Here is a 53,392-nt window from a genome sequence, read left to right on the forward strand (position 1 = left end):
GCTGCGACCGGCGCTGCTCCTTCTGCGCCATCCCCTCGTTCCGCGGCTCCTTCATCTCACGCCGGCCGAGCGACGTGCTGAACGAGACACGGTGGCTGGCCGAGCAGGGCGTCAAGGAGGTCATGCTGGTCTCCGAGAACAACACCTCCTACGGCAAGGACCTCGGCGACATCCGCCTCCTGGAGTCGTTGCTGCCCGAGCTCGCCGAGGTCGACGGCCTGGAGCGGGTGCGCGTCAGCTACCTCCAGCCGGCCGAGATGCGGCCCGGCCTGATCGACGTGCTGACCTCGACGCCGAAGATCGCGCCCTATTTCGACCTGTCCTTCCAGCACTCCGCGCCCGGTGTGCTGCGCGCGATGCGCCGCTTCGGCGACACCGACCGCTTCCTGGAGCTCCTGGACACCATCCGCGGCAAGGCGCCCCAGGCGGGTGTGCGTTCCAACTTCATCGTGGGCTTCCCGGGCGAGTCCGAGGCCGATCTGGCGGAGCTGGAGCGGTTCCTCGACGGCGCACGGCTGGACGCGATCGGTGTCTTCGGCTACTCCGACGAGGACGGCACGGAGGCGGCGACGTACGACGGCAAGCTGGACGTCGACGTCGTGGCCGAGCGGCTCGCCCGGGTCTCCCGGCTCGCCGAGGAGCTCGTCTCGCAGCGCGCCGAGGAACGGCTCGGCGAGACCGCCCACGTGCTCGTGGAGTCGATCGACGACGAGGGCGTGCACGGCCGCGCCGCGCACCAGGCGCCCGAGACGGACGGCCAGGTGCTGCTCACGTCGGGCGAAGGCCTGGGCGTCGGTCGTATGGTCGAGGCGAAGGTGATCGGTACGGAAGGCGTCGACCTGGTGGCCGAGCCTCTGCAGGGCTCGTTCGGGTGTAGTGAGGAGGCGGGCAGATGACGGGCGTTCCGGCATCGGCCGCAGGCGGTTCCTCGCACGCGTCGGCCGCGCAGTCCGCCGCCGCGGAGGGTCCGCACGCCGCGCAGGGTCCGCATGCCGCGCAGGGTCCGCATGCCGCGCAGGCTCCGCAGGCTCCGCATGCGGTGGCGGCCGAGCAGGCCGCGGTGTCGGCTGTGTCGGCTGTGGGTCCGACCGCCGCCGACGTCGCCGGGCCCGCCGACCCCGAGGGCGGCGCCAAGCCGCAGCGGGGGGCGAAGCTGGCGGCCGCCGCCGTCAATCAGGCGAGTGTGTGGAACATCGCCAACCTTCTGACGATGCTTCGGCTGGTCCTGGTGCCGGGCTTCGTCGCGCTGATGCTGGCCGACGGCGGCTATGACCCGGCGTGGCGCTCGTTCGCCTGGGCGGCCTTCGCCATCGCCATGATCACCGACCTGTTCGACGGGCATCTGGCCCGCACGTACAACCTCGTCACCGACTTCGGGAAGATCGCCGACCCCATCGCCGACAAGGCGATCATGGGAGCGGCACTGATCTGTCTCTCCGCGCTCGGCGACCTGCCGTGGTGGGTGACGATCGTGATTCTGGGCCGGGAACTCGGCATCACCCTCATGCGTTTCGTGGTCATCCGGTACGGCGTGATCCCGGCGAGCCGTGGCGGCAAGCTCAAGACGCTCGTCCAGGGCATCGCCGTCGGCATGTACGTCTTGGCGCTGACGGGGTGGCTGGCCACCCTGCGGTGGTGGGTGATGGCTGCCGCGGTCGTCCTGACCGTGGTGACCGGGCTCGACTATGTGAGACAGGCCATCGTGCTGCGCCGGGCGGGAATCGCCGAGCGTCATGCCGCGGCGGAGGAGACGCAGGCGTGAACTCCACGGCCGCCGACGTGGTGCGACTACTCACAGCGACAGGCGGGACGCTTGCCGTGGCCGAGTCGCTTACCGGCGGTCTGGTCGCGGCGGAGATCACATCGGTACCCGGTGCGTCCAAGGTCTTCCGGGGTTCGGTCACGGCGTACGCCACCGAGCTCAAGCACGAGCTGCTCGGCGTCGAAACCGGCCTGCTCGCCGCGCGGGGAGCGGTGGACGCGCAGGTCGCGGCGCAGATGGCGGCCGGTGTGCGCAAGGCACTCGGTGCCGACTGGGGTCTCGCTACCACCGGCGTGGCCGGCCCCGACGCTCAGGACGGACAGCCTGTGGGCACCGTCTTCGTGGCCGTGGACGGACCGCCCGGTTCGGATCCCGGTTCTGCCGCTGGCGGAAAAGTGGAGGCCCTGCGGTTGAACGGCGACCGGGCGGAAATTCGTAGAGAGAGTGTACGGAGCGTACTCGCACTGCTCCTGAGCGAGCTTGCGGGCGAACAGACCGGGAACGAGCGGGCACAGGATACGGAACAGAACGGGGGGTTTTGATGTTTGCAGCCCTGAGTGAACACGACATCGCTCCCCGCACGGCCGCAGCGCGAGGCGGTACGGTGGGGCGTGAAGGATGCGGCTACGCGGTCCGAGGAGGGAGCCACCGATGATTCTGCTCCGTCGCCTGCTGGGTGACGTGCTGCGTCGGCAGCGCCAGCGCCAGGGCCGTACTCTGCGCGAAGTCTCCTCGTCCGCCCGAGTCTCACTCGGCTATCTCTCCGAGGTGGAGCGGGGGCAGAAGGAGGCATCCTCCGAGCTGCTCTCCGCCATCTGCGACGCGTTGGACGTACGGATGTCCGAGCTCATGCGGGAAGTGAGCGACGAGCTCGCCCTCGCGGAGCTGGCACAGTCTGCAGCGGCCACCCCCAGCCAGCCTGTGCCCACGTCGGTTCGTCCGATGCTGGGTTCCGTGTCGGTGACCGGTGTGCCTCCGGAGCGGGTGACCATCAAGGCACCCGCCGAGGCGGTGGACGTGGTCGCCGCGTGAGACGCACGTGCGTCGGCCTCTGAGCCGGCGCGGGCACGTGCGCAGGTACGTGTACTGGCAAGTGTGAGGCCCCGGCCGGGGTTTCTCCGGAAAGACCCGGAGAAGGTGCGGTCGGGGTTTTTCGCGTCCTTGGTTCGGTCCGGGTCCGGTTCGGCCGGGGGCTGTTTCTGTTGAGGCCTGGTTCGGTCCGGGCTCGGTCCGGGCTCGGTCCTGGCCGGGTCGGTCCTGTCCGGGGTCCGTTTGCCGGTGCCGGTGACCGAGGTCATCGTGGAGAGGCACGGCGGGGGCCAACCACCGGAGGTACGGATGTACGTCGTGAAGAGTCCCCTGCCCGACGCCGACCTGAAGATCGTCTCGCAGGCGCTGCAAGGCGCGCTCGTCGATCTGGTCGACCTGTCGCTCGTCGCCAAACAGGTCCACTGGAATGTCGTGGGGCCGCGCTTCCGGTCCGTGCACCTCCAGCTGGACGAGGTCGTGGACGTCGCCCGCGCCCACTCCGACACCGTGGCGGAGCGGGCCTCGGCGCTGGGCGTCTCGCCGGACGGCCGCGCGGCGACCGTGGCCTCCGGCAGCGGGATCGACGCGGTGGCGGAGGGCTGGGTCAAGGACTCCGACGCGATCGGGACGCTGGTCGCCGCTCTGGGGGCGGTGATCACCCGAATGCGGGAACGGGTGGCGGCCACGGGCGACGCGGATCCGGTGAGCGAGGACATCTTCATCGGGATCACCGCCGACCTCGAGAAGCATCACTGGATGTTCCAGGCGGCGAACGTCTGATCAGGTCAGCGCTGTGAGTCGCCTCTGACCTGCATGTTCGACGCGTTCAATGCGTTGCAATGCGTTGCATCGCGTCGCGTTGTTCTACGGAAGGGGACCGGAATTTCGCCGCTCGGCGGAAGGTTCACGGAACGCACGGAGCCCCCGGCCAGTCCTCGGCCGGGGGCTCCGTGGTCACCCCTCCACCAGCAGCCGGGGCGCGGCCCTGGCGGAGGGTGTTCGTTGGGCGGCTGTTCTGCCGCCGTCGGCTCACCGGATAGATGATCCGTACATGCGTTCGATTCGCACCATACCTACGGCACTGCGGCCCGCGCTACCCGTCCGGGCCCTCCATGCGTCTGTCCACGGAAAGCTGAATTTATTCCGCTGACTCATGCTCGTGCAGGTCAGAGCGTTTGTCGAGTGCTTCGTGATCTGCCTGACGACGACGAGTGGATCCGCGCCCAGGGCCAGGTGATCGGCGCCCGAGTCCTGGCGCGCCGGACCCAGCTGCGCGCCACCCAAGAGGCCGTCTATCTCGCCGCCCGGGTTGACCGGCGAACACTTCAGGCCCTTGAGGCCGGCGAGGGCAACCCGACCTACACCACCCTCGCGAAGCTCGCGTACGTCCTCGGCCTGCCGCTGGCTGAGCTCGTCGCATGACCCAGTCACCGGTCGGCCCCGGCTTCCGCCCCGAGGGCGTGCATGCCGGCGGCGATCAGCCGGGCCACCCTGAGCGGCGGGCAGAGCGTCGCCATCGAGGGCATCGGCACCGACCAGTAGGAGGCGTACGCCTCGCTGTGACGGGTGATGTCCAGCCGCGGCACGCAGAGGTAGTAGCTCTTGCCGAGGCACTCCACGTCCTGTGCGCGCCAGTCGTCGAGGGCGTCGGCCCACGTGCGTGGGACCGATGCCGGGACCAGGGCGTAGTAGCGGTGGCCCTTCGGGTCGCAGATGACCGGTCCGCCTTCGAAGATCTCGCCGAGCATCCGGTCGACCTCGGCGGAAGGGAACCGCCCCCCGGTCGCGGCGGCCACCAGGGACGCGGGGATCTGCACGGCGGACATGAGCGTGCCCATGGGCAGCGCTGTGATTCCGTTCCTGTCCCACTCCCGGCGGGCCGCCTGGCGCTTGCTGTCGGTGAGGGTGGACAGGAGCCAGTGTTCCGTTGCGAGTTGGCGGTCGGCGCCCGAGTGCACGAGGACTCCTGGCTCCGTCTGTACAGGGCGGCGGGCGCCCTCTGTGGCCTCGTTGCTCACGTTGCCTCCGTCATGGTCCTAGGTGGGGCACACTCCGGGGCTGGCCGGAAGCGTGACCTAGTTCAGACGATACGCTGAACTAGGTCACTGACGCCACCCCTTCCCCGCGGCCCGCTACTCCAGATGATGCGTGTCCTAGTACACTCATAGGTGACCTAGTCCAGTTACTGCGGAGGAGCCATGACGGACCCGGCCCAGCCCACCTACATGCGCGTAGCCGAGCGCATCCGGCGCCGCATCCTCGACGGCGAACTCGCCGAGGGCGCCAAGCTGCCGCCCGTCCGAGAGCTCGCCAAGGCTGAGGGCGTCGCCGTGGCCACCCTTGGGCGCAGCCTCGACCAGCTCCAGGTCGAGGGCTACATCTCGACATCCCGCCGAGGGACGTTCGTCGCGAACGCGCCGGCCGTCACAGCCAGCGGGCATGACCGGGTCGTCCGCGTCCAGCGGACTGGGTCCGTCCTCGGCGAGGGCGAGACGATGATCGTCACAAGCGCCGAGCTCATCCGCCCGCCGCTCTACGTGGCGGAGATCTTCGGGCTGAACGAGGGCGACCAGGTCGTGCGCAGGCAGTGGCACACCGGCCGCGGGAGCCAGCGCCTGATGCTCGCCGTCACCTGGTACCCGAGCCATTTCGCGGCCGTGGTTCCTGAGCTTCTCTCGACCTCACGCAGCAGCTCGCCCGGCCTGCTCGCCAAGGTCCAAAAGGCCACGGGCCGGACGGTCACTGCGGGCCGTGACGACATGCACGCCAGGGATGCCGACGCACGGGAGGCCGGCTTCCTCGGCCTGCGCGTCGGCTCGCCCATCCTCGCCGGGGCTCACCGCCTGTGGGACGACCAAGGCGTCATCGAGTACGGCGAATGGTGCCTGCCCTACCGGCTCGTCATCGGCTACGAGTACTCCATCGGGTAGTGCCGCACGGCACGACGAAGATGCCCCCTGTACGGCCCGTGTGGGCCGTACAGGGGGCGTCGTCATGGGTACTGGCGGCGGGTGGGGTCGAGTCCTAAGGCGAGCGGCGGGCCGCCGGTGCCGCCCGGGGCGGGCGCGCCGTCCTTCCGGCACACCAGTGCGTCCGGATCCCACGCGGGCGCCTGCAGGCTGTAGCCCGCCGGGCACGCCGGCCCGGGCGATCCCTGCTCGCCCTGCTCGCCCTGCTCGCCCTGCGGGCCCTGCTCACCCTGGGGGCCTGGCGCGCCCGGGTCGCCTTGCGGTCCTTGTGCACCGTCCGTGCCGGGTGCCCCGTCTTTGCCCGCTGCCCCGGGCGGGCCCGTCGCGCCGGGGGTGCCCGGCTCGCCGTCCTTGCCCGGGCGGCCGGGGTCGCCCTTGGGGCCAGGGATCGGCACGGGCACCTCGGCCCGCGCCGGCAGGTCCTCGACGGCGTCGGACGGGTCCGGGGCGACGGGCGTCTGTCCCTCACCCGATACCTGCGTGCGCAGCTGCCGCACGTCCGTGGCGAGCGTGCTGACGGCCTGCCCGCGCCGGTCGGCCTCCGCTGCCAGCTGGTCGGCGCGGGTGGTCTCGGCGTCGATACGCGCCCAGATGATGATGACCGCGCCGGACAGAGCGATCAGCCAGCACAGCAGCGTCAGCGGACGCCAGCGACGGGCCAGTGCCCGCTCGGTCCGGGTCACGGGAGTCCTCCGGGTGGGATCAGGGCGCGGAGCCGGGCGATCTCCGCTTGGTCTGCGGCCCGCAGCGCCGCCTGCTGGGCGAGCTCGGCATTCAGCTCGGTCACCTTGCGGTCGAGCCGGTCACGCTCTTCCTGCAGGTCGGTGGTGAGCGAGCTGTAGCCGGTCAGGGCGGTCTCACTGCGCTTACCGAGGTACGTCACCACCGCTCCGACGACCGCGCCCACGCCCACGAGCAGGGTCCCAAGGGTGGTGGCGTCCAAGGTGGCTCCTCAGGTCGTGCGATGGAACGTCAGGAACCGCTGCCCCTGCCCTCCGCCCGCTGCAGCGCTGCGCGCAGGTCGTCGTCCTGGCGGCCGTACGCCGGCGGCTGGGCCCAGCCGAGGAAGACGCCGGCCGCAGTTTTCAGCGGCCCCCAGGACAGACGCGCGGCCAGCCACTCCAGCCCCCGGAACAGCAGGTAGTAGGCGGCGGCCAGGCCGAGCGCCACGGCGCTCGCCGCGGCGTTGCTGTCGACCGGGATCCCCAGGCGTCCGGTCCAGCTGAGGACCAGGGCGGCGACGATCGGGACGAGAGTCCGCATCATCGAGACGAACAGGTTGCTGGGCATGGGCCAGTCCTTTCAGGAGAGGAGGAGCTTCCAGGTGAGCGGGCCGGGGTAGCCGTCGGCGTCACCGGCGAGGGCCGGCGTGGCGCGCTGGAAGTCGGCCACGTTCTGCCGCGTGAACTCGGTGAACCTCGGGCCGGGCTGGTAGCCGTCGCCGTCGTGGTGACGGGCGTAGCCCCGGCGGATCAGCGCCTTGTCGAGGGTCGTCACGGCCGGGTTCGTCTTGCCGAGGACGAACGCGGACCGCCCCGGGTACGGCGGCACCGCGGCGGCGGGCGTCCCGCCGGGGAGGCGGCCGAGGAGCTGCTGCAGGCTGACCGGGCCGGGCACGCCGTCGGCGTCCTCGTGCGGGGCAGTGCCCTTGTAGCCGAGGCTCACCTGAAAATCGGAGAAGCACTCGGTGTCGGCGTCGGTCCACCGCGGCCCGGGCCCCTGCGTGTAGTGCTTGCCGAACCCCGCCTTCACGAGGGCCTTGCCGACCGCGGTGACGTGCGCGCCCTCGGCGCCGTACCCGTACGGCAGCTGGTTGATGACGACCTGGTAGCGGGCGATCCCCGCCCCGCCGCCCGTGCCGCCCCCGGGCGTCGTGCCGTCCGGACGGTGCGCGCCGGCGTGCAGCCACGCGTACAGCGGGTCGCCCGGGCATGAGGTCGCGTAGCCGTCGCGGTGGCCGAGGATCTCTCTGCCGGCGGCGCCGCCCGAGCGGAACCACCCGATGGCGTCGGCCAGGCCGTCGAGCATCGCGGCCGGTGGCTGGACCAGGCCGGAGTCGCCGAGCATCGCGCACACCGCGTAGTCCTTCGCGTTGAGCGCCTGGTCGCCGTTCGCTCCGGTCTTGTAGTGGACGCCGCGGCCCTCGAAGACGTAGCCGTGCGGGCAGACCATCGCGTTGTACGCGATGTCGCTGTAGTCCTCCCGCGTGTTGGCGAGGTGGCTGGCCTGGATGTCGCGCACGTGGCCGGCGCAGGAGCCGTGCGCGTCCGCGGCCGCCAGACTCTTAGGCACGTAGGTGCCCTCGTAATGGATCTTCACGCCCTGCGTGGAGGCGATGTAGACCAGCGCGTAGCGCGGCGGCCGCGCACCCCAGGCCGCTCGGGTGACCAGCTTCATGAGTGCCTCCAGGGCATACAGAAAGCCCCGAGCCGTCGGCCGGGGCTGCCAGATGGGGAACGGGCTGCGGTCAGCGGCAGGGGTAGCTGACTGGTGGGATCCAGCGGTGCCCGTCTCCGGGCGTGCCTGCGGTGGGCGTGTAGGAGAGCGGTGACAGCAGCACGTCGGCGTCGGCCTCGTTGCGGGTGCCGAGCCACGTGTCGGTGCCCTGGTACGGCACGCCGTCGACGACGCTGACGGTGCGGGCCTGGCCGCCGCAGCCGAGGCTGATGTCCCGGCGGCCGCCGGGCGGTGCGGACCAGCCGAGGTTGCCGGGCGCGGTCCATGGGCCGGTGAGGCTCGGTGCGGTGGCGTAGCCGGTCGGGGTGCCGGTGCAGTAGCCGCACTTCTCGGAGTAGGTCATCACCCACGTGCCGGTCGCCGTGTCGCGCCACGCGCCGACGCCCTCGACGTCGGCGAGCCCGGCCAGCGCGGTCGCTCCTTGTCCGGTGCCGTTGGCCCAGCTCCAGTCCAGGCGTTCGACGGCGAGCGTCCCGCCGTAGCTGCAGATGATTGCCGCGCTCGTGCCGTCGGGCACGAGGGCGAAGTCGCCGTTCTCGCCCGCGCACTGGTTCAACCGCGGCTTGTACGTAGAGCCGTAGGGAGCGCCGGCTCCCTTGCCACACGGACCGGCCGGCCCGTTGCAGCCCATCAGCCAGTACGCGTGCGTGGTCGTCGAGGTGCGGGCGTCGGGCTGGTTGAAATACAAAATCCACACGCCGTCATGGCGCTGCACGAGGCGTGGATTGAAGCAGCCGTGGCCGTTCGTCTCGGCGCATTCTGCGGCGAACGTGCGGCCGGTGTACGGGTTCACCTCGGTCGGGGGGAACAGCAGTTGCGGGGCGCTCCACGGGCCGCTGAGCGTCGGGGCGGTGGACACGCCGAACCCGCACCAGGGACTGGGCACGTACCACTGGTAGCCGCAGGCGTACATGCTGCCCACCAGGTAGTACGTTCCGCCGTCCTCGTACACCATGCCGTCGTGCAGGTCGATGTCGATGACGACCGGCGCGGATGCGACGGTGCTCGTGCTGTCGGGGGCGGCTGGTGCGCCGGCCCCGAGGAGGGCAGCGGCGGTGAGGATGAGAGCGGCCAGGACAGCGCGTATGCGTCGCACGCCTGACTCCTTTCGTCAGGCGGAGCAACATGAAAAAAGCCCCTGCCGGGGCGGGAGGCTGGTGTGCCGGTGGGCTACAGCAGGCCCCAGACGGTGATGTTTCGGTAGTCGATGGTTGCCGTCGAGGCGGAGCTGACCCGGTGTTTCATCGTGACCGTCAGCGTCTCGCCGGCGACGAGTCCGGAGAGGCGTTTCGTCAGCGACAGGGACAGGTTCGTCGTGCCGGACCCTGACCAGATGAGTGCGGCGTTGTCGTTCGCGCTGTACACGGTTCCCGACGTCGAGCCCACGGCCTGCCAGGACGTGACCGTGTTCAGCGCGCCCGAGTTGCGCTGGGTGGTCCGGATGGCCACCATGACCTTCCCGGACGGGGGCACGGTCACGGTGGTGCTGAACGCTCCGCCGCTCGCGTCCGCGTAGGTCGTCGAGGTGGTGGTGCGGGAGGCGGTGTCCTCGGCCTCGTTGCTGTTGACGGTGATCAGGCCGTCCACGTCCTCGGCCAGGGTCTGAATGTGTTCCCAGAGCCGGGTGTTGTCGGTGGACTCGGGGTAGGTGATGCCCTTGGCGGTCTGCTGGGTCACTGGCTGGGCCTCCTTCGTGGACATGCAGAGGGCCCCGCAGGTGCGGGGCCCCGGCCGGGCGGCGGTGTCAGGTCGCGGTTATCCCCTGCGCCAGTTGACGGTCAGCGTCCATGCAGCGGACCAGGAGGCGCGGCCGGCGAGCCGGATATAGGGGCTGTCGGCGCTGACGCTGATGGCGAGGCCGCCGCGGGTGCCGTCGACCATGGCCTGCGCCCAGCTGACCGGGATCGCGAAGGCGCTGCCCGTGGCGTTGACGGCGAGACTCGGGCCGCTCGTCGTCTCGTTGAGCGTCGGCGCGCCGGCCGGGCGGGTCGTCTGGGAGACGAGCCGCAGGGTCGCCGTCCGGGCAGCGAAATCTCCGCCGGACAGACGCCGCACCTGGAGCGTGGCGCTGGTGACCGTAGCCCCGGCAAGGGTGCGGGGCTTGCTGCCGTAGAAAGCGCAGCCGGTCATGCGGCCGAACGACGATCCCGCGTAGCGGCCTTGGTAGGTGTCGAAGCTGTCGGTCGCGCTGCCGTCGGAACGCCAGCTGCCGTCCCGGTAGGTGGCGGTGGACACCGGCGCGACGACGAGCTTGCCCGTCGTGGTGACGGGCTTGGGATCGGGGGAGGTGTCGCCGCCGTCCGGGCCCGACCCGGCAGCGGGCGGTGTCGGCGGAGAGGACGGCGCAGCCGGAACTTTCGCAATGATCCAGTAGGTGGAGCCCATGCGCAGCAGCAGCACGTTGTCGGCCGCTGCGACCGTCACGCCGGTCACCACGCGCGCGGTGACCTCGATACCGCCGACACGAGCCACGCATGCGCCGCTCGACGATGCGGTGAGCGCCACACCGGGGAGTGCCCCGAGCCCTGCCGTGGTGGTGCGGGTATCGGCCCAGTCCGCCATCAGATCACCCTCACGTTCAGCGTCATCGCGTCCGTCGAGTAGGACAGCGTCAGCGACTCGATGATGCAGGGCTGGGCGGTGAGGCCGGCGCCGGTCACCGAGACGATGTCGCCGGTCATGAGGCCGGGGTGAGGCACCATCGTGACGTGCAGTTTGCGGGAGGCGGTGCGACGCAGCCGCACCAGGGTGGAGGCGGCGGCGTCTCTGCACTGGGTCACGGTTTTCAGTAGCGGGGAACTGAACTTGTAGGGCACTGGCAGCGGGTTGTAGTTCCCGCCGTAGCGCAGCGGGCTGCCCGCCTCCCGGTCGTAGGCGACGCCCTGGATCTGGTTGCCCGATGCGTCCTCGCCCTGGGCGACGACCGCGTTGAACCCGCCGTCCCGGCTCGCGGCGCCCTGCCACTTGACGACGGTTCCCCCGACTCCGTCGGTCAGGGCGAGAACGGGAGTGCCGGCGTCGTTGAGGGGCTCGAGCAGCAGGTAGCCGTCTTCCGTGACCCGGGCGTCGGCAGGCCAGGCGTCCACGAGTTCGTTCAGGGCGCCGAGCCGGTCGGTGTCCCACTGCATGCCGAGCGGGACGGCCCGGTCGGTCAGGGCGCTGTCGACGCTGACGGTGAGGGCGGGTTCGACGAGGGACCTGGCGACAGTGGCCAGGGTGTCGGTCGATGCGGGCTGGAAGGGGGCGACAAGATCCGCCTCCTGGATGAGCGTGAGCAGGCCTTGCAGGGTCACGGTGACGGTGTCGTCGTCCGTGTCCGTGTCGGTGACCAAGAACCAGCCGCGGTTGATCCATTCGGTGTGGCCGGGGAGGTCAACGCCGTAGTCGATGCGCAGCAACTGTCCGTAGGAGGCGAGTGGATGGTCTGGTGTGAGGGGATCCCACTGCACGCCGCGGTCCCGGCGCGGCACGCTGAGCGTGATCCGTTCGGGTACGGCCAGGGACCGGTCACGGGACTCTGATCCGGTGGCGACCGGGATGCTGTCGGCCAGGAGCTGGCCGCCGAGCCACGACTCGGCGCGGATGCGCATGGTGAAGGAGCGCTGCACGATGGCGAGCGCCGTGGCGGACATGTCCAGCACGTCAGGCTCCGAAGTCGAACGTCGCGATGTCCAGGAGGGTGCCGGGCGTGAAAGCGTCGGCCAGGTCCTGGAGGCTGGTGAAGTTGTCGGCGATGTCCTGGAGGGTGAAACCGGCGGCCTCGAGGGCGTCGGGCCAGGGCTCCGTCTCGTACGCCTCCAGCTGCCAGTAGCGCATCTCGTCGAACCAGCGGCGGTCCTCGGTGTCGGCCACGACGGCGAGGTGGTTGTCGACGCCCTCCATCGTGGTCTGCTTGCGGATCAGCAGCACGCCCTCGGTCAGGCTGTCGAGTACGGACTGCAGGGCGTCGCCGTCCGCCGTGGTCATCGTCCGAACGGTGATCGTGGCCTGGGCGCCGGAGCGCGGACGGGACACGACGACGATGCGGCCGCCGACGGTGTACACGCTGGCGCCGCGGTCCCTCTTTTTGCTGGGCCACGACTGGATGATGACGGCCGCGCCGATGCCCCGTACGGCATCGGAGATCACGTCACTGCTGACGGTCGAGGTGATCTGCGCGGAGGTGACGGACCACTGCACGCCGTTGATGTCGGTGAGGACCGCCTGGTAGTCGACGGCCACGCCGAACGGCTGCTCGGCGTCCACTCGGACCAGGGCGTTCTGACCGGTCACGTCGACGTCCGTTGAGGCCCGCACCGCGGTGAGGGCGCCGGACACCCGCCGGGACAGGCTCACGGTCGTGATGTCCTCGGCGAGCATGCCCGTCAGCGACAGCAGGTTGCGGGGCGGGAACACGGTCTGCGCGGACACCGCCAGGGCGGCGCTGGCCTCCCGGACGCGCAGCACCCCGCCGACGCCGATGGACGCGGCGGCGAGCGTCGCCGACACGGTGGCGGCCTGCGTGCCAGACCCGGACGACACGCTGCCTGTGGCGACGGCCAGGCGGGCGGTGTGCCCGGTGGCGATCGAGTCGTCGACGCGTTCGGTGACCGTGCCGTAGGTGATACCCGTCGCGGCGATGGCCTCCGCCGACACGGACGCCGACGAGGAGGCCAGGCCGTAGCCCAGCACCGCGACGTCACCGGCCGCCCACGTCAGGGAGGTGCTGGACACGGCCGAGAACCCGGTGCCGGATGACGTGTCCTCACCTGCCGCCGCGCCCCACCGCCAGCCCGTTCCGGCGCTGCGGGACAGGCTGATGATGCGGCCCGCGATGTGCGAGCCGGCGCTGCCGGACGGAATCGCCGTGGTCGGCGCCGCATCGCCGCCCACCAGCTCGCGCACGAAGAACGTCACCCTGCGCGGCCCGGTGCCGGCACCGAACGTGCCGCCACCACCGGACAGCGACCCCGCGTTCGTCCAGCCCGACGGGGTGGACGGGGTGCTGCCGTCGGTGTGCCCGGACACCACTACCAGCACCGCGAGTTGCCCGGCCGCCGCCCCCGCGGGCAGGGCCGGTGTGATGGTGTCCGCGTGGCTGGCCGCCGCACCGACGGCACTGTAGGAGATCGTCACCCTGCCCGCCTCCCCACCTTCGCCCGGTATGCGGACTCGCTCTGTGCCTCACGGACCATCGGCTGCACGGTGCCGCGTACGGCGCCGAGGAACTGGCCGGTGTCGAGGACCAGCGTGCCGGTGAACTCGCCGCCCTGCGCGCCTTGCTGCGGGGAAGCACCCGCCGACGCGGGCGCTGCAGCCCTGCCCGCCTGGGGTGCGGAGCGGCCTACCGGCAGCTCACCTCGGTTGAGGGCGTCCATGTACGCCAGCCCGTACTTGCGCACGGACTGTGCCTTCACCATGTACTCGCCGGTGGAGCCCCACAGCAGGACAGAGTCCGATGTCGACGTCCCCGGGCCGACGACGGGACCGCCCCCAGGGAAGCCGGGGATGGGGCCGCCCGCAGCGCGCCGGATCAGTCCGCCGTCCGCGTACCGGCCGGACGCCCCCAGGAAGGATGCGCCGTCGGACCGGTAGTGGGCGGTGATGGTCACCGACCTGTCCTTGACGCTGGCCAGCTGCGCCTTGGCCGCCGCCACCTTGCCCTCCAGATCAGAGATGGTCGCCATGAGCGCGGAGCGCTTGGACGCCGGCACCGACTTGAGGCCCTTCTTCGCGTCTGCGAGCTTGCGCTCAAGGTCCTGGAGGTCGCCCTTGAGGTACGTGGTCTTACTCGGCGGAGTGCCCATGATCTGATCGGCCAGCTTCTTGGCCTCAGCCCGGGTCAAACCCATCGTCTCGGCGCTCTTGATGAACGCCGCCCGCCCGCGGTCGTAGATGCCGGACACCTCCGACCAGGACGTGCCGGACTCGACCGCGGCCGCCGTGGCCGCATCGGTCTTCGCCGCCAGGTCGTTGAGGGCAGACGCGGCGTTGCGCTGCTTCTCGCTGTTCAGGACGAGCTTGCCGCCCTGCATGTCGAGAACCCCGGCGTTCTCCGACGCGGCCTTGCTCGCCGCGTCGATGGCCGCCTCGAACCCGATCATCCCGCCGAGCGCGCTGCGGTTGACCTCGTTCAGCGCCTGGATGCTCTGCCTCAGCCCGTCGGCGGATTGCTTCTGCGCCTCGAGCTGGCCCTGCACCGTCTGCGCCTGCTCGCCGAACAGACCCATGGACTCGGCGGCCATCTGCTGCTCGAGGGCCTGCCCGGCCAGAGAGTCCGAGTAGCCGTCAAGCTCCCCGCGGAGCTCGGCGGCCTGCTTGCTGGTGAGCCCCATCTTCTTGATGGTCGCGTCGAGACCCGCGGCCGCGAGGTCGGCTTTTCCGCTGGACACGAGACTGGCGAGGGACTGGTCGAGCGCGTCGATGTCGTCCTTGGCGTTCTTCACCGGCGTCGAGTCCGTGCCGAAGAACGACACGATCGCCTGCTGGACGCGGTCGATTCCCTGCGGGTCGACGACTTTTTGCAGGCTGTCGGACAGGCCGCTGAGGTCGGCGCCGTACGCGCGCAGCGCCTCGCCGCCTACTGTGCCGGACCTGCCGAGTTCCGTGATCGACGTCGCCAGTTTGTCGACGTCCGGCTTCGGCCGCTGACTGCTTGACGACAGCTCCGAGAGGGTGAGGAGCAGCAGCCCGAGGCCGGTCCCGGCCATCGCGATTTTCGCTCCGCGCGACAGGCCGCCGATCGCCGCGGTGACGCCGCCGATGGCGCCGGGTGCGCCGGCGGCCGCCGCGCGCATCGCCCCCACCTGCACGCCCAGCGCGAGGAGTGCGGCCCTGGCCGCGTCCGTGCCGACTGCGGCCAGGCGCACGGCCTTGATCGCGATGGCCAGCTGCAGCAGGGTCGCGATCGCCTCGGGCGGAACCGCGGACACGACCCCGGACAGCACGTTGATGACGTCGAGCATGCCGACCCCGACGTCGGAGCCGGCCTGCAGCACGTTCAGCAGGGCGTCGCCGATGTTGTGCAGGGTCTCCCACACGGCGGGCCCGTTGGCGTGCGCGAAGTCGAGGAACTCCTTGAAGTCGCCGCCGATCTCGCCGGCGTCGAGCTTGGCCAGGAAGATGTTCAGCTCATCGACCGCGTGGTCCATCGTCTTGTCGGCGAAGTCGGTGAACCGGCTGTTCAGCTTGTCGAACCCCGGGGTGGAGATCGCGCCGCCGACCATGGTGACGAGCCGGTCGACCTGCGTCGATGCGCTCTTGGCCAGCCCCGTTGTTTTGGGCAGTAGGTCGTTGGCAATGGCGACGCCCTTGTTGAACGGGCCCATCACGTCGCCTGAAAGGCTGTCGGACCAGTCCTGGAAGTTGTCGCGCAGCAGCCCCACCGCGACCGCCGCCTCACGCGTGGCGGGCGGCATCTTCTCGAGCTGCTGCTGATACGCGACCTGCGCCTCGACGGCCTCCTGCGAGGTCGCGCCCGAGGTGCGCACCGCCTCCTCGTAGGCGTCCTGGGCTTTGACCGCGTCACCGATCGCGGCGATCTGCGGCTTGAGCGCCAGACCGTAGGCGGCCGCGGCCACGGCCACCGCGCCGAGCTGGCCCGCCAGTTGCACGGCCGACCCCGCGAGAGCGGCTGTCACGGGGATCGCCGCAGGGGCCAGGCTGATCAGGTTGGCCTTGAGTTTCTCGCCGAGCTTGTCGGACGCCTCCGACAAGCTCGTGAACGACGTCCGGGTCCCGGCGGCCGTACGGTCCAGCCGGCGGGCGGCGTCGTCGGTCGTCAGCAGGTTTCCCTGCAGGTCGCGCAGCCGGCCATCGGCGTCCGCGGTGATGCCGGCCATCCGCAGCCGCAGCCGATCGGATGAGTCCGCGGTGTTGTTCAGTACCCGGCTCAGCTCGTCGCGGCCGGTGAGCGTGAAAGTGAGACGCTCGGACACCGGTCCTCCTCACCTCGTGGCGATGTGCCGGTCGATCCACGCGACATGGCGCAGGAACCGGTCGACCGTCAGCCGGTCGATCTCGGAGGGCTGCATGTGCAGGTAGAACATCAGCAGGGGCTCGTACTCGAGGATCAGTCCGCGGAGTCCGGGCGGCCGCGCCCCAGGTGGCCTTTTCCCAGCGCGTCGAGCGCCGCGTTCACGTCCGCCTGGTCGTGGGCGAGCTTGCGCAGGTGCGGCAGCATCGCGTCGATCGCGCTGTCCTCGTTCTTGGCGAGAGCCTCCGTCACGAGGGTGTTCAGGACGTCGTCGATCTCGACGCGCTCGATGCGCGCCGTGAGACGGCGCCGCCACCCGGGCACGTCGAACTCGGCGAACTTCAGGCCCGGGTCCTCACGCCGGCGGAACGCCCACAGGACGGCGCGCATCGCGGTCGGGTCCTGTCCCCGCAGCCGGTCCTCGATCAACCGCCACGGCACGCCGCCCATGGCCTCCTCTACGGCGGCCGCCTCGATCGCCGACAGGTCGTCGGTCGTCCTGCGCTCGGGGGTGCCGTCGTCCAGGGTGTACGTGATGATCATGCGTTGTCTCTCCTCACTGAAGGTCCCGGCGCACATCGCCGAGAATCCGCTCGACTTCGGCCCTCATGCGCGGAGTGCCGGCCTGCACGGTCTTCGACCACCAGCCCGTCGGCCGTGCCCACTGCGTCGCCCACCGCCGGCGGTTGCCGAACACCGGGTGCCGGATGCGGCCGGAGTCGATGACGCCCGGCATGTTCCGCAGGTCCGCAGGCAGCCGTGAACGGTCCACCCACACGCGCGCGCCCGGGCTCGCACCCGAGCGAACGCTGATGCGCACAGCACCCGCCAGAGTCGCCCGCAGCGGACGCGTGGTGGGCGACGGCCCGCCCCGGCCCCTGCGGCCGGAGCCGGGCAGCTGCACGGAGCGGATCGCGCTCTGCAGGTCCGCGTGCAGCGGCTCGGCTGCACGCCTGATACGGCGGGCGGTGTTCTGCCGCAGTCGCGGCCCGCCCGCCGTACGCAGGCGGCGCGACAGCTCCACCAGCTGGCCCGTGCCGAGGATCTGTACGGAGCCCGTCATGGTCAGGCCGCGGGGATCGCGACGTTCTCGGCCGGCTCGCTGGTGATCGCGAACTGCGCCATGATCTGCGCCGCCTGGTCCAGCTCGCGGACCTTGGCCTGCGAGGTGACCGTGACGGGGAAAATGTCCATGGTCTGCGCCTCGACGTCGCCCTCGTCCATCCACACGATGAACCCCGTGTCCTCGCGGTTGAGGAGGGTCCGCACGTCGTCGCCGTCCTTCGACGCCCAGAACGTCAGCGACGAGTCGGCGGCGGTGATCTCGCCGCCCACGACCGGAGTGAAACGCGAACCGAGCGCCGGAGTGGGCACGGTGGCAGACGTGGTCTGCCAACCCGCCATGGCGCCCGTCTCCCCCTCGAGGGCCGTGCCCGCGTTCAGCTCTACGCGGGTCGGCGCGGACGTGTTCGCGATCGTCGGCACCCACAGAACTTTCGTGGTGCCTCGCCGGTAGTAGCGGATCGACGCGTTGATCGGCGTAGCCATCAGCTCTCATCTCCCTTCGGGGTCGGCCGGCGGCGCTTGACCACGGCCTTCGGTTTCTGCAGGTCCTCGGCGACCTGCCAGCCCGCCGCCCGGTGCCCCGGCACCGACGCCTCGTCGACGTCGATCGGCTGGCCGGGAAGGTCCGGGTGGGTCATGCTCACGCGGCTCATCAGACCGGCACCCGCACAACTGCCACGGTCACCGACGTGACGCCGTCGTAGGTGATCGCGGCCCGGCCCGTCGACTTGTTGCGGTAGTCGTTCGTGACCGGGATCGCCACCTCCGCGCCGGCCGCCACGGCGACCGCCCGGTCGGCGATCGGCAGGCCGTTCACGGTGTCCGGCGTCGCCAGCGTCACCGTGTGACTGCCGGCATCGCCGTTCTTCACCAGCAGCAGCACGCCCGCCCCGGTCTGGCAGGTGTCCCCGCCGCCCGCCGCCGCCCCGTACGTGACCGTCGCACCGGTCAGCCCCACGACGGTTGTCGTCAGTGCAGCCATATCCATCCCTTCCTTACGTGAATGCGCGGCCGGCCACCGTCAGCAACAGCCGGGCCTGCGCCCCGTCCTCGGTCTGGTCCTGCACCAGCCGGGTTGCCTCCACGGCGGCCTCAAGGGAGCGGAGCCCGATGCCGGGATCCGCTCTCAGCCACGCCTCGACGCGCGCGGCGATCTCGTACGCGCGCCGGCGGGCGGCCACGATGTCCGTGTCGCCGCGGTTCGCGACGGCCGCCACGGTGACCTGGAACGCCTCTTCGCGTCCGCTGCTGAGGTCGGACCAGCCGCCGACGGACTGGGCCGCCTCGAAGTCGCCGGTGGGGTCGCCGTCGAAGCCGACGATGAGCCAGTCCTGAGCGGCGGAGTCGGTGACCTCCGGGCCGTCCGCGATGGACACGCCCGCCAGCTCGCCGCCGTCCCCGGCCTCGGACCTGCCCAGCGCGACCAGCGCCTCGAGCACTTCGGGAATCCTGGAACCCATCTACGCCACTCCTGGGGGAAGCCGGTACGGGGCGAGGAGCTCGAGCACGCGGTTGGGAACGGCGTAGCCGAACCCCGGGATGGGCTGGCCGACGCTGTAGTCCTCGCCGCCGCCGGCCAGCCCGCCGCCGCGGGCCGGTCGCTGCGTGCGCCACAGGTGCTGTACGAGCATCCGCGCCGCCAGGTTGACCGTCGTCGGCGTGTCGGCCCGCCCGGCCTGCATGGTGAACAGCAGCAGCCCGCGGAACCAGCCCCGGTCCCGGCGGCGGACCTCCCCGGTGTCCGGGTCCAGGACCAGGCCCTCGACCGGGTAGGAGACCCCGCCGTCAAGGAGGGGCTCCACCGAGGTCAGCGACAGGACCGGGGTCGTGCGCAGCACCAGGGCACGGCGCCCGGATTCCGCGTCGTGCCGCTCGGCCACCTCGCGCGGCTCCACCGGCCCGATGTACTCCTCGATCGGCGCGGTGACCGCGTCGACGTACGTCTGCAGCTCGGCGTCGTCCGCATCGCTGGTCAGGTTGAGCTGCGCTTTCGCCTCGGCCAGAGTCAGCAGCGCCACATCGTCCCCCTCACGTGCGGGAGAGCGGAACGACGTTGGGGAAGCCGAGCAGGATCGCCGCGCCGTAGATGCCGCCGGTGGTGGTGCCCGACGCGGTGGTCACCGCCCGCAGGTACCGGGCGGTGCCGGTGTAGCCGATCTCATAGATCTTGTCGTCGTCGGAGGAGCCGATGGAAGGCAGCGAGCCCTGCAGGTCGCCCGCGTCGGCGTCGTCCCAGTCGCTGTTGTTGTCCGACACTTCCAGGGTGATGGCGTGCGTGCCGTCGGTGATGGCCCCGGTATGGACCAGCAGAGTCGCCGACTGGAACCACTCGTTGGTGCCGGACGCCCCGGAAAGCTTCCGGTCGACGGCCGTGCCGTTCGCGGACGCCGTCCGCAGCACGATGGCCAGCGTCGCCTTGGCGCGGACGTGGTTGTAGACGGTGCGCTTCACTTGCCGTCACCTCCTGCAGGCGTACGCGACGCCGTCGTCTTCTTCGCCGTGGTCTTCTTCGCGGCCGGCGCGGCCGCCGGCGGGTCCCCGCCGTCCGGGGCCGGTTCGGGGGTGCTGTCGCCGTCATCGCCGCCCGAGGCGGCGTCGGCGTCCTGCACGGACGCCTTGCGGGCGTCGGCGGCCTGGGCGGGCGTCATGGCCTGGGGGATGACGACGGCCTCGAAGAGCTCCTCACGGCCCTCCACGACCACGTCGTCCGGTGCGACCAGATCGCCCTTGGCGATGCGCCGGTTGCCCGGCGCCCAGAACGTTTCCTTCGCTCGATACACGAGTGCTCCTGGCACGAAGAGGGCGCGGCCCGCTGTACGCCGGCCGCGCCCCGGGGGTGGATGAGATCAGGTGACGTTCAGGAGCCGGAAGGCGTCCGCGTTGACGACGTCCGCGCCGACGCGCCAGTACGCGAACCAGCCCGCCTCACCCGTCGGTCGGCCGCTGGCGCCCTTGACGAGCGGCTCGTAGACCATGGTCATTCCGACCCGGTCCACGATGTAGTAGTTGCGGAAGTCGCCGAGGAGCAGCGTGTAGTTGTCCGCGCCGGCGTTGATCGTGCCGTCCATCGCGGACGCCTCGTAGATCGGCGCGCCGAGCAGCTGCTCGGGCTGGCCCATCCCCAGGTTCGCCCAGAACGAGCTACCGCCGGCGGTGTCGAACTGGCGGGTCTTGTTGATGATTGGTTTGGCGGCCATCCACGACGGGGTGCCCGTGATCCGGTGGCGGGGCGGCAGAGCCTGCTCGACGGCGTACACGTCGGCGACCGCGTACGTGTCTGTGGTCGCCGACGGCACGACCGACCCGGACACCGCGGCGACCGCGGTGACGACGCCCTTCGGCTTGCCGCTGCCGTCGCCGGTGGCGAACGCGGCGGCCTCGAGGCGGTCCTTCGCGTCCGCCAGGAGCGGCCCGACCTCCGCACCGAACCCCGAGTCCGCCAGGACCTCGAACGAGCCCTGCACCCACGCCGACGCCTTCTCCGGCTTGATGGACGGCTGCGCGAACGTGGGCGAGTTGTCGGTGACCTCGTCCGCTTCGGCCAGCCACGACGCCGTAACGCCCGCCGACGACACACCGTTCCACGTGTCGGTCGTGATCGTCTTGATCGTCGACACCTGCCGGAACGGGTTCGCCGATCCGGCGTTCGTGAGGATGATCGTCGGGTCGAGGGTGAACGGCACCAGGAATCCGCCCGCCGCGTCGGTCAGGGTCATCGCCCGCCGGTGCGCCTCGGCCAGCCGGTACGCCGCGTACTCGTCCTCGTCGAGGAGCGCCGCGTTGCCGGCGTTCTCCAGCAGCGACTCGAACGCCCGCATGTACTCGTCGGACCCGGTCAGCAGCAGGTGCTGCGCGATGCGGCCGCGGCGGTCGGCGCGCACCAGGCGCTCGACGCGCTCCTGCTGGTCCTCGGTGATCATCTCGGCAGCGAGCTCCACCGCGTACAGGGCGCGGCTGCGCAGATCGCCGCGGGTGGCCCGCTCGTTGAGGTTCGCGCCGCGCACGCGGTCGAGCTCCTCGTACGGGTTGCCGCGCGACCGCATGAACTGCGGGCCCTCACCGTCCCGCTCCTGCGAGCCGGGGACCGTGGCCGCCGCGCGGACGGCGTCCACACGCCGTTCGTGCTCGAGCTGCTCGGTGAAGGCCTCCTGCGCGGTGTCGAACTCCACCAGGAGCTCACCGGCGCGGGTGGCCTGTTCCTCGGTCGGCTCCTCGACCTCCTCGAGCTCCAGGAGCTCGGAGCGGATCGCCTCGAGCGACTCCTTGAGCTTGTCGCTCTTCTTCTTCCTCTTGGTGGTCACGCGGCCCTCCTGGCCTTGATCTCTGCGCGGACCTTGGCCCACGCGATCTTCTGCCGAGCGGAGTGCCCTTCGGCGGGCGGGTCCTCGGCGGCGGGCCCCGGGTTGGGGTCGCCGACGGCCGGCGGGTCCACTGGAGTGCCCTCGGCGGGCGGGTCCAGCGGAGTACCGGTCCGAAGCATGTGAGCGAGCCGGTCCCGCTCGTCGCGGGACAGCTCGCAGAGCAGCGGCATGATCTGCTCGGCGCGGACGCCGATCACCGCGGCGTCCGGGTAGGCGGGGAACGGAGTCGGCCCGTACTCCTTGAGCGCGATCTCCTGCCGGCGCACCGTCTTGAGCTTGCCGTCACGGTCGGCCCGGTAGCCGCCGCGTGGCGTACGGCCCGGGTCGGAGCGCGTGAACCGGCCCGTGAAGGACTGCCCGGTGATGGCGCCCTCACGGATGTTCTCCAGCACCTCATCGGCGAGCTCGGTCTTGTTGTACCGGGTGACCGTCAGCAGGCCTCGCGTGTCCGTCTTCAGCTCGACCGGGGTCCCGATCGGCATGCTGCCCCGCTCGGACGGGGTGCCCCACAGGGTGCGGCCGTGGTTGTAGAACACCCCGACCCGCCACGTCGACCGGGAGCCGGCCGGGGCGAGCTGCTGCAGGGTGCGGTCGAACGCGCGGCGGTCGATCTGCTCGACGTAGTCGCCGTCCTGGTCGTGAATCTGCACCGGGGTGTCGAACACCGCGGCGTACGCCTCGACGGTGCGGCCGTCCCCGCCGGCGCGGACACGGATGTCCTCGAGCGGGAAGTACCGCAGGAACGCTGCGTCGTCCATCAGGTCACCTCCGGATTCGTCGTCGGGGCAGCGGTGCCGCCGCCGGGCTTTTGCAGCTGGACCGAGTAGAGGCCGGTGTGCCGCAGCAGGCTGTAGTCCTCGGCCTCCACCGCGGCAACCACGCTCGCGGGCTCGTATCCGGCGTCGACGAGCTGGCGGATCGTGCGGGACTGCAGTCCCTGGATCTCGGCCGCGTCCTTGCGGTCCTCACGCAGGAACGCGATGTCGCGGTCGTCGTACCAGAGTTCGGCGCCGGCGGGGACATCGATGAGCGGGGCGAGCGATCCGGCGGCCTCCCGCCACAGCGGCCGCATCGTGGCGTCCGCCAAGCGACGCCTCGAGCTGGCGTAGTTGCCCGCGTTCAGCGACGAGCCGGCCAGTCCCTCGGAGAACCCGACGATCACCGACGGGACGCCCGCCGCAGCCGCGAGGCGCGTCTCACCGGCGCCCTGCGTCGCTTTGAAGTCGAGCTGCTGCAGGTCCTTGCCGACGACCGTGGCGTCCGCCCCACCGCCCAGGTAGAGCGTCTTGTAGGCACGATCGACGCCGCCGTGCTCGGAGTTCATCAGCGTCGCGAACTTCTTGACCTTGTCGGCCGTGACGCTCGCATCGAAACTCACGATGACCTGCGGGGTGGCCCCGTTCTCGAAGAACTTGAGTTTGTGCCGGGTCGCCGCGGTGTCCCCGACGATCTCCCGGACAACCGGAGTCAGCCACGACATGCCGCGGAACTGGAACTCGGGGTCGGGGTACGGCGCGAAGTGCCCCACCTGCTCGGGCAGCAGGAACCACGGCTCGCTGCCGGTGGGCGGGTCGTACATGAACCCGAGCAGCTCGGAGTCGATCGCCTCACTCGGCAGTCCCGGCTCTTCACGCGACCCGGTCACGATCGTCACCCAGTCCGGGCGCAGCAGCTTCAGCCGCCCGGGGTTGCGGTTGGTGACGTAGCCGTTGCCCTCGAGGTCGGCGTTCTGGATCCACCGCGACAGCAGGTTCCCCGTCGTCCCGCCGGGCCACGGCGTCTCCAGCGGCGCCAGGGCCGGGGTGCCGAACAGCTCGCCGGGCCGGCCGTTGCGCATCTGCCGGAACTGAAACCGCGCCTCGCTGAACAGCAGCTGCCGCACCATCATCAGCGCGAAGACCGGCCCGTTGGCCTTGTAGGCGTGCCGGACCTTGGCCTCGAAGTCGTAGGTGAGCGGCCGTTCCTTGCCGTCGACGGGACGGCCCGTGCCGTAGTAGACGTTGCCGTCCACCGACCATGACTCGTCGTCGCGCGTGGCGGGCCGCCGCGCGTGCTGCCACAGACTCGTCAACGCTCCCCCTCGGTCGTCGGCCGCCGGTCCTCGAGCAGCGCGACGGTCAGAGCGGGCGGGGAGGCCTGCCAGGCGGTCACCTGGTAGACGACCTGGTCCGCAATCGTGATCCGGTCCCCGTGCACCTGCATCTCATGGCCGCAGGCCGCGGCGAGCACCTCCAGCGAGATGCACGTCAGCCGGGGCGCGTGCAGGACCCGAATGCCGCCCGGCATCTTCTGCAGCGTCAGGTCATCCATCGCCGTCTCCTTCCTCCTCGACGTCGACGAGGAGCAGGAACGAGACGGCCGCCAGGGCCCCGCCCGCCATCAGCCCCAGGCCCACCCCGAACTGCACACCCGCGCCCACGGAGAACCCCGCACAGCCCGCCCAGTAGCCCGTCCGCACCCGCGCCAGCCGCGACCACCGGGTCATCCGTAGAAGCCCCACGGCTCTGTCTCCTCCGGCTCGACGTCGTGGTACATCTCCCACCCCCACAGTGCGTAGGTCGCGGTCACCAGCGGGCTCACGTCCACGCCGTCGCTCTTGCGCGCCCATGCCCACGCATCGCCAAGCTCGCGTTTGCGTGCGCCGGCGAGCGCGGCCGCCAGCGGCGCCTGGCCGAGGTGGCGCAGCGTGCCGTTCCCGACGCGGTCGAAGAACTGCCCGCAGGCCTGCGCCAGCTGACGCACCTTCGGGGAGACGACCAGCTCAGAGCGGTCCTCGCGGTCCTCGTCGTCCTCGTACGCCAGGGCCTTACGCAGCGCGGGCACCAGCGAGCCGGCCGGGCCGCCCTCGTCGATCACCCACACGCAGGGCGTCCACTTCGTGTCCCGCTCGACGACCCAGTCAACAACCCAGTCCGTACCGGGCCGGTGCTCGACGACCTCGACGTGCACGCCGTCGCCCGACGCCCCGGCCACAGAAATCGCCGTCCACGTCCGCTCCGGGTTCGTGTCGATGGCGAACCCCACCGGGTCCGCCGGCTTCGACGAGGAATCCGCCAGAGCCTCCCACCGGTCCTTCGGGATGACCTGCCAGGTGTCGTCTGACACCTCCGGGTAGTCGCCCACACCCAGGCGCTCACGGTCGAACAGGTCCGGCCGCATGCTCCGCATCTCCTGCAGCACGTAGGCGGTACGGATGCGGATACCCAAAGCCGGGTTGGCCCGGGCGAACGAGTCCTCCTCGCCGCGATCGTCGTGCAGCTCGCAGACGATGCGGCCCTCGGCGTCCGTCGGGCATTCCGTCACGTGCGGCGCGATCGAGTACTCGAGGTACGTCAGCGACGCATCCGGCGTCTCGGCCCCCGACATGGCCCGGGCGCGCAGCAGCGCCAGCTGCTCGCTCTCAGCCCCCATGCCCGCGCTGCCGGTATACACCAGCTGCGGATTCGGGCGGGCGGACAGCACGGGCATCAGGGCCCCGATCGGCGCCGCCCTCAGCTTCATCGCCTCATCCATGAGGACCAGGTCGCCGGAGAACCCTCGCCCCGAGTCACCGCCGCGCGCCAGGAACCGGATCCGCGCGCCGTTGAAGAACTCGAACCCCTCCTCGCCATGGGAGCGGCGTACGCGCTTCACACGGCGGCTCAGGCTGTACGAGCCCTCAATGACCTGGTCCAGGCGCAGGAACGACTCCTGAGCGGTGTTGAACTGGTGGGCGGTGTGAATGACCAGCCGCCCGCCGAACAGGATGACCTCCCCGAGCTGCCGCGCCTCGAGGAACCCGCCCTTGCCGTTCTGCCGGGCGACGTTCAGGACGACGTCCAGGGAGAGCCAGCGGCCCTCGTCGTCCTCTACAAGGCTGTGGTGCAGGCCGAGCTGCTGCCACGGGTCGAGGTGCAGGCCTGCATCCTCGGCGAGGTCGATGCACTCCTGACCGGCGGGCGAGCGGAAGTCCAACGCCTCCTGGTCCTCGATGCCGTCCCAGCGTCCCGTCTCGACGTGCCGCCGCCAGGGGACGGACAGGATCCGCGGGGTCTGGCAGCCGATCACCGGGCGTCCTTCGCGGCCGGCGGGGAGAGCCGCCGCTCACGCCGCTTGGCGATCTCGTCGACCCGGTCGCCGCGCTCCTTCGGGGGAGCGGCCGCGACGACGACGGCCAGGGCCTGGCGGAGCTCGCGCGCGGCGGTCGCCGCCGCCTTGGAGTCGGACGCGGAGTCGACCTCGGCGGCCAGGCGCAGCGCGGCCGCGGCGAGCGCGTGCGCGGCGGGGTCGACTCCGAGAGCCTCCAGCTGGGCTGTGGTGGCGGCGGCCACCGCGCCGCGGCGCAGCCGGCGCTTCGGAGCGTCACCCATCGGACATCACCCCCCCGTAACCACCCTCATAGTGACGGAACGTGACAAATAATAAGTAACAGAGCGTTACCGGATAAACAGTTACAGAACGTCACTAAATCGCTGGAGTGAAGGCCGGCGGATCAGTGACCACCACCGCGGGGAGAGAAACGGGCGACAAGGGCTTTTGGGTCGCCCGGCCTCCCGATTCACGTGGTCGCACGGCCCCCCTCCCCCGTCGGCCCGACGCCTCGACGAGTCGGGCGAATCGGACACGATCGAAGGTTGGTCACGCCGGCGGGGCTGCCCGTCCCGTCCGCCCTGCCGCGCTGTCCGGTCACCAGGACCGTGACGTCTGGGCGGTGACGGGGCGTGAGCCGCCCTTGCGGTAGTCCCGGTACCAGCGGGTGACCACGGCGTCCATGGCCGGTGACCGCATCGCCGCGACGCGCTCACGCACGACGTCTTCGCCCGGATCCACGGTGACGATCTGGGCGCCGGCGTTGCGGTACCTGGCCCGCGCTTTGGGGCTGGGCATGGTGTGGATCAGGTAGACGTCGACGTCGTCGACGTGCTTGACGGCCTCGTCGATGGCAGCGAACCGCGCACGCTGAGCAACGCGCTGGACCAGCGGGTCATGGTTCCACTGCGGTGCACCCGGGCCGGTGAGCGCTGCGGCGATGCGGTCCAGGTCGATGACGATGTCACGCGCTGTGGCGTGGGCCTGGATCCACGTACTCTTCCCCGAGGCCGGCGGCCCGGTGATGACGTACAGCACTGGGCGTCACCCGTACTCTTCGACGCTCGCCCCGTGGAGCAGGTCGCCCGGCTTCCGGTCAGCGAGCAGCCCATCGAGGCTGATCGCGATGGTGCACACGTTGAGCTCGTCGGGGTGGTGGACACAGACGAAGCCGCCTGGGCCGAACTCGGCTGCGGCCCAGACGCGGCCATCAGCAAGGCGAACGAGGAACGGGCGAGGACGAGCCGGTACGGCCATGGTCACTGCCTCCGTGGTGTCAGTCGGCGTGGCTGCGGGGCTGTTCTGGCTCGCGCTCGTCGAGCAGCTGGCCGCTGACGGCGAACACGGGCTCGGGCAGGTAGCCGTCGGCCATGGCGTGTGCGACGCGCGCCCACATCTCGGCGAGCTTGAGTGCCTCGGTGGACCGTACGCCGTGGAACTGGGCGCGCCGGCGTTCCTCGGCCATGCGGTCGCGCTGCCATGCGCTGTCGGCGTTCTGGCGGGCGCGGGCGTCGTCCTCGTGCCGGATGGCCTGGCCGTACTCGCCGTTGGCGCGCTCTGCCCAGCCGAACGCGTGGGCCTGGGCGCGGCGGTGCTGCTCGGCGCGCCACGCTCCGTAGTCCTGCTCTGTGTCGCTCACGGTCACCACTTCCTCGGATGGTCTCGGCGCCCCCGGCAGGTGACGTTCTCGCGCCCGCGCTCGCGCTTGACAGGTACGGCACCCGGGGTCTGTTCCCGCCCAGTGGCATCCGGGGCACGGCCCGGGTGCGTCGCAAGCCAGAGGCCAGCGACAGCACACCCTCACCTCAGTAGGCTCACTCACTCCAACATCACCATCTCCTCGAGGCTCGGGTCTGCGGCTGGACGGTGCGGTTGCCGCGGGCGCTGTTGCAGCGGCGGTGCGCGCTGCGGGCGTTGGCGGGGTCGAGGAGGTCACCGCCGCGGGTGAGCGGGAGGGCGTGGTCGAGGGTGAAGGCCCACCGGCTGCGTTGCGCGGCGTAGCCGGTGAGGGTGTAGTCGATCTCGCGGCCGCAGATCCAGCAGGGCAGCCCCAGGGCGCGCTGCAGGATCGTGAGACGGCGGTAGGGGCGACCGTTGCGGGGGTTGCCTGCCACGGGTTCTCCGAGGGCTACATGTCGTCGCCGAGGACTTCCCTGCGCTTGGCGGCGGCCTTGCGGTTGAGGGCGTTGACCATGCGTACCGCGGTGACGCTGAGTAGGGCGAAGGCGATCACGCCGAGGATCTGGACGACGGTGTTGACGATGTCGATGTTCCGTACGGCTCTGGCGATGATCAGGATGATGATGGTGCCGGCGAGCCAGGCGAACCAGATGCGCAGCTTCTCGACGCGTACGGCGGTCTGGATGTCGCGGTAGTCGCTCATGTGTCCCCCCAAGGACGGTTGCGTTGCTGGGGGCATCATGCCGTGGCGTATGCGTCGCGTGGCGGCTGCGTGGCTGTTCTGTGACGTGTGGCCCGCTGCCCGGGCGCTGCGCGCCCGCGGCCGTTGGGGCGCCCGCGGTGACGGCCTGTTTACTCCGCCGCCGGGCAGCGGGGGTCAGTGGGTGCTGATGCCGACGAGTCGCAGTGCGCGGCCGCGGGTTCTCTTCTCGGCGCGGGCGAGGTCGGGGTGGGCGTAGAGGGGGTGGCCGTGGGCGTCGAGGCCGCAGGAGGCGAGGTGGCCGCGGCTGGCCCATTTGCGGATGGTCGCGGGGGTGACCTCGGCTGCGCCGGCGGAGAGGAGGCGTCGCCATGTGGTGGCGAGTTCGGCGGCCTGGGCGGTGGTGTAGCGCAGGGGGGTGTCGATGGTTTCGTCGCCCCCCTGCGCCTGGTGATGGCGTCAGCCCCGGGCCTGGGTGGCTCGGGGCTGTCGCGTGGGCGTCGGGTCGCGAGGTCCGGCGCGGTGAATTCTGGGGTGGGCACAGGTGTGCCGTTGGCATGAGTGTGACGCTAGGTAGCGATCTTGTCCAGCTCGAACACGCATGCGTCTTCGGCGGCGGCCGTCTGGGTGGTGTGCAGGAAGGCGGCGGCGTGCTGGCCGTAGGCGTCGGGGGTGAGGGTGTGGCCGCAGTCGGTGCAGTGGATGTGCCATCGGCCGTCGGTGCGGACGAGGGCGAATTCGTCGCACTGGGGGCAGGGCGCGGCGCGGGGGTGGCTGCGGGGTTCGGTGTGGGTGAGGCTTCGGATGCGGTGGAGGAGGTCGCCGAGCTGGTGGTGCAGGCCTGCGGCGGCGGGGAGGGTGAGGGCGTAGGGGAGGTAGGCAGTGAGCCAGGCGCACCAGGCGGCGATGTCGGCGCGGGCGGGCTGGGCGTGCTCGCAGGGTCGGGTGTGGGCGGTGCCGTGGGGGTCGCGGTGGACGGCAGGGTAGGTGTAGGCGATGTGGCCGGCCCATCCGGCGAGGAGGGCGCGGATGGGGACGGTGGTGTCGGTGTCGTCGTCGGGGTCGCCTACGGGGCCGGGGTGGCCGGGGCCGAGGAGGACCAGCACGCGGAGGTCGACGGGCAGGGGCGCGTGGGCGCGGCCGGTGCCGCCGGTGCGGCCCTGGGGGGCGGCCGCGCTGGGGGTGAGGAACTCCTGCAGGAGTTCGGTCTGGTGTGGGAGTTCGGCGAGCCAGCCGCGGATGTCGTCGGCGCACAGCGGGCACAGGTGGTGTCCGTCGGGCGCGGTGCGGGGGCAGACGGTGCACGCGGTCATCGTTGGACGCTCTGCAGCCGCTCGAAGATGGTGTTGATGTCGTCGGGGGTGAGGTGGGGGTGCTCGCCGAGGACGTAGCGCAGGCGGACGTCGATCTGTGCGGCGACTGCAGCTTCGGTCCAGTGGCCGGCCATCTCGCGGGCGGCGTCGGGGGTGAGCTCGGCCTTGAGGGTGCCGCGGCCGATGTGGACGTAGGGCCGGCCGGTCTTGGCTCCGGCGACGGCGTGGATGCGCAGGGCGGGCCGGGTGGAGCTCGGCATGGCGCGGCGGGAGCGTACGGCCTGCAGGAGGCCGCCGACGACGGTGTCGTCAGCGTGGACGTCCTCGCGCAGGGAGCGGATGAGGGCGACGTCCGTTTCGGCGGCCGCCGCGGCGGCGGTGAGGTCCCGGGCGGTGGCGAGGGTGGTCTCAGGGGTGAGGAGCGCCTGCACGGTGCCCCAGCTGAGGAGGCAGGCGGCCTTGCGGGTGGCGGGGTCGATGGTCGAGCTGATCCAGGCGGTGTGGTCCTGGTGGGTCGTCATGGTGTGGGTGCTCCGGTGTAGGCGTGGCAGGCGGCGCAGTAGCCGTAGCGCTTGTCGTCGGGGTGGTGGGAGGTCTTGCGGCAGCGGGGGCAGGTGAAGGGCAGCGGGCCGAAGTGGCGTTCCAGGCGGGCGGCGATGTCGGCTTCGGTGCGGCCCGCGATCAGGGTGATGGTCAGGCCGGGGATGCCGAGCTCGGCGAGGTCGATCTTGATGGGCTCGTCGGCCATGAGGCGGGTGATGTTCTCGCCTGAGAGGCCGAGCAGGACCACGGGTGCGCCGGTGCGGTTGTGGAGGCGGGCCTTGATCATGGGGTCACCTCGATCGCGGCGGGCGGCTGTCCTTTGCCGAGCTGGTCGATGAGCTGGCGCAGCCGGGTGAGCGCGTGGCGGTCTCGTCGGCTGAGGGCGGCCCGTGCGGGGGCTGGGAGGGCGAACCAGCAGGAGCGGCAGAGGTAGTGCCCGGCGGTGCGCGGCTGGGCGCAGGCGGGGCATATCAGGTTGCCGGACGGGTCGGCTCCGTCGTGGCAGTGCGGCGTGTCCATGATCGTTCTTTCCGGCCCGGGTTTCGGGCCATGTGTACTGGCGGGTAGGGGTGGCGGGGTCTCGCGCGCGCCTGCGATTGCGCGCGCGTGAACGCAGGCGCGCGCGCGAGGCGGTGGCTAGTTGCCCTGGCCGTGGTGGGGGTCCTGGTCGTGGTCGAGGGTCTTGTGGATGGAGGAGCGCCAGAAGGCGCGGACGTGGTCGGGGGCGTCGCCGGTTTCGGGCCACAGGAGGCCGTCGACGACGGCGCGGGCGCACAGGAAGGCGAGTTCGCGGGCGCGGGCGTCGGTGGTGGTGATCTGCTCGACGACGTTGACGGGGGTGAGGAAGGGCAGGGGTCCGTCGGGGAGGTGGCGGGCGTCGAGGGGGCCGGCCTCGGGGTTGAGGGCGAAGACGGTCAGTTCGTGGGTGGCGTCGGGGTGCCGGCGGTTGGCGGGGGGCAGTTCGGGGTGGTCTGCGAGGGTGACGACGCTGAGGGCGTACTGGTACCAGACGGGGTGCCAGCGGGGGCCGGTGATGATCCAGGTGTCGAGGCCGGCGGGGTGGCTGTCGCGGTAGGCGTCGGCGTCGAGGCGGCGGGCGTTGCCGTGGGTGCCGGCGAGCAGGTCGCGGTCGGGGGACGTGGCCATGAGGCGCGCTCCTTCAGGGGTCAGGGGTTGGGGGTGATGTGGTAGCCGCTGCTGTGCAGGTACATCTCGACGTGTGCGGCGAGGTGGGGTCCGGTGGCGCGGTCTTCGAGGGGGTCTGTGGTGAGCCACCAGTCCTCGACGGCGGCGGCCATGACGTCGAGGTGGGGTCTGGGGGGTGCGGGGTCGGGTATGGGGGCGTGGCGGTCGTCGCAGTCGGGGCTGCAGGGCGGGCCGGCGAGCCTGCAGAGCAGGGGGCAGGGCCAGGTGACGTGGCAGTCGGCGCACCGTCCTTCGGGGGTGCGGGTGTGGCCGTGGCGGGCGCGGGCGATCGCGGCGGCGTAGTGGTCGCGGGCGCGGCGGGTGCGGGTGAGGCGCCGGCGGATACGGCGCGCGGCCGCGTCGATGACGGCAAGCAGGAGGACGGCGGCGGCCGCGAAGAGCGCGATGCCGAGCACCGCGGCGGCGATGAGGACCAGGAGGCCGGGGTCGACGGGGCAGAGGCGGCCGGGCTCGTATGCGGTGGTCATCGGTGTTCCCTGGGGTCGTGGGTGGGCAGGGCGGTGATCGCGTCGAACTCGCGGCGGGTGTCCTCGGCGGCGCGGACGGCGCGCTGCAGTTGGCGCCGGTCGTGCCGCCGCTGCCGCCATTCGGTCGCACGTTCGAATGCCTTGTTGCCGAGGATGCCGGCGGCGCAGGCGAGGGCTGCGAGGGCGATGACGGTGAGGATGCCGAGGGCTCCGCCGAGGGCGGCGAGGGTGAACACCTGGTGCGGGGTCATGGGGCATCGGCTCCGAAGATCGCGGTGTAGATGCGGTCGGCGTCGCGGATGATCTGGTCGGCGAGGTGGGCGCCGGCGAGGCATCGGAGTTCGGTGCAGGTGGTCATGATCCGGCCCTGGGGGGTGCGGCCGTGGTGGGCGCGGAACGTTTCGGCGCGGGGGTTGTAGCGGCGGTTGTGTGCCCAGAGGTGGGGTTGTCCGGTGCCGTCGGCGCGGGAGGTGGGGCCGGTCCAGCGGGCGTGTCCGTCGCCGTAGGGCTGGACGTGCAGGGCGAGGGCCTCGGCGACGGTCCGGGCGCGCCGCTCGCCAGGCAGCTCCAGGATGGCGCGGACCTTGTAGATGGTGGTGTTGGTGCCGGCTCCTGCGGCTTTGATCTCGGCGGCGGTGGCGCCGTCTTGGAGCATGGCGACGATGCGGGGGTAGCGGGCGGTGACGGCTGCGCGCTGCTGCTCGGGCGGGAGTTCACGGATCCCGGGGCGCGGCGGGACGGGCACCCCGTGCGCCTCGCGGGCCTGCCTGATCGACCTGCTGCTGACGTGGAGCTGCTGCTTGATCTGCTCGTAGGTGGCTCCGTCGCGGAGGAGCTCGGCGATCTGTTCGAGGGTGGCGCCCGGCTTGCGGCCGGTGCGGGGGCTCATCGCTGCCACGGGACGGGCCGTACGCCGATGCGGGTGCGGCCGGTGGTGCGTCGGCGGGCGGCGGCCTTGGCGCGGGCGACGGGGCAGCTCGCGAAGTGGGGTTTGCGCAGGATCTCGCGTTCTTCGGCGCGTGGGCGTTCGGTGGTGAGCTGGCGGGTCCAGTAGACGGTGTCCCGCACGGAGACGGCCTGGTTGCCGGCGGGGTCTTCGGGCGGGTCGATGGCGATGATCTTCCGGTGGGCGGTGGTGAGGGCGTACAGGACGCTGCGGCCGCAGTCGTCGCAGGCGCCGAAGCCGGTGGTGCGGCGTGGGGTGGCGGGGCGGTCGTACACGGGTCGGGGTCCCTTCTGGTGGTGGTCGGTGCGGAGTGTCAGGCGCATGCCGTTTCGGGCGGGCCGAGCCGTGGCCTGGCGCCGGGGCTGTGCCAGGTGGGGTGGTGAGGGTCGGACAGGTCCCAGCCGTGCCATCGCGCGTCGAGGAGTTCGCCGGTGTGCGGGTTGAGGACCCCTTCGGGGACCAGGCGCAGGCGCGGCAGCGGTCCGGCGCGGTAGCGGGCGCGTTCTTCGAGGTGGCGTTCGTACAGAGCGCGTTCACGGGCGTGGCGCTCGCGGCGGCGGGTGGCCAGCCCTGTCGTGCCGCGTTCGGCGGCGGCCTGGTCGAGAAGGGCTTCGTCGCGCTGGAGGCGGACGTGGCCAAAGAGGCGGGGGGCGAGGTAGTACAGGCCCTCGCGTTCGTGGACGAGGCCGTCGGCCGTCAGGAGCGCCAGGCGGCGGGCCACGGTGGTGCGGTGCAGGGACGTGGCCTCCACGATCCGAGCGCGGCTGAGTCCTTCGGTGGGGTCGAGGCAGGCCAGGATGCGGGCGCCGCTGGTGCCGTGGGCCCAGTGGTGGCAGGCGTCATGGGCCATCACCGAGGCCAGCGCCACCGTGTCCACGCTCGCCTGCTCGCCCTCCATGACGGTGGTGGCGGGTGTGCTGGGGGTGCGGGCGGTGTGCGGGGTGTGCGCTTCCGGGACAGTCGCCAGCTGCACGGCCTGGGGGGGCAGGGCCTGTCCCGGGATCGCACGTGTGAGCAGGTCACGGACATGCGCAGGCAGCGCCAGACGCCACCGTGAGGGCTTCTCCCGGCCGGTTCCGGCCTCCAGGAGGATGAGCCAGCCGTCACGGGCGAGGCGGGCGTTGGAGGCCTCGGCGGTGGAGCGGGCGCAGCCCATCTGCTCGGCGAGCGGACGTACCGCGCTGAAGTGGTCGAGCCCGCCGGCCGACTCGCACAGACGCAGCCGGGCAGCCAGGTTCTTCTGGTCGACGGCTTTCCCGCCGCGCGCGGGCCACGCCAGGGCCTCCACCGCCCGCCGGACCTCGCCCACCTGCTCGACGGCGTCCTGACGGCCGGTGACCGTGCCCGCCGCACCGACGAACCGGCCGGCCTTGGCGAGCATCGCGGTGAGCTTGCGTTCGGCGTACTCGGCGCCCTTGCTCTCCCGCAGCCGGCGTGCCCACCAGCCGCCCCGGGTGGGGGTGTAGATCAGGGCTTGGTGGAAATCGGCCGGGGACCACTGGCGGCCCGGCTGCGAGCACGCCACCGCGAGCGCCATCGTGAGCCGGTAACCGGAATCCGCGTCGTCCCGCCCCGCGTAGCGGCCTTCCGTGTCGCCCTCCAGCAGCAGACGCTGCGCGCGGGCGCTGACCGGGCGGCGCTCCCACACCTGCACGGGCCGCCCGCGCCCAGCACTGCCGGCCCCGCCACTGCTGTGGCGGGGCTCGGCGGCGGACGCGGGCAGGGACGGCATCAGGCACCGCGTCCCGGGCAGAACTGGGCGTGCAGGCGCACCGCCTGGCGGGCGTAGGCGACCTGGGCGGGGTCCTCGGGGTCGAACTCCTCGACGATCATCACGCGGCAGTCGTCGCAGGGCGTGTATCCGAGCGGGGCCCGCACGCCGGTGCGCTCGACCTCGTGGATGTCCTTGACGGCCTGCGGGCGGCTCAGGCCGAACTCGTCGGCGACGAACTCGGCGAGCGCGCGGCGCTCCCGCCACGCGGCCCTGCGGGGCGGCGCGGCACTGCTACGGCGGCGGCCGTTCTTCGGCATGGTCGTGCTCCTGGTCGTCGGAGTCGGGGACGGTGTAGGTGGCGCCGCACGGCGCGGTGCGGATGCCGGGGCCCGTGTGGCGGTGGCGCTGGCCGCAGCCCCCGGCGCCGTCGCAGCGCACCGTGTACTCGGTGCGGCCGGAGGTGACGATGGGGTCCGCGGGCACGGCGGCCGGGCCGCCCCAGCGGGGCGGGTCGGCGGGCAGCAGCGGTAACTGCCCCGGCACGCCGCTCACATCGCCTCACCGGGATGGGCGGGCTCCGTGCGCACCGCGCCCTCGGCGTCCGACCCGGGCCGCAGACGCGGCGTGACGAGGGTGACCGGGCGCACGCCCTTGCGCGGGTCCCAGCCGTTGATCGGGGGGCGGGAGATGAACCCGTACGCCTCGAGATGCGTGAGGGCCTGGCGGACCAGACGGCCGGTCAGGCCCGTCCCGGACGACAGGGAGTCGACGTGCTGCGGGCCGCCCGGGGGCAGGTAGCCGGCGTCGTCGGCGTAGTGGGCGAGCAGCAGAGCGACGTGCCGCGGGTTGTGGTGCAGGCTCGACGTGCTGACCCTGCGCTCCCACCGGTGACGGTCGAACGGCTCACGCGTCGGCACGGCGGCGGGGGTCGGGGTGGCTTCTCTGAACGTCATGCGGGCTACTCCTTCGAGGATGGACCGGGGCAGGTGCGGGCGTGGGTGGCGGTGATGGACTGGGTGAGGTGGGCGACGTCGGCCGCGCCGACTGCGACCAGCTCGCAGCCCCAGCGGCAGGTGAACGCGGCGGTGGGCAGCTGCAGCCACTCCGCGCGCTTGGTGTGGTAGTCGCCGAGGTCGACGTGCAGGCCGAAGAACCTGGTCGCGGGCGGCCAGGGGCCGGCCACCGGCCGTCAGCCCTCGACAGCGGCGGCCGTCGAGGCCGGTCGCGGCTCCGGCTGCGCGTCGCCGGACTGCGGGGCGAGGCCGAGGAACGCGGCCAGGAGCGCCAGGGTGAGCAGGAGCCAGATGCGGTACACGACGGCCTCCGTACAGGGGATGGGTGGGTGGTCCGGCCGCCCGGCGCTGGGGGTGGCTGCCGGGCGGCCGGACCGGCTTCAGGCGCCCTCGGGCGGGGCGGTCTCGGGCCTGCGGGGCACGAGCCGGGCGGGCATCGGAGGGCTGACGTACACGTCCCGCACGACGAACGGGCCGGGCACGATCCGGCGCTGGGCGAGGCCACGGCGGTAGCCGGCCGCCAGGACGGTGACGGCCTGGGCGATCGCCTCCTCGACGCTCATGCCGGTGGACGCCAGCACCGCCAGGTCCCGGCGCAGTCCCGGCGAGCGGCGCAGGTCGATCTCGAGGCGCTGAGCCGACACCCGGCGCGGCAGATCGGCAGGTGGCGCATCGTGCGCCATGGGCGACGCGCCACCCGGCTCACCGGCGCGCGCCGGTTCAGCCGGCGGCGCAGCGACCGGCGCAACCGGTGGCGCGCTTACCGGCGAGTCACCCACGCTGACCTGCGGCGCAAGCGGATCGTCCGGCGCAGCGGGCGGCGCATCGCCCGGCGCGTCCGCGTCCGCGTCCTGGCGCTCGATCTCGTCCAGATCGCGGCGCACCGTGTCCTTGCTGACCTTCAGACGGCCCGCGATCTTGCGCTGGCTCAGGCCCTCGTCGCGCAGCTGGCGCACCAGCGTGCGCCGGTCCGCGCGCGTCACTGCGCCACCTCGCCCGGCTGCTCAGCGGCGGCGGCCTTGTCGGCGAGCTGCTTGCGGTGCTCCCGGCGGGGGCCGATCAGGACGAACCCGAGGGCCTCGCGCAGCAGCAGGCCGTACGCGTAGGCGGCGTCGGCGCCCTCCTCGGCGATCGCCCAGCACTCGGCCGCTTCCGCGTCGTCGCGCTCGCTGACGTACTCCTGGTTGCCGATCTCCTCGGCGTGGTGGCCCGCCGTGATGCACCACAGCAGCCGGTCGTAGGCGGCCTGCAGCTTGTCGGCCTTGCTGTAGCCGTCGGCCTCGAAAGCCTCGACGTCGACGCCGATGTCGCCGGGCACCAGGTCGCGTTGACCCCAGTCGCCCTCGCGGTCCACGCCGAAGACGACGCGGCCCGGCTGCTCGCCGGCGCGCACCCTGCACACGGCCCAGGCCGCGCCGGAGGCGTAGAGCATCGCGGCGTGCCCGTACTCGGCGCGCACGCGGTGCATGGCGTCGAGGTAGAGATGCTCGATCTTGTAGAGCGCGCGGGAGTGCGGGGAGCGGTTGAACGGCCTGGCGTTCCAGCCGGTCTCGTCCGGGCCGGGCTGGCCGGTCACCCTGCCGTCGTGCATGACCCGGCGCAGGGGCTCGCTCCGTGCGTGCGCCAGCTCGGCGGCCGCGGCCGCGTGCTTCCACTCGCGGGCGGCCGCGCCGAGCGCGTCGACGCCGTCGGCCAGGTGCTCGAACCACGGCGCGTTGGCCGGCGCGAGGTTGTACGTCACCGGGCACCCCCGACGTGGACGGGGCGGCCGTCGCGGACGATCGTCAGCCGGTGCGGGCCCGCCTCGAACCACAGCCCGTAGACGGGACAGTCCGCGGCGTCCGCCGCGTAGCAGCCGGTCATGCCGGCCGCGTCCTCGACGGTGCCGGGCAGGGTGTGGGCGAGCTGCTGCAGGCTCATCAGGCCGTCGCCGGCGTCGCCCACGATGTACGTCTCGCCGAACGCGGGCACGGCGGGCGTGGCCTCGTAGTGGACGTGGACCAGGTCGCCGGGGCGGCACGGGTACCAGGGCGCGGACTCCAGCGCGCTGCCGGCCGCCATGAGCGCGCCGGCCTCGCCGACGATGTCCCGGGCCCGCTTGGCGTCCTCGGCCCGGGCGAGCGGCGACCGCTGATCCTCGGTGCGGGGACGCCCGTACAGCGCGGTGAACACCCTCGTGGCCAGGCCCTCGGGCCTGCCCGTCCAGGTGTGTGTCTGCTCACCGGTGCCGGGCAGCGTCTCGGTGACCGTGACGGCCAGGAACGCCGGCGTGGCGCCGGGGATGAGGCGCTCGATGGCCTCGGTGATGATCTCCAGTCGCGGGTCGCGACGCATGTGCGGTGTCCTTCGTGGTGGGCCGGGCGGGCGGGACGGTGGTCAGGCACGTCCCGCCCGCCGGCGGTCTCGGGGCGGGTCAGGAACTGCGGTGGGCGGTGAGGCGGGCGCGCGCGTCGGCGAGGTAACAGCCGAGGCGCTCCCACCGCGTGAGCCGGCGGAGGCCCGTCCGCCAGGCGCGGGTCATGAGAACGTCGGCGATCGCGCCGACCACCCACATCGCGACGACGGCCAGGGCGAGGGCCAGCAGCCACTCCTCGGCGCTCATACGGCCGCCCCCTCGGTGCGCTCGTCGTAGGCGACGAGGGCGATGTCGAGGTACACCGCCTGCTCCCACCGGTCGAGGGCCTGCGGCTTCTCGCAGTCGCAGCGCAGGCCGTGCAGGGCGGCATGCATGGCCGCGTCGGCGATCAGCGCCGGATCGGCCAGGTCGCTGACGTCGAGGGCGACCAGGTCGTCACCGGCCCGCACCGACCAGCCGGCCAGGTGCGACCACTGCACCACCAGGCCGACCGCGCAGACGGCGTCCGGGACCAGGTCGTCGTGACCGGGCAGCCACTCCAGCCGTAAGAACAGCTCCCGCTGCCCCGTCGGCCCGGGTTCCTTGCGCATGCCCGTCTCGATGGTGTCCGGGAGGAACTCCATCGCGGCGAGAGCCCGATCGACCGCGTCGGCGTAGCCCAGCTGCGGCAGGGTCGCCCGGGTGGCGTCGTCCACGGACGGCCGGAAGCCGTCGCGGATGCTCTGCCCGGACGCGCCCGCCGGCCGCGCCTCCTCGATGGCGGTCACCGCGCACCGCCCGCGGCGAGCTCGGCGGCCGGCTTCTCCTCGGCGAGGCGGGCGCCGATCCAGCGGGCGGCCGCGGCGACCGAACGCAACGGCGAACCACCGCGGCCGCGGCCGTCGTTGGCGTGCGCCCACCGCAGGTGCTGCCCGTACCCGAACTGGCCCTCAGGGTCGGCCACGGCGAGCGCCGTCCACACGACGCCGCCGCGCTCCCCCCGGGACTGCGTGATCTGACCGACGACGACGTCCGCCGTGACCTGCTTGACCTTCTGCCGGGTGACGACGAAATCGTGCGGCTCCTCGGCCACGGCACGGCCGAGGGCCAGCCACGGCTGACCGGGCCACAGCAGCAGCCCGGCCGCCTGACGCGGCGGCAGACCGTAGCCCAGGTACCGGGTGCTGGTGTGCGTGCTGCCGGTCTCGGGGGTGTCCTCGCCGGTGACCAGCTGCGCCGCGCCGCACGACTTGCACACGATCCGCACCATGGCCTCGGTGAAGCTGTTGCCGTGCCCGCAGTCCTCCTGCCCGCAGCCGTGCGCCAGCGGCGACTCGCCGTTGTAGTGACGCCGGTAGGCGCGCTCCTCACGGCGCACGGCGACATCCCACGCCGGCCGCTTGCAGCCCTCACGGTGCTGCGGCTGCTCCCACCCCAGGTAGGTGTCCAGAGGCGAGATCACTCAAGCCCCCTGGTGGCGATGGCGAGTTCGGCGGGGTTCGCGCAGCGGCTGCACAGGTCGGCCATCTGGTGGTTCGGCACCCAGTGACAGCCGCCCTCGCAGGCCGCGTCCTCGGTGCAGCCGCACCGTACGCAGCGCGCCACGTCGTCGACCTGGTCCTCGCCCTCAGCGACGTAGACCTCGGCAAGGCGCGTCCTCGCGGCCCAGTGGGCGTCATCGCCGTACAGCGGTCCGCTGCCCTGCTCGTCGGGGTCGACGGCGGCGGCCTGGTCGTCGGCGGCGAGCGCGTCACCGGCGCGGGCCACGGCGTTGGAGACGCAGGGCGGCGAGCAGTACCAGCGGGGGCGGTCGTCGGCGATGCCGGCGACCTCGAGCCGCGCCCAGCCGAACATGTCGGTGGGGTCGAAGTCGTGGTCGGTGCCGCAGAGTTCGGTCGTGCACGGCGCATGAATGTCGCGCACCTCGGCGTCGACGAGCGACGCGAGCTTGATCCGGGCGTCGCCCTCGACGACCAGGTGGGCGCGGCCGCCGTAGGAGGACTTGCACTCGATGACGGCCCGCTTGTGGGTGTCCTTCGGGCCGGGGATGTCGACGCCACCGGTCCAGCGGAGCGTCATCGGGAAGGAGTCGAAGGCCGTGGTGCCGTACTCGACGGCGGCCGCGATCTCGGCGACGGTCAGAAGGTCGGTGCCGGGGCGTCCCTCGAGGAGACGCAGCACCGCGGTCACCTTGCGGTGGTCGCCGGCCATCCGGGCGAGCTGGCGGCCGCGCTCGTCGATCTCGGCCTGGTCGTCGGCGTGCGCCTGCTCACGGGCGGCCGACGCGATGTCCGCGGCTGCCTGGGCGTCGAACAGGATCCCGGTTTCGTATTCGGCCTGCGCGAGCTCGCGGGGCGTGACCTTCCCGGCCTTCATCGCCGCGGCGATGACGCCCTCGGCCGCCTTCACCGCCGGAGCCGGCGGGAGACACGCCTTGCAGTACAGGACCTGGGCGCCGGACGGGTACCGGCGACCGCGGGGGTCCGGGCGCAGCGCGGTGTCCTCGACTCCTGCGGGGGCGGTGCACACGGTGCACGCCGGGCCCTCGGTCGCCGGCTCGGGGAAGGGCGAGCGCAGGGCGTACGGGACGTCGCTGCCCTGCCACGGGTCGGCGTACGTCGTGCCGGCGGTCACGGCGGCCGGCGTCTCGGGGGGCAGTGCCCCGGGGGTCTGCGATGCTGTGGTCACGGTTCTCCACTCCTGGGTTGGCATGTGGGTGTGGTGTGCCGAGGGGTCGCGATCCGGGGACGAGCCGGGCGCGGCCCCGTTCTCCTGTGATCAGGCGGCAGCGCGGCGGGCCAACTCGTCGGCCTCTTCCTGCGCTTCCAGCCACGCCGCGACGACGTCACGGCGGTACAGAACTCCGCGGCCGGCCTTGACGCCCTTGGGGCCGGTGCCCCGGTGACGCCATCCGCGCACCGTGGCCACGGACCTACGGACGTGGACCGCGAGTTCCTTCGTCGTCATGAACGGCGAGTCGGTGTTGGGCTCGCTCATCGTGTGCTCCTTCGGCTCCTTCGAGTTCTTCGACTGGGCAGTTCAGGCCCCGCGCGATCCGGACCAGAACCTCGGGTTGCGGGGCGCGCTCACCGCGTTCGATCCGGGACAGATGGCTGGGGGAGACACCGACGGCGGATGCGAAGGCGCGTAGGCCTTGACCGTTGTGTTCTCGCCGTCGTCGGATTCTCGGACCATCAACCTGCATGCCGTGACGATACGCAACGAAGCGCATCGATGCAACGTATTGAGCAGAGTTAATGCGAGACAAACGTTCGGTATGTCGAGTTGACGGGTTCTCGCATGTCGATCGGGGTCCGGCCGCTCTACCCTGTTGCCTGTTGTTGCCGGTCGTTGACTGGCACGGACACGAAGGGGCGCTTCGTGATGACCATGACCCAGGACCCTGATGCATGGGGGCGTCTAGGACGCGCACTGCGCGCGGCGAGGGAGAGACAAGGGCTGACCCAGGACGAACTCGCCCAGCGCGCGGGCGTCTCGACGAAGAGCGTTCAGGACGCGGAGGCGGGTCGTGTGCCGAAGAGGCGCATGCCCTACACGCTGGCCCCCATCGCAAAAGCGCTGGGCTGGCCGCCAAGCGCGATCGATGCAGTGCTCGCGGGTGGTGAACCGCCAGGCGGCTGGCAGGACATCCGGGTTGAGGCCACCGACGATCAGGTAGGGGCGGTCATCTCCAACGCCATGGTCCGAGCATTGGACAACGTGACGTCGGTCGAAATCCGTAAGGCGACCAGGATCGCGCTCGAGGACTTGCGTCGTCGCGGCTTGCTGCGCGAGTAACAGACTGAGCGCTACTGAACGTTTTGCAACGAAACGCTTAGCAACGAGACGTAACAGGTTTACTCTTCTCAGACTCGGACGGTCACGTTCCGCCAGGGGGAGGCGTACAGCCTGTGCACAAACGTTCCGTTGTCATCACCGTCGCTGATCTTCAGTCGTCCCGCATCGCGGCCTTCGTGGCAGTGATCGACGGCGCTCCGGTCGCTGTCATCAACGCACGCGCGAGAGAGGACCCCGAGATCCGAGAGCAGGCAGCCGCCGTGCTCGCCGATCTCGGGGTCGACGATCGCACCATCCAGGAGGTGGTCAATGGGATACGTGGTTGACCGGTGGCACCTGTCAACTCCCCCCAAGGGCGCCGCAGAATGCGGCGAGCACAAGGGCAAGGTCGCCGCCAAGGCGCACGGCAAGGGCAAGCGCTGGCAGGCCCGCTACAACGGCCCGGACGGTGCCGAGCGGACATCCCTGCACCGCACCAAGCCCGAGGCCGAGAAAGAGATCACGAAACAAGAGGCCTCGAAACTCGACGGATCGTGGATCGATCCCGACCGAGGCAAGACGAAGATCGAACAGGTCGTGTTCGACATCTGGCTCCCAGCGACCAACACGATCGAACGCACCAAGCGCGAGTACCGCGGCACGATGAACCGCTACCTGATACCCGAGTGGGCAGGGCGCGAGGTCCGCTCAATCCGCCCGAGCGAGGCCGGCGCGTGGCAGAACCTGCTCACCAGCAAGTACGAGCTCGGCGGGACCACCCCCAACCGCGTCTCCCGCCTGGTGCGCTCGGTGTTCCGGATGGCCGTCATCGACCGCATGATCCCCGTCTCGCCTTTCGACGGCATCAAGGCTCCCACGCTGGTCGAGGCGCACATCGACCCGCCGGACGTGAGCACCGTCCGGCTCATCATCAGGGAGGCCCACCGGGACAGGTGGGCGGTGATGGCCCAGCTGGACGCCCTCACGGGCATGCGCTCAGGCGAGATCCGCGGTCTGCGCGTCGACAATCTGCGCCTGCTGAACCAGGCCCTGGACGTCCACCAGCAGCTGGTGTACGAGCCGGGCAAGGGCTACTACCTCGACAAGCTCAAGACCGGGGCCGGTCGTCGCACGCTGCCCCTCAACAAGGCGGCGATCAAGCTCCTCGCCTGGTACCTCTCGAAGTACCCGCCCCCCAAGGAGGGCGAATGGGCGGGCCTGGTCTTCACCATGCCGGGCGGCAAGCCGATCGGTGAGTCCACGCTGGACTGGGCCTTCAAGGCCATGTGCACCAAGGCGAAGGCCAGACGCTACCGATGGCACGACCTGCGGCACCACTACGCCTCCGTGCTGATCGCCGGGGGAGAGAACCCGAAGGTCGTCTCGCGGCGGCTTGGGCACACGGACGTGGCGTTCACCATGCGGATCTACGCCCATCTCTTCGCCGAGGCCGAGGAGCAGACGCGGTCCGTTCTGGATGCAGCATGGGCCGAGCCGGATGAGACTGGCGGGAGCGGCTCGGAAAGTTCCGAGCCGGCCGGAACGAATCCGGAACCCGTCCCCAGGGAGCGCGCCCTTGTCCAGGTCAATCCATGATCTCGGAGTTCATCACTGGATGTTCCAGGCGGAGAACGCGTGAGGGTGCGGGTCTGTCGGCAGGCGGTAAGGGCTCGGCCGGCCCGGTGGCGGTGTGCTCAGGGTGCTCCGGGTGCTCCGGGTGCTCCGGGTGCTCCGGGTGCTTCGAGGGGGCAACGGGCGCGGGTGTGGGCGAGGGAGTCTCGACGTCGTGAGGGAGTTCCGCGTGCGGAAGAGCTTCGGGTGAGGTCGGGCTGGAGGTGACGGGGCTGTGGCGAGGCGAACAGCCGGGGGCAGGTGGGGACACGGGCGGGTGGCCGCTGCGGGCCTCGGTCTGGGAGCGGGGGCTGTGTGGTGGTGGGCTGTGGTTCGGCTCGCGGTGGCGCCCGACGCCGGTGTGCTGGAAGGCGCGGTCGCGGCAGGGGGGTGGGGCCTGAGCCTGCTCCCGGTGCACTGTGTGGCCAAGGCGCGGGCCGTGGGGGTGGTTGCGGACGGGCGGTGGCGGGGTGCTTGGCGGGGCGTCTCGCGGGGCGTCCGGCGAGGGGACGGACGCGGCACGGCGCGCGAGGACTGAGGGGTCTGTGGGGTCTGTGAGGGCTGTGACGGCCGTGGGGACGGGGACTGCGAGTGAAGGGGGCGACGGGTCTGCGGGGTGGGCGGATGTGAGGCGGGCGCGGTGTGGGGCGGGGCGCGCAGACGGGGCGCGCAGACGCGGCCCGGGCGGCGGTCCTGCGACGCCGTCGGCTACCAGGGCATGCTCACGCCGCCGTTCGGGCGGAGGATCTGGCCCGTCGTGAACGCCGACGCGTCCGAGGCCAGGTGAAGGACGGCGTGGGCGATGTCCTCCGGTTCGCCGACCCGGCCCAGTGGTGACATGCGGGACATGAGCGCCTCGGTGTGCTCCTGTGCGCCGGCGTCGTGGCGGTCGGTCATCGGCGTGCGGATCCAGCCCGGCGCGACGGCGTTGACGCGGATGCCGTGTCGGCCGACCTCCGTCGCCAGCGTCTTGGTCAACTGGACTACGGCCGCCTTGGCCGCGCCGTAGCAGAGCAGACCGGGGCCGCCGGTGTCCACGGCGCCGGACGCCATGGTGACGATGCTGCCGCCCGCACCGCCTGCCAGCATCAGCCGGGCCGCCTCCTGGCACGCGTACAGCACGCCCTTGAAGTTGACGGCCAGGACACGCTCGAGGTCCTCGTCGCGGGTCTCCAGGACCGGGCTGCTGTGCATGATCCCGGCGACCGCCGCCATGACGTCCAGCCGCTCGCACGACTCCACGGCCTGCCGCACCTGGACCCGGTCGGTGACGTCGAGGTGGTGGGCGTGGGCGGTGCCGCCCTGGGCCTTGATCAGGATTGCCGTCTCCTGCAGCCCCTGGGCGTCCCGGTCCGCTCCGTGCACGGCGGCGCCCGCCTGGGCGAGCAGGACGGCACAGGCACGGCCGATTCCGCTTGCGGCGCCGGTGACGAACGCGGTGCGTCCGGTGAGGTCGTACGCCTTCACGGCCATGAAAGGACGGTACGAGGGTTTCTGACGGTCCGTCAATCAGTTGGCGCGCTCACTGCGCGGTGCGGGGGCGGGGGCTGGGGCGGGTACGAGTCTGGCGCGCGGGTGGGGAGCCGGGTGCCGGGACGGGGCCCGTCTGGCAGACGGGGCACCAGTAGGCGGGGCGTTCCCGGGAGCCGTCGCCCTGGTCGGCCACCCGGATCGGGGTGCCGCAGCGCAGGCAGGGGCGGAAGGCGCGGCCGTAGACGAACAGGTCCTGGCCGCGCCGGCCTGTCGTGTTGCGGTTCGGACGGTCGCGGTTGGCCTCCAGGAGCTTCTTCGCCAGCTCGGGGAGCTTCTGGGCGCGATCGGCGGGGAGCGTGCCGACCGGGAGCCACGGGGTGGCGCCGAGGAGGAAACAGAGCTCGCTCTTGAAGACGTTCCCGATGCCGGCGAGATTGCGCTGGTCGAGGAGGGCCTCGCCGAGGGCGCGGGCGGGGTCGGCGAGGAGGTTGGCGAGGGCCTGCTCGGGGTCCCAGTCGGGGCCCAGGAGGTCGGGACCGAGGTGGCCCACGGCCCGCGGTTCCTCACCGGTGCGCAGGAGCTCGAGAACGGGCAGGCGGTAGCCGACGGCCGTGCGGTCGTGGGTGCCGAGAACGGCCCGGATCTGGTGCCCCGGGCCGCCGGTCCAGCGCTGCCCGTTCGCGTACACCTTCCAGGAGCCGTCCATCCGCAGGTGCGAGTGGAGCGTCAGGCCGCCTTCGACCCGGGTGAGGAGGTGTTTGCCGCGTGCGGTGACGTCGAGGACGGCGCGGCCCGTGAGGTCGGAGGTGGCGAACTTGGGGACGCGCAGATCGGAGCGGGTCAGCACCTTGCCCGCGAGGGCCTCGTGCAGCCGCCTCGCGGCCTGCCAGACGGTGTCACCTTCGGGCATGCGTCAAGGGTGACACGGGGGAGACGGGCGGGCTCGGGGACACTGGCGGCCGGACGGGGTCGATCGTCGTCATGCGCGCAGTCGCAGGCCTCGTGGGGTCGCGATGAAGCCCGCCCCTTCCAGCAGGGCGCCGATGGGCGAGGTGAGCGCCGAGCTGCCGTTGACGCGCTCCACCGTGACCGTGCCCAGGGCGCCCGCGCGCGCGGCCTCGGCGAGGACCTGTGCGGCGGCCTGCAGTCGCGGGTCGTCGGCGGGCGCGTCCTCGCTGTCCGGAGCGGAGGGCCACGCCAGCAGCGTCTTTCCGCCGCGCTCCATGTAGAGCGTCAGTTCGCCGTCGACGAGGACCACCAGGGAGCCGGCCTTGCGGCCCGGCTTATGGCCGGCGCCGCTCGGCGGATCGGGCCAGCCGAGTGCGGCGCCGTAGGCGTTCGCCGGGTCGGCGGCGGCGAGGACGACGGCACGGGAGGCGGGCGACGTGTCGCGGCCGTTGTGCACGCCACCTGGGCCGGACCGGCCGGGGAAGCCGGTCCCGTGCGCGAAGGCGCCGCCTGCGCGGGGTCCGCCCGCGCCGGGAGAGGCGAGATCGCGGGGCGAGACGTACTCGTCGGCGGCGGCCGGGCCCCTTCGCGGGGCGAGGGGGGCTGTGAAGGAGGCGCGGTCGCCCGGGATGTCCCACGCGTCGTCGGCCGGTAGGTCGTCGGGGAAGACGAAGTCCTCCTGGGCGTGCGCCGCCGGGTTCGGGCCGGGCAGGGCCTCGCCGCGGTCGCGGGCGTTGGCCACCGCGCGCAGGCGGTCCACGGCGCCGTCCATGGCGAACTGGGCGGCGCCGAGGCCTTCGACGACGTACCCGCGGCGGGCCTGGCCGCTCTCCTCGAAGACGGACAGGATGCGGTACGTCGCGGAGAAGCCGCCCTCGACGCCCTCGGCCGCGACCGCTCCGCGGGTCACCACGCCGTGCCGGTCGAGGAGGGTGCGGGCGAGGGCGTGGGCACGGACCGTGGGATCGGGCTCGTGAGCGGGGAGGAGGGACCAGCGGCCGGCGACGGTCGGAGGGCCGCCGCGGGAGGAGGGGCGGGCCGCTGCCGTCAGCGAGCCGTAGCGGCCGCGGGGGACCGCGCGCTTGGCGCGGTGAGCCGTGGAACCGGCCGTGCGGCCCGAGCCCAGGAGGGAACGCATGGGGGTCAGCGTGTCGTTGGTGAGCCGACCGGACCATGCCAGGTCCCAGACGACGTCGGCGAGTTGGGGATCCGTGACGTCGGGGTGGGTGGTGGCACGGACCCGGTCGGCGATCTGACGGAAGAACAGGCCGTAGCCCGCAAAGAGCGCGTCCAGCACGGACTGGTGCAGCGCCGTCAGCTCCAGCGGGTGCGGTGGAGGAAGCAGCAGGGGCGCGGAGTCCGCCACGTACAGGGAGATCCAGCCGTCCTTTCCGGGGAGGGCGCCGGCGCCGGCCCAGACCACCTCGCCGGCCGCGGTGAGTTCGTCGAGCATCGCAGGGGAGTAGTCGCGCAAGCGGGACGGCAGGACGAGCTTCTCCAGGGCCGAGGCGGGCACCGACGCACCCTGCAACTGCTCGATCGCGCGCACGAGTCCGTCGACGCCGCGCAGTGCGTGGCCTCTGCCGATGTGCTGCCACTGGGGCAGGAACTGGGCGAGCGCGGGCGGTGGCACCGGTTCCAGTTCGTGCCGCAGCGCGGCCAGGGAACGGCGGCGCAGCCGGCGCAGGACCGTCGCGTCGCACCACTCCTGGCCGATGCCCGCCGGGTGGAACTCGCCCTGGACGACGCGCCCGCTCGCCGCGAGCCGCTGGAGGGCGCCGTCGGTGACCGCCGCGCCCAGGCCGAACCGGGCGGCCGCGCCCGCGGAGGTGAAGGGGCCGTGGGTGCGGGCGTGGCGCGCGAGGAGGTCGCCTAGGGGGTCCTTCACGGGCTCCGTGAAGGCCTCCGGCACGCCGACCGGCAGTGCGGTGCCGAGCGCGTCGCGCAGCCGTCCGGCGTCCTCGATCGCGGCCCAGTGGTCGGCCCCGGCGACGCGGACCCGGATGGCACGGCGGGCGGCGGCCAGCTCCTGCGCCCAGTGCGGTTCGGCGCCCCGCTCGGCCAGTTCGGCGTCGGTGAGCGGGCCGAGGAGGCGCAGCAGGTCCGCCACGCCTTCGGCGTCCTTCGCCCGGCGGTCCTCGGTGAGCCACTGGAGCTCCTGTTCCAGTTCGGCGAGGACGTCGGCGTCGAGCAGTTCACGCAGCTCCGCCTGGCCGAGCAGTTCGGCCAGCAGGCGGGAGTCCAGGGACAGGGCGGCGGCGCGGCGCTCGGCGAGCGGGGAGTCCCCCTCGTAGAGGAACTGGGCGACGTAACCGAAGAGGAGGGAGCGGGCGAAGGGGGACGGCTCCGTGGTGGTGACCTCGACCAGGCGTACTCTGCGCGACTCCAGGTCGCCCATGAGCTCCACGAGGCCGGGGACGTCGAACACGTCCTGGAGGCATTCGCGGACCGCTTCCAGCACGATCGGGAACGAGCCGAACTCGCTCGCCACCTGCAGCAGTTGAGCGGCGCGCTGACGCTGCTGCCACAGCGGGGTGCGCCTGCCCGGGTTGCGGCGCGGCAGCAGCAGCGCGCGGGCGGCGCACTCGCGGAAGCGGGCCGCGAACAGGGCCGAACCGCCGACCTGGTCGGTGACGATCTGATCGACCTCGCCCTTGTCGAAGACGACGTCCGCCGCGCCGACCGGGGCCTGTTCGGCGTCGTACTCCGTGCCGGCCTTCAGGGGCTCCTGGTCGAGGAGGTCCAGGCCCATCAGATCGGCGTCGGGCAGCCGCAGCACGATCCCGTCGTCGGCGTGCATCACCTGGGCGTCCATGCCGTACCGCTCGGAGAGCTTCGCTCCCAGCGCGAGCGCCCAGGGGGCGTGCACCTGGGCGCCGAAGGGGGAGTGGACGACGACGCGCCAGTCACCCACTTCGTCGCGGAAGCGCTCGACGACGATCGTGCGGTCGTCGGGGACATGGCCGCAGGCCTCACGCTGCTCGTCCAGGTAGGAGAGCACGTTGTCCGCCGCCCACGCGTCGAGGCCCGCGGTGAGCAGGCGCAGCCGGGCGTCCTCCTTGGACAGTGAGCCGACCTCGCGCAGGAACGCGCCCACCGCGCGGCCGAGTTCCAGTGGCCGGCCCAGCTGGTCGCCCTTCCAGAACGGCAGACGACCCGGGACGCCGGGGGCGGGGGAGACCAGGACACGGTCGCGGGTGATGTCCTCGATGCGCCAGGAGCTGGTGCCGAGCGTGAAGACGTCGCCCACGCGGGACTCGTAGACCATCTCCTCGTCGAGTTCACCGACCCGGCCACCGCCCTTCTTGGGGTCGGAGCCCGCCAGGAAGACGCCGAACAGGCCGCGGTCGGGGATCGTGCCCCCGGAGGTCACGGCGAGGCGCTGGGCGCCGGGGCGGCCGGCGACCGTGCCTGCGACCCGGTCCCACACCACGCGCGGGCGCAGCTCGGCGAACGCGTCGGAAGGGTAGCGGCCGGCCAGCATGTCCAGGACGGCCGTGAACGCGGACTCCGGCAGCGACGCGAAGGGGGCGGCGCGGCGGACCAGGGCCAGCAGGTCGTCCACCTGCCAGGTGTCGAGGGCCGTCATGGCGACGAGCTGTTGCGCCAGGACGTCCAACGGGTTGGCGGGGACCCGCAGGGACTCGATCGAGCCCGTGCGCATCCGCTCGGTCACCACGGCCGCCTGGACGAGGTCGCCCCGGTACTTCGGGAAGACCACGCCGGTGGACACCGCGCCCACCTGGTGCCCCGCACGTCCGACGCGCTGGAGACCGGAGGCCACCGAGGGCGGCGACTCCACCTGTACGACGAGGTCCACCGCGCCCATGTCGATGCCGAGTTCGAGACTGGAGGTCGCCACCACGGCGGGCAGCCGGCCCGCCTTGAGGTCCTCCTCCACTAGGGCGCGCTGCTCCTTGGAGACCGAGCCGTGGTGGGCGCGCGCGATGATGCTCGGGGCTCCCTGGGCGGCCCCGGAGCCGCCCATCAGCTGGGCGGGGGAGTGGTGCTCCCCCAGGGGCTCGCCGGTGGCGCGCTCGTAGGCGATCTCGTTCAGCCGATTGCACAGGCGCTCGGCGAGACGGCGCGAGTTGGCGAAGACGATCGTGGAGCGATGCGCCTGGACGAGGTCGGCGATCCGCTCTTCGACATGCGGCCAGATCGAGGGGCGCTCGGCTCCTTCGCTGCCCTCGGCGACGGGGGAGCCGCCCAGCTCGCCCAGGTCCTCCACCGGGACGACGACCGAGAGATCGAACTCCTTGCCGGACTTCGGCTGGACGATCTCCACCTTGCGGTGCGGGGAGAGATAGCGGGCCACCTCGTCGACCGGACGGACCGTGGCCGACAGGCCGATGCGGCGCGCGGGCCGGGGCAGCAGTTCGTCCAGCCGCTCCAGGGAGAGCGCGAGGTGCGCGCCGCGCTTGGTGCCCGCCACCGCGTGCACCTCGTCCAGGATCACCGACTCGATGGCGGTCAGCGCATCGCGCGTGGCCGACGTGAGCATCAGGAACAACGACTCCGGCGTCGTGATCAGGATGTCCGGCGGGCGAGTGGACAGCGCACGGCGCTCGGCGGGCGGGGTGTCGCCGGAGCGGATGCCGACCTTGATCTCCGGCTCCGGCAGGCCCAGACGCACGGACTCCTGACGGATGCCCGTCAGCGGACTGCGCAGGTTGCGCTCCACATCGACCGCGAGGGCCTTGAGCGGGGAGACGTAAAGGACCCGGCAGCGCTTCTTCGGATCGGCGGGCGGGGGCGTCGAGGCCAGCTGGTCCAGGGCGGCCAGGAAGGCGGCCAGCGTCTTGCCGGAACCCGTCGGGGCCACCACCAGCACGTCGGAGCCCTCACCGAGGGCCTGCCACGCGCCGGCCTGGGCCGCGGTGGGTGCGGAGAACGCCCCCGTGAACCAGCCGCGGGTCGCGGGGGAGAAGCCGTCGAGGGCCCGGTGTGCGGAGCTGACCATGCGTCCATCCTGCACCTCCCCACCGACAATGGCCCTGAGCTGCGAGAACACGGCAGGTGAGAGTCGTGTGGAGCGGCGGCCGTCCTCGTCCCCTCCGCCACGTCGGCGTCCGGTAGGCGCGTCGCGGAGAATGGCCGGGTGGCGAGTTCGGGTTCGGGAGAGCGGGCGCGGCACTGGCAGTATCCGGAACTGCCCGGTGTCGACCTCCTGCGGGCCCGCTATGTCCGCAAGGCGTTCGTGCGGCACACCCACGAGCACTTCGTGATCGCCGGCATCGCCGAGGGGGTGGAGGTGTTCCAGCACAACGGCTCCGACCAGCACGTGGGAGCCGGAGCGCTGGCCCTGGTCAACCCCGACACCCCACACACCGGACGCGCCGGAGTGCCGGAGGGGTGGAGGTACGGGGCGGTGTATCCGTCACCCGGTCTGGTGGCCGAGATCGCGGCCGAGACGACGGCCCTTCGCGGCACCCCGGGCTTCGTCAGCCCCGTGCTCGACGACCCGTACGCGGTCGCGCTCGTCCACCAGGTGCTCCGAGCCGCCGACGAGGGCAACGCGCTGGCCGCCGACACGCTGTTGAGGGTGGCCGTCACCCGGCTGCTGCGGCTCAACGGCGGGCCGCTGCCGCAGCGGGAGGTACGGTCCGCCGGCGCACGGATCGCCGCACGCGCGCGCGGTGTGCTGGAGGAACGGCTGACGGACCCGCCGACCCTGGAACAGCTGGCCACGGACCTGGGAGCCAGCCCGTTCGCCCTGCTGCGGGCCTTCCGGGACGCGTACGGACTGCCGCCCCACGCCTGGCTCACCGACGCCCGCGTGCGTCGGGCGCGACGGCTGCTGGACGCGGGTACGGCGCCGGCCGAGGCGGCCGTCGCGGTGGGATTCACCGACCAGCCCCACCTCAACCGCCACTTCACGAGAATCGTGGGAGTCACCCCGGGGGCGTACCAGCGCGAGCGCAAGAATGTACAAGACCCGCCCGGGTCGCTGCTCGTACCGTCCTGGTCGTGACAGAACAGACAGCTTTCACGGAGATACCGGCCGACGACGGAGGAAAACCCGACGCCGCCGTCGTACGGGACGCCCTCGGGGTCGGCATCGCCGTAGGACTCTCCGGGTTCGCCTTCGGGGTGACCTCGGCGGGCAGCGGACTCTCGGTGTGGCAGACCTGCGCGCTCAGCCTCCTGGTGTTCACCGGCGCGTCCCAGTTCGCGCTCGTCGGAGCGCTGGCCGCGGGCGGCAACCCCCTGACAGCGGCCGCGGGCGCCTTCTTCCTGGGCGTGCGCAACGCGTTCTACGGATTGCGCCTGTCGCAGCTGTTGGCCCTCCCGCGCGCGGTGCGCCCGTTCGCCGCCCACTGGGTGATCGACGAGACGACGGCGGTCTCGCTGGCGCAGCCGGGACGGCGCGCGGCACGCCTCGGCTTCGCGGCCACCGGGCTGAGCCTGTACGTCCTGTGGAATTTCACGACGCTGCTGGGCGCTCTGGGCGCCGAGGCCATCGGAGACACGGACGCGTGGGGTCTGGACGCGGCCGGCCCCGCCGTCTTCCTGGCGTTGCTCGCGCCCATGCTGAAGACCGCCACCGAGCGGACCGTCGCCGCGATCGCGATGCTCCTCGGGCTCGGACTGCTGCCCTTCCTGCCCGCCGGGGTGCCCGTTCTGGCGGCCGCACTCGCCGTGCCGGTCGTCCTGTACCTCGAGGGCCGGCGCGGAGCCGGCCGCGACGACGCCGAGGAGGAAAAGCGTTGAACACCTGGATCGCGATCGCCGCGACGGCGCTCGGCTGCTACGTCGTCAAACTCGCCGGGCTGCTCGTCCCCGCGGGCGCGCTCGAACGGCCTCTGGTCAGGCACTCCGCCGCGCTGCTCCCGGTGGCGCTGCTGACTGCCCTCACGGCCCAGCAGACCTTCGCCGACGGGCATGCGCTGGTGCTGGACGCCAGGGCCGCGGGGCTGGCCGCGGCCGCCGTCGCCGTCGTGCTGCGGGCTCCGTTCCTGCTCGTCGTTGCGGCAGCCGTGGCGGTGACGGCGGGGGTCCGGGCCCTGGGCGGCTGAGGGGGACGGCGAAGGGCGCGCACGGGCCGACAGGGGGACGCGGGCGGAAGGAGCCGGGGAGGGATGAGGGCGTGCCCGCCGGCGGGCGGACGGACAGGCGTGTGGACGGGAGGACGGGAGGGTCGGCGACGGCAAGGCCCCGGCCCCTGTACGTCGCGGACCGTGGCCCGCCCCGGTCAGCCGATGGCGCGGCCGTAGGCCCGCAGGGTGCGCAGCGCCTCGATCGTCACCACAGGGCGCGCCTCCAGGGCGGTGCCGGGCGCCCAACGACGCCAGCGGATGGGCCAGCCGCCGTCCTCCTCCTGTGCGCCGGCGAGGTGGTCCAAGGAGCGTGCCATCTCGTCGTCGGTGAACCACGCGCGCGCGAGGGAGTGCGGTGTCCGGGCGAAGTCGTACGGGAAGTGATGCTCGCCGGGGGCGTAGCCGGCCGCGACCGGGTACGCGTCGAGGTGGTCCGGATCCAACGCGACGATCCGTTGTGCGCGCACCAGGCGGCCCAGCCGGTCCGCGGCCCCCTCCGCGCGCGGGCGGTCGGGGACGGCGTCCAGGAAGGCCACCGCGGCCTGGATCTCGTACGGATGCGACCGCTCCAGGGAGTCCACCGCCTGCCAGCAGAAGTCCGTGGCCCGGAACAGCCAGGCGTGCCACACGTCGTTGCGGTGCAGCAGACCCACCACCGGCCCGGTGGACAGCAGGTCGCTGGGCGGGTCGTCCACGATCGGAATGAACGGCGCTGCCGGGTAACCGCGCTGGCTGGGCAGGATCGACGGCAGCGCGCCGTCACCGGTGGAGACGGACGTCAGGTACTCGCAAATCCGCTCCACCCGCCTGCCCCCGAGACGGCCGATGGAGTCCAGCACCCGCAGGGCGTGCGCGGTGTGCAGGGGCTGGCTGACGGGACCGCGCAGATCGGGCTCCAGCGCATGGCCGTATCCGCCGTCGTCATTGCGGTAGGCGTCGAGGGCGGTTTCGACGGGGTCGG

At 72.1% G+C, this 53,392-nt stretch carries 74 protein-coding genes (2 of these 74 cut by a window edge); 14 read left to right on the forward strand and 60 right to left on the reverse strand.

Features of this window, described 5'->3' with window-relative positions; all coding sequences use genetic code 11:
• The 6 genes from rimO to QA802_RS30620 all read left to right on the forward strand — a co-directional run.
• Positions 1-896, forward strand: the 3' portion of a protein-coding gene (gene rimO, locus QA802_RS30595; RefSeq protein WP_334529277.1) for a 30S ribosomal protein S12 methylthiotransferase RimO. 574 nt of this gene lie to the left of the window's left edge; only the last 896 of its 1,470 coding nucleotides appear in the window; its start codon lies beyond the left edge, outside the window; its stop codon occupies positions 894-896.
• A complete protein-coding gene (gene pgsA / locus QA802_RS30600) occupies positions 893-1,762 on the forward strand; it encodes a CDP-diacylglycerol--glycerol-3-phosphate 3-phosphatidyltransferase (protein WP_334529280.1) in 870 nt (289 codons plus the stop codon). The genes rimO and pgsA overlap by 4 nt, the downstream gene beginning before the upstream one ends.
• Positions 1,759-2,304 carry a CinA family protein gene (locus QA802_RS30605; RefSeq protein WP_334529283.1) on the forward strand — a complete coding sequence of 182 codons (546 nt, stop codon included), beginning with the start codon at positions 1,759-1,761 and terminating at the stop codon, positions 2,302-2,304. The genes pgsA and QA802_RS30605 overlap by 4 nt, the downstream gene beginning before the upstream one ends.
• Before the next feature lie 109 nt (positions 2,305-2,413).
• The gene (locus QA802_RS30610; RefSeq protein ID WP_057575292.1) at positions 2,414-2,794 is read left to right on the forward strand and encodes a helix-turn-helix domain-containing protein; all 381 of its coding nucleotides are present in this window, start codon (positions 2,414-2,416) and stop codon (positions 2,792-2,794) included.
• 306 nt (positions 2,795-3,100) lie between these two features.
• Positions 3,101-3,571 (forward strand): Dps family protein, encoded by a 471-nt coding sequence (locus QA802_RS30615; protein ID WP_334529286.1) that lies wholly within the window; start codon positions 3,101-3,103, stop codon positions 3,569-3,571.
• A 402-nt stretch (positions 3,572-3,973) separates the two neighbouring features.
• On the forward strand, positions 3,974-4,213 hold the full coding sequence (locus QA802_RS30620) for a helix-turn-helix domain-containing protein (RefSeq protein ID WP_334529289.1): 240 nt from the start codon (positions 3,974-3,976) through the stop codon (positions 4,211-4,213).
• A gap of 5 nt (positions 4,214-4,218) precedes the next feature.
• Here QA802_RS30620 and QA802_RS30625 read toward each other — a convergent pair whose 3' ends face one another.
• Positions 4,219-4,809, reverse strand: coding sequence for a hypothetical protein (locus tag QA802_RS30625; protein WP_334529291.1), 591 nt, complete (start codon positions 4,807-4,809; stop codon positions 4,219-4,221).
• 180 nt (positions 4,810-4,989) lie between these two features.
• On the opposite strand from QA802_RS30625, the gene QA802_RS30630 reads away from it, so the two are divergent.
• On the forward strand, positions 4,990-5,721 hold the full coding sequence (locus QA802_RS30630; RefSeq protein WP_334529294.1) for a GntR family transcriptional regulator: 732 nt from the start codon (positions 4,990-4,992) through the stop codon (positions 5,719-5,721).
• 62 nt (positions 5,722-5,783) lie between these two features.
• Here the strand turns inward: QA802_RS30630 and QA802_RS30635 are convergent, their stop codons facing one another.
• The 55 genes from QA802_RS30635 to QA802_RS41700 all read right to left on the reverse strand — a co-directional run bounded on the left by QA802_RS30635 (position 5,784) and on the right by QA802_RS41700 (position 40,994).
• Complete coding sequence (locus tag QA802_RS30635; RefSeq protein WP_334529297.1) at positions 5,784-6,443, reverse strand: collagen-like protein; 660 nt, start codon at positions 6,441-6,443, stop codon at positions 5,784-5,786.
• Positions 6,440-6,703, reverse strand: a complete 264-nt coding sequence (locus QA802_RS30640) for a hypothetical protein (RefSeq protein ID WP_334529300.1) — start codon at positions 6,701-6,703, stop codon at positions 6,440-6,442. Before QA802_RS30640 ends, QA802_RS30635 begins: the two co-directional genes overlap by 4 nt.
• A gap of 29 nt (positions 6,704-6,732) precedes the next feature.
• Positions 6,733-7,050 carry a hypothetical protein gene (locus QA802_RS30645; RefSeq protein WP_334529303.1) on the reverse strand — a complete coding sequence of 106 codons (318 nt, stop codon included), beginning with the start codon at positions 7,048-7,050 and terminating at the stop codon, positions 6,733-6,735.
• 12 nt (positions 7,051-7,062) lie between these two features.
• Positions 7,063-8,157, reverse strand: a complete 1,095-nt coding sequence (locus tag QA802_RS30650) for a peptidoglycan-binding protein (protein ID WP_334529306.1) — start codon at positions 8,155-8,157, stop codon at positions 7,063-7,065.
• A 70-nt stretch (positions 8,158-8,227) separates the two neighbouring features.
• Positions 8,228-9,313 (reverse strand): glycoside hydrolase family protein, encoded by a 1,086-nt coding sequence (locus QA802_RS30655; RefSeq protein ID WP_334529309.1) that lies wholly within the window; start codon positions 9,311-9,313, stop codon positions 8,228-8,230.
• 74 nt (positions 9,314-9,387) lie between these two features.
• The gene (locus QA802_RS30660; RefSeq protein WP_334529312.1) at positions 9,388-9,894 is read right to left on the reverse strand and encodes a hypothetical protein; all 507 of its coding nucleotides are present in this window, start codon (positions 9,892-9,894) and stop codon (positions 9,388-9,390) included.
• A gap of 78 nt (positions 9,895-9,972) precedes the next feature.
• Positions 9,973-10,779, reverse strand: coding sequence for a hypothetical protein (locus tag QA802_RS30665; RefSeq protein ID WP_334529315.1), 807 nt, complete (start codon positions 10,777-10,779; stop codon positions 9,973-9,975).
• Positions 10,779-11,858, reverse strand: a complete 1,080-nt coding sequence (locus QA802_RS30670) for a hypothetical protein (RefSeq protein ID WP_334529318.1) — start codon at positions 11,856-11,858, stop codon at positions 10,779-10,781. The genes QA802_RS30665 and QA802_RS30670 overlap by 1 nt, the downstream gene beginning before the upstream one ends.
• 1 nt (position 11,859) lies before the next feature.
• Positions 11,860-13,332, reverse strand: coding sequence for a hypothetical protein (locus QA802_RS30675; protein ID WP_334529321.1), 1,473 nt, complete (start codon positions 13,330-13,332; stop codon positions 11,860-11,862).
• Positions 13,329-16,133, reverse strand: a complete 2,805-nt coding sequence (locus QA802_RS30680; RefSeq protein ID WP_334529324.1) for a hypothetical protein — start codon at positions 16,131-16,133, stop codon at positions 13,329-13,331. The genes QA802_RS30675 and QA802_RS30680 overlap by 4 nt, the downstream gene beginning before the upstream one ends.
• Positions 16,134-16,267: 134 nt before the next feature.
• A complete protein-coding gene (locus QA802_RS30685; RefSeq protein WP_334529327.1) occupies positions 16,268-16,714 on the reverse strand; it encodes a hypothetical protein in 447 nt (148 codons plus the stop codon).
• A gap of 13 nt (positions 16,715-16,727) precedes the next feature.
• Complete coding sequence (locus QA802_RS30690; protein WP_334529329.1) at positions 16,728-17,234, reverse strand: hypothetical protein; 507 nt, start codon at positions 17,232-17,234, stop codon at positions 16,728-16,730.
• A gap of 2 nt (positions 17,235-17,236) precedes the next feature.
• On the reverse strand, positions 17,237-17,719 hold the full coding sequence (locus tag QA802_RS30695; protein WP_334529332.1) for a phage tail tube protein: 483 nt from the start codon (positions 17,717-17,719) through the stop codon (positions 17,237-17,239).
• Positions 17,719-17,880, reverse strand: coding sequence for a hypothetical protein (locus QA802_RS30700; protein WP_334529335.1), 162 nt, complete (start codon positions 17,878-17,880; stop codon positions 17,719-17,721). Before QA802_RS30700 ends, QA802_RS30695 begins: the two co-directional genes overlap by 1 nt.
• A gap of 8 nt (positions 17,881-17,888) precedes the next feature.
• Positions 17,889-18,218, reverse strand: a complete 330-nt coding sequence (locus tag QA802_RS30705; protein WP_334529338.1) for a hypothetical protein — start codon at positions 18,216-18,218, stop codon at positions 17,889-17,891.
• A 13-nt stretch (positions 18,219-18,231) separates the two neighbouring features.
• Positions 18,232-18,696 carry a hypothetical protein gene (locus tag QA802_RS30710; RefSeq protein WP_334529341.1) on the reverse strand — a complete coding sequence of 155 codons (465 nt, stop codon included), beginning with the start codon at positions 18,694-18,696 and terminating at the stop codon, positions 18,232-18,234.
• A complete protein-coding gene (locus tag QA802_RS30715; RefSeq protein ID WP_334529344.1) occupies positions 18,697-19,254 on the reverse strand; it encodes a head-tail connector protein in 558 nt (185 codons plus the stop codon).
• Positions 19,255-19,264: 10 nt separating this feature from the next.
• On the reverse strand, positions 19,265-19,687 hold the full coding sequence (locus QA802_RS30720; RefSeq protein WP_334529347.1) for a hypothetical protein: 423 nt from the start codon (positions 19,685-19,687) through the stop codon (positions 19,265-19,267).
• On the reverse strand, positions 19,684-20,016 hold the full coding sequence (locus tag QA802_RS30725) for a hypothetical protein (protein ID WP_334529350.1): 333 nt from the start codon (positions 20,014-20,016) through the stop codon (positions 19,684-19,686). The genes QA802_RS30720 and QA802_RS30725 overlap by 4 nt, the downstream gene beginning before the upstream one ends.
• Before the next feature lie 66 nt (positions 20,017-20,082).
• A complete protein-coding gene (locus tag QA802_RS30730) occupies positions 20,083-21,537 on the reverse strand; it encodes a phage major capsid protein (protein WP_334529353.1) in 1,455 nt (484 codons plus the stop codon).
• Positions 21,534-22,355: an HK97 family phage prohead protease gene (locus QA802_RS30735; protein WP_334529356.1), complete on the reverse strand. Its 822-nt coding sequence runs from the start codon at positions 22,353-22,355 to the stop codon at positions 21,534-21,536. The genes QA802_RS30730 and QA802_RS30735 overlap by 4 nt, the downstream gene beginning before the upstream one ends.
• Entirely contained in the window at positions 22,355-23,668 is a 1,314-nt protein-coding gene (locus QA802_RS30740; protein ID WP_334529359.1) for a phage portal protein, read from the reverse strand. Before QA802_RS30740 ends, QA802_RS30735 begins: the two co-directional genes overlap by 1 nt.
• Complete coding sequence (locus tag QA802_RS30745) at positions 23,665-23,907, reverse strand: hypothetical protein (protein ID WP_334529362.1); 243 nt, start codon at positions 23,905-23,907, stop codon at positions 23,665-23,667. Before QA802_RS30745 ends, QA802_RS30740 begins: the two co-directional genes overlap by 4 nt.
• A complete protein-coding gene (locus tag QA802_RS30750) occupies positions 23,900-24,097 on the reverse strand; it encodes a hypothetical protein (RefSeq protein WP_334529364.1) in 198 nt (65 codons plus the stop codon). The genes QA802_RS30745 and QA802_RS30750 overlap by 8 nt, the downstream gene beginning before the upstream one ends.
• The gene (locus tag QA802_RS30755) at positions 24,079-25,644 is read right to left on the reverse strand and encodes a terminase large subunit domain-containing protein (RefSeq protein WP_334529367.1); all 1,566 of its coding nucleotides are present in this window, start codon (positions 25,642-25,644) and stop codon (positions 24,079-24,081) included. Before QA802_RS30755 ends, QA802_RS30750 begins: the two co-directional genes overlap by 19 nt.
• Positions 25,641-25,946, reverse strand: coding sequence for a hypothetical protein (locus QA802_RS30760; protein WP_334529370.1), 306 nt, complete (start codon positions 25,944-25,946; stop codon positions 25,641-25,643). Before QA802_RS30760 ends, QA802_RS30755 begins: the two co-directional genes overlap by 4 nt.
• Positions 25,947-26,262: 316 nt before the next feature.
• Entirely contained in the window at positions 26,263-26,703 is a 441-nt protein-coding gene (locus QA802_RS30765; protein ID WP_334529373.1) for an AAA family ATPase, read from the reverse strand.
• Between the two features lie 6 nt (positions 26,704-26,709).
• Positions 26,710-26,928, reverse strand: a complete 219-nt coding sequence (locus QA802_RS30770) for a hypothetical protein (protein WP_334529376.1) — start codon at positions 26,926-26,928, stop codon at positions 26,710-26,712.
• Between the two features lie 13 nt (positions 26,929-26,941).
• Positions 26,942-27,304: a hypothetical protein gene (locus tag QA802_RS30775; protein WP_334529379.1), complete on the reverse strand. Its 363-nt coding sequence runs from the start codon at positions 27,302-27,304 to the stop codon at positions 26,942-26,944.
• Between the two features lie 190 nt (positions 27,305-27,494).
• On the reverse strand, positions 27,495-27,779 hold the full coding sequence (locus QA802_RS30780; RefSeq protein ID WP_334529382.1) for an HNH endonuclease: 285 nt from the start codon (positions 27,777-27,779) through the stop codon (positions 27,495-27,497).
• Between the two features lie 14 nt (positions 27,780-27,793).
• On the reverse strand, positions 27,794-28,048 hold the full coding sequence (locus QA802_RS30785) for a hypothetical protein (protein WP_334529385.1): 255 nt from the start codon (positions 28,046-28,048) through the stop codon (positions 27,794-27,796).
• A 566-nt stretch (positions 28,049-28,614) separates the two neighbouring features.
• Entirely contained in the window at positions 28,615-29,358 is a 744-nt protein-coding gene (locus tag QA802_RS30790; RefSeq protein WP_334529387.1) for a hypothetical protein, read from the reverse strand.
• Entirely contained in the window at positions 29,355-29,879 is a 525-nt protein-coding gene (locus QA802_RS30795; protein WP_334529390.1) for a hypothetical protein, read from the reverse strand. The genes QA802_RS30790 and QA802_RS30795 overlap by 4 nt, the downstream gene beginning before the upstream one ends.
• A complete protein-coding gene (locus tag QA802_RS30800; protein WP_334529393.1) occupies positions 29,876-30,187 on the reverse strand; it encodes a hypothetical protein in 312 nt (103 codons plus the stop codon). Before QA802_RS30800 ends, QA802_RS30795 begins: the two co-directional genes overlap by 4 nt.
• Complete coding sequence (locus QA802_RS30805) at positions 30,184-30,420, reverse strand: hypothetical protein (RefSeq protein WP_334529396.1); 237 nt, start codon at positions 30,418-30,420, stop codon at positions 30,184-30,186. The genes QA802_RS30800 and QA802_RS30805 overlap by 4 nt, the downstream gene beginning before the upstream one ends.
• Positions 30,421-30,537: 117 nt before the next feature.
• Complete coding sequence (locus QA802_RS30810; protein WP_334529399.1) at positions 30,538-31,047, reverse strand: hypothetical protein; 510 nt, start codon at positions 31,045-31,047, stop codon at positions 30,538-30,540.
• 20 nt (positions 31,048-31,067) lie between these two features.
• The gene (locus QA802_RS30815) at positions 31,068-31,574 is read right to left on the reverse strand and encodes a hypothetical protein (RefSeq protein ID WP_334529402.1); all 507 of its coding nucleotides are present in this window, start codon (positions 31,572-31,574) and stop codon (positions 31,068-31,070) included.
• On the reverse strand, positions 31,571-31,825 hold the full coding sequence (locus QA802_RS30820) for a hypothetical protein (RefSeq protein ID WP_334529405.1): 255 nt from the start codon (positions 31,823-31,825) through the stop codon (positions 31,571-31,573). The genes QA802_RS30815 and QA802_RS30820 overlap by 4 nt, the downstream gene beginning before the upstream one ends.
• A complete protein-coding gene (locus tag QA802_RS30825) occupies positions 31,822-32,463 on the reverse strand; it encodes a hypothetical protein (RefSeq protein WP_334529407.1) in 642 nt (213 codons plus the stop codon). The genes QA802_RS30820 and QA802_RS30825 overlap by 4 nt, the downstream gene beginning before the upstream one ends.
• Positions 32,460-32,795 carry a hypothetical protein gene (locus QA802_RS30830; protein WP_334529410.1) on the reverse strand — a complete coding sequence of 112 codons (336 nt, stop codon included), beginning with the start codon at positions 32,793-32,795 and terminating at the stop codon, positions 32,460-32,462. The genes QA802_RS30825 and QA802_RS30830 overlap by 4 nt, the downstream gene beginning before the upstream one ends.
• Before the next feature lie 38 nt (positions 32,796-32,833).
• Complete coding sequence (locus QA802_RS30835; RefSeq protein ID WP_334529413.1) at positions 32,834-34,252, reverse strand: hypothetical protein; 1,419 nt, start codon at positions 34,250-34,252, stop codon at positions 32,834-32,836.
• A complete protein-coding gene (locus QA802_RS30840; protein WP_334529416.1) occupies positions 34,252-34,551 on the reverse strand; it encodes a hypothetical protein in 300 nt (99 codons plus the stop codon). Before QA802_RS30840 ends, QA802_RS30835 begins: the two co-directional genes overlap by 1 nt.
• Positions 34,526-34,777, reverse strand: a complete 252-nt coding sequence (locus QA802_RS30845; RefSeq protein WP_334529419.1) for a hypothetical protein — start codon at positions 34,775-34,777, stop codon at positions 34,526-34,528. Before QA802_RS30845 ends, QA802_RS30840 begins: the two co-directional genes overlap by 26 nt.
• A gap of 5 nt (positions 34,778-34,782) precedes the next feature.
• A complete protein-coding gene (locus tag QA802_RS30850; protein WP_334529422.1) occupies positions 34,783-35,187 on the reverse strand; it encodes a hypothetical protein in 405 nt (134 codons plus the stop codon).
• Positions 35,188-35,192: 5 nt separating this feature from the next.
• Complete coding sequence (locus QA802_RS30855; protein ID WP_334529425.1) at positions 35,193-35,417, reverse strand: hypothetical protein; 225 nt, start codon at positions 35,415-35,417, stop codon at positions 35,193-35,195.
• 6 nt (positions 35,418-35,423) lie between these two features.
• The gene (locus tag QA802_RS30860) at positions 35,424-35,549 is read right to left on the reverse strand and encodes a hypothetical protein (protein ID WP_334529428.1); all 126 of its coding nucleotides are present in this window, start codon (positions 35,547-35,549) and stop codon (positions 35,424-35,426) included.
• A 78-nt stretch (positions 35,550-35,627) separates the two neighbouring features.
• Positions 35,628-36,230 carry a DeoR family transcriptional regulator gene (locus QA802_RS30865; protein WP_334529431.1) on the reverse strand — a complete coding sequence of 201 codons (603 nt, stop codon included), beginning with the start codon at positions 36,228-36,230 and terminating at the stop codon, positions 35,628-35,630.
• Positions 36,227-36,988, reverse strand: coding sequence for a hypothetical protein (locus tag QA802_RS30870; RefSeq protein ID WP_334529434.1), 762 nt, complete (start codon positions 36,986-36,988; stop codon positions 36,227-36,229). Before QA802_RS30870 ends, QA802_RS30865 begins: the two co-directional genes overlap by 4 nt.
• A complete protein-coding gene (locus QA802_RS30875; RefSeq protein ID WP_334529437.1) occupies positions 36,985-37,581 on the reverse strand; it encodes a hypothetical protein in 597 nt (198 codons plus the stop codon). Before QA802_RS30875 ends, QA802_RS30870 begins: the two co-directional genes overlap by 4 nt.
• Positions 37,582-37,660: 79 nt before the next feature.
• A complete protein-coding gene (locus tag QA802_RS30880; RefSeq protein ID WP_334529440.1) occupies positions 37,661-37,849 on the reverse strand; it encodes a hypothetical protein in 189 nt (62 codons plus the stop codon).
• The gene (locus QA802_RS30885; protein WP_334529443.1) at positions 37,846-38,370 is read right to left on the reverse strand and encodes a hypothetical protein; all 525 of its coding nucleotides are present in this window, start codon (positions 38,368-38,370) and stop codon (positions 37,846-37,848) included. The genes QA802_RS30880 and QA802_RS30885 overlap by 4 nt, the downstream gene beginning before the upstream one ends.
• On the reverse strand, positions 38,367-39,044 hold the full coding sequence (locus QA802_RS30890; protein ID WP_334529446.1) for a hypothetical protein: 678 nt from the start codon (positions 39,042-39,044) through the stop codon (positions 38,367-38,369). Before QA802_RS30890 ends, QA802_RS30885 begins: the two co-directional genes overlap by 4 nt.
• Positions 39,041-40,270, reverse strand: a complete 1,230-nt coding sequence (locus QA802_RS30895) for a hypothetical protein (protein WP_334529449.1) — start codon at positions 40,268-40,270, stop codon at positions 39,041-39,043. Before QA802_RS30895 ends, QA802_RS30890 begins: the two co-directional genes overlap by 4 nt.
• 90 nt (positions 40,271-40,360) lie before the next feature.
• On the reverse strand, positions 40,361-40,579 hold the full coding sequence (locus QA802_RS30900; RefSeq protein WP_319596582.1) for a helix-turn-helix transcriptional regulator: 219 nt from the start codon (positions 40,577-40,579) through the stop codon (positions 40,361-40,363).
• Positions 40,515-40,994: a helix-turn-helix domain-containing protein gene (locus QA802_RS41700; protein WP_443042194.1), complete on the reverse strand. Its 480-nt coding sequence runs from the start codon at positions 40,992-40,994 to the stop codon at positions 40,515-40,517. Before QA802_RS41700 ends, QA802_RS30900 begins: the two co-directional genes overlap by 65 nt.
• On the opposite strand from QA802_RS41700, the gene QA802_RS30905 reads away from it, so the two are divergent.
• The 4 genes from QA802_RS30905 to QA802_RS30920 all read left to right on the forward strand — a co-directional run bounded on the left by QA802_RS30905 (position 40,967) and on the right by QA802_RS30920 (position 43,508).
• Positions 40,967-41,380: a helix-turn-helix transcriptional regulator gene (locus QA802_RS30905; RefSeq protein WP_334529457.1), complete on the forward strand. Its 414-nt coding sequence runs from the start codon at positions 40,967-40,969 to the stop codon at positions 41,378-41,380. The genes QA802_RS41700 and QA802_RS30905 overlap by 28 nt on opposite strands.
• Positions 41,381-41,493: 113 nt before the next feature.
• The gene (locus tag QA802_RS30910) at positions 41,494-41,706 is read left to right on the forward strand and encodes a hypothetical protein (RefSeq protein ID WP_334529460.1); all 213 of its coding nucleotides are present in this window, start codon (positions 41,494-41,496) and stop codon (positions 41,704-41,706) included.
• Positions 41,690-42,955, forward strand: coding sequence for a tyrosine-type recombinase/integrase (locus tag QA802_RS30915; RefSeq protein WP_334529463.1), 1,266 nt, complete (start codon positions 41,690-41,692; stop codon positions 42,953-42,955). The genes QA802_RS30910 and QA802_RS30915 overlap by 17 nt, the downstream gene beginning before the upstream one ends.
• A 292-nt stretch (positions 42,956-43,247) precedes the next feature.
• On the forward strand, positions 43,248-43,508 hold the full coding sequence (locus QA802_RS30920; RefSeq protein ID WP_334529466.1) for a hypothetical protein: 261 nt from the start codon (positions 43,248-43,250) through the stop codon (positions 43,506-43,508).
• A gap of 170 nt (positions 43,509-43,678) precedes the next feature.
• Here the strand turns inward: QA802_RS30920 and QA802_RS30925 are convergent, their stop codons facing one another.
• From QA802_RS30925 to QA802_RS30935, 3 genes are all read right to left on the reverse strand, one after another.
• Complete coding sequence (locus QA802_RS30925) at positions 43,679-44,443, reverse strand: SDR family NAD(P)-dependent oxidoreductase (RefSeq protein WP_334529469.1); 765 nt, start codon at positions 44,441-44,443, stop codon at positions 43,679-43,681.
• A gap of 49 nt (positions 44,444-44,492) precedes the next feature.
• Positions 44,493-45,353: an Fpg/Nei family DNA glycosylase gene (locus QA802_RS30930; RefSeq protein WP_334529472.1), complete on the reverse strand. Its 861-nt coding sequence runs from the start codon at positions 45,351-45,353 to the stop codon at positions 44,493-44,495.
• A 69-nt stretch (positions 45,354-45,422) separates the two neighbouring features.
• Positions 45,423-50,354, reverse strand: coding sequence for an ATP-dependent helicase (locus tag QA802_RS30935; protein WP_334529475.1), 4,932 nt, complete (start codon positions 50,352-50,354; stop codon positions 45,423-45,425).
• Between the two features lie 138 nt (positions 50,355-50,492).
• Here QA802_RS30935 and QA802_RS30940 point away from each other — a divergent pair, with 138 nt between their 5' ends.
• The 3 genes from QA802_RS30940 to QA802_RS30950 are packed head-to-tail and all read left to right on the forward strand — an operon-like array spanning position 50,493 to position 52,410.
• A complete protein-coding gene (locus QA802_RS30940; protein WP_443042195.1) occupies positions 50,493-51,365 on the forward strand; it encodes an AraC family transcriptional regulator in 873 nt (290 codons plus the stop codon).
• Positions 51,362-52,105 (forward strand): AzlC family ABC transporter permease, encoded by a 744-nt coding sequence (locus QA802_RS30945; RefSeq protein ID WP_443042196.1) that lies wholly within the window; start codon positions 51,362-51,364, stop codon positions 52,103-52,105. Before QA802_RS30940 ends, QA802_RS30945 begins: the two co-directional genes overlap by 4 nt.
• Positions 52,102-52,410, forward strand: a complete 309-nt coding sequence (locus QA802_RS30950; protein WP_334529478.1) for an AzlD domain-containing protein — start codon at positions 52,102-52,104, stop codon at positions 52,408-52,410. The genes QA802_RS30945 and QA802_RS30950 overlap by 4 nt, the downstream gene beginning before the upstream one ends.
• A gap of 176 nt (positions 52,411-52,586) precedes the next feature.
• Here the strand turns inward: QA802_RS30950 and QA802_RS30955 are convergent, their stop codons facing one another.
• A protein-coding gene (locus QA802_RS30955; protein ID WP_334529480.1) for a hypothetical protein crosses the window boundary here: on the reverse strand, positions 52,587-53,392 show its 3' portion. 148 nt of this gene lie beyond the right edge of the window; only the last 806 of its 954 coding nucleotides appear in the window; the start codon falls outside the window, past its right edge — the gene reads right to left on this strand; the stop codon is at positions 52,587-52,589.

Origin of the sequence: Streptomyces sp. B21-105, assembly GCF_036898465.1 — a bacterium.
In the GTDB taxonomy this organism is placed as follows: Bacteria; Actinomycetota; Actinomycetes; order Streptomycetales; family Streptomycetaceae; genus Streptomyces.

Excerpts from the sequence above, each read along its gene's own strand:
- pgsA (WP_334529280.1), top strand. The coding sequence starts at position 893 with ATGACGGGCGTTCCGGCATCGGCCGCAGGCGGTTCCTCGCACGCGTCG.
- QA802_RS30610 (WP_057575292.1), top strand. The coding sequence starts at position 2,414 with ATGATTCTGCTCCGTCGCCTGCTGGGTGACGTGCTGCGTCGGCAGCGC.
- QA802_RS30615 (WP_334529286.1), top strand. The coding sequence starts at position 3,101 with ATGTACGTCGTGAAGAGTCCCCTGCCCGACGCCGACCTGAAGATCGTC.
- QA802_RS30630 (WP_334529294.1), top strand. The coding sequence starts at position 4,990 with ATGACGGACCCGGCCCAGCCCACCTACATGCGCGTAGCCGAGCGCATC.
- QA802_RS30645 (WP_334529303.1), bottom strand. The coding sequence starts at position 7,050 with ATGCCCAGCAACCTGTTCGTCTCGATGATGCGGACTCTCGTCCCGATC.
- QA802_RS30650 (WP_334529306.1), bottom strand. The coding sequence starts at position 8,157 with ATGAAGCTGGTCACCCGAGCGGCCTGGGGTGCGCGGCCGCCGCGCTAC.
- QA802_RS30665 (WP_334529315.1), bottom strand. The coding sequence starts at position 10,779 with ATGGCGGACTGGGCCGATACCCGCACCACCACGGCAGGGCTCGGGGCA.
- QA802_RS30685 (WP_334529327.1), bottom strand. The coding sequence starts at position 16,714 with ATGATCATCACGTACACCCTGGACGACGGCACCCCCGAGCGCAGGACG.
- QA802_RS30690 (WP_334529329.1), bottom strand. The coding sequence starts at position 17,234 with ATGACGGGCTCCGTACAGATCCTCGGCACGGGCCAGCTGGTGGAGCTG.
- QA802_RS30695 (WP_334529332.1), bottom strand. The coding sequence starts at position 17,719 with ATGGCTACGCCGATCAACGCGTCGATCCGCTACTACCGGCGAGGCACC.
- QA802_RS30705 (WP_334529338.1), bottom strand. The coding sequence starts at position 18,218 with ATGGCTGCACTGACGACAACCGTCGTGGGGCTGACCGGTGCGACGGTC.
- QA802_RS30710 (WP_334529341.1), bottom strand. The coding sequence starts at position 18,696 with ATGGGTTCCAGGATTCCCGAAGTGCTCGAGGCGCTGGTCGCGCTGGGC.
- QA802_RS30735 (WP_334529356.1), bottom strand. The coding sequence starts at position 22,355 with ATGGACGACGCAGCGTTCCTGCGGTACTTCCCGCTCGAGGACATCCGT.
- QA802_RS30745 (WP_334529362.1), bottom strand. The coding sequence starts at position 23,907 with ATGGATGACCTGACGCTGCAGAAGATGCCGGGCGGCATTCGGGTCCTG.
- QA802_RS30760 (WP_334529370.1), bottom strand. The coding sequence starts at position 25,946 with ATGGGTGACGCTCCGAAGCGCCGGCTGCGCCGCGGCGCGGTGGCCGCC.
- QA802_RS30785 (WP_334529385.1), bottom strand. The coding sequence starts at position 28,048 with ATGAGCGACTACCGCGACATCCAGACCGCCGTACGCGTCGAGAAGCTG.
- QA802_RS30790 (WP_334529387.1), bottom strand. The coding sequence starts at position 29,358 with ATGACCGCGTGCACCGTCTGCCCCCGCACCGCGCCCGACGGACACCAC.
- QA802_RS30795 (WP_334529390.1), bottom strand. The coding sequence starts at position 29,879 with ATGACGACCCACCAGGACCACACCGCCTGGATCAGCTCGACCATCGAC.
- QA802_RS30800 (WP_334529393.1), bottom strand. The coding sequence starts at position 30,187 with ATGATCAAGGCCCGCCTCCACAACCGCACCGGCGCACCCGTGGTCCTG.
- QA802_RS30805 (WP_334529396.1), bottom strand. The coding sequence starts at position 30,420 with ATGGACACGCCGCACTGCCACGACGGAGCCGACCCGTCCGGCAACCTG.
- QA802_RS30810 (WP_334529399.1), bottom strand. The coding sequence starts at position 31,047 with ATGGCCACGTCCCCCGACCGCGACCTGCTCGCCGGCACCCACGGCAAC.
- QA802_RS30815 (WP_334529402.1), bottom strand. The coding sequence starts at position 31,574 with ATGACCACCGCATACGAGCCCGGCCGCCTCTGCCCCGTCGACCCCGGC.
- QA802_RS30820 (WP_334529405.1), bottom strand. The coding sequence starts at position 31,825 with ATGACCCCGCACCAGGTGTTCACCCTCGCCGCCCTCGGCGGAGCCCTC.
- QA802_RS30825 (WP_334529407.1), bottom strand. The coding sequence starts at position 32,463 with ATGAGCCCCCGCACCGGCCGCAAGCCGGGCGCCACCCTCGAACAGATC.
- QA802_RS30835 (WP_334529413.1), bottom strand. The coding sequence starts at position 34,252 with ATGCCGTCCCTGCCCGCGTCCGCCGCCGAGCCCCGCCACAGCAGTGGC.
- QA802_RS30840 (WP_334529416.1), bottom strand. The coding sequence starts at position 34,551 with ATGCCGAAGAACGGCCGCCGCCGTAGCAGTGCCGCGCCGCCCCGCAGG.
- QA802_RS30850 (WP_334529422.1), bottom strand. The coding sequence starts at position 35,187 with ATGACGTTCAGAGAAGCCACCCCGACCCCCGCCGCCGTGCCGACGCGT.
- QA802_RS30875 (WP_334529437.1), bottom strand. The coding sequence starts at position 37,581 with ATGCGTCGCGACCCGCGACTGGAGATCATCACCGAGGCCATCGAGCGC.
- QA802_RS30880 (WP_334529440.1), bottom strand. The coding sequence starts at position 37,849 with ATGAGCGCCGAGGAGTGGCTGCTGGCCCTCGCCCTGGCCGTCGTCGCG.
- QA802_RS30900 (WP_319596582.1), bottom strand. The coding sequence starts at position 40,579 with ATGAGCGAGCCCAACACCGACTCGCCGTTCATGACGACGAAGGAACTC.
- QA802_RS30905 (WP_334529457.1), top strand. The coding sequence starts at position 40,967 with ATGACCATGACCCAGGACCCTGATGCATGGGGGCGTCTAGGACGCGCA.
- QA802_RS41700 (WP_443042194.1), bottom strand. The coding sequence starts at position 40,994 with ATGCATCAGGGTCCTGGGTCATGGTCATCACGAAGCGCCCCTTCGTGT.
- QA802_RS30915 (WP_334529463.1), top strand. The coding sequence starts at position 41,690 with ATGGGATACGTGGTTGACCGGTGGCACCTGTCAACTCCCCCCAAGGGC.
- QA802_RS30925 (WP_334529469.1), bottom strand. The coding sequence starts at position 44,443 with ATGGCCGTGAAGGCGTACGACCTCACCGGACGCACCGCGTTCGTCACC.
- QA802_RS30930 (WP_334529472.1), bottom strand. The coding sequence starts at position 45,353 with ATGCCCGAAGGTGACACCGTCTGGCAGGCCGCGAGGCGGCTGCACGAG.
- QA802_RS30935 (WP_334529475.1), bottom strand. The coding sequence starts at position 50,354 with ATGGTCAGCTCCGCACACCGGGCCCTCGACGGCTTCTCCCCCGCGACC.